Below are 56,086 nucleotides of genomic sequence, written 5' to 3' on the forward strand. Positions count from 1 at the left end.
GGCAAAACGCTGATGGCCCAGTTCCGGGAATACCCCGAATTGTTGCGGTCCCCTCGGTTCTGGGGCTATTCGCTGGCCTCGGGCCTGTCGTCAGGGGCGTTTTTTGCCTATCTCGGCGGCGCACCCTTTATGGGGACGCAGGTCTATGGACTGTCGGCGGCGCAATTGGGCGTGTACTTCGCCTCCCCGGCAGTTGGCTACTTCGTCGGCAATTTCCTGTCCGGGCGCTATTCCGTGCGAATTGGCCTCAACCAGATGGTGCTCTGGGGGTGTCTGATCAACGGTGTGGGCGTGGCGCTGTCGCTCGTACTGGCGCTGCTGGGGGCCGACAGCGTTTATTCCTTCTTCGGGTTCATGACTTTTGTCGGGCTGGGCAATGGTATGGCCATCCCCAATGCCACCGCCGGCGCGATCTCCGTGCGCCCGCATCTGGCGGGGACAGCGTCGGGGCTGGCCGGCGCGATCATGATTGGCGTGGGCGCGGGCCTCAGCGCTTATGCCGGCTATCTGCTGGTACCGGGATCAACCCCGGTACCCCTGCTGGCCATCATGCTGGGGACCGCCGTTCTGGGATTCGTCTCGATCCGGGTGGTGATCCGTCGGGAGAAATCACTGGGTATCTGAACCGGGTATCTGAAAGAGTGGTACCGCAGCCGGGGCGCTCAACACCTCAGTCCAGCCCCCTATTGCGCCAATTGATTTGCAATTCTACAATTGCGACACCCTCAGTTTGCAAAGGTAGCTCACATGGCGCAACAGAAACTCTATGCCGGGGCCAAGCTGCGGGAAATGCGGCTGCGCCTGTCGCTGACACAAAAGGAGTTTGCCGCCAAACTGGGCGTCTCCCTGCCCTATCTCAATCAGATGGAAAACAACAACCGGCCGGTGTCGACGACTGTGGTGCTGGCGCTGGCGCAGGAGTTCGGTCTGGATGTGACGGAGCTGTCTGCCGGCGACAGTGAGCGGCTGGTCAGTGACATGCGCGAAGTGATGGCTGATCCGGTTTTTGCCGATGACACGCCCCCGATGGCGGATCTGCGGCTGACGGCTTCCAACGCACCAGCCCTGGCGCGGGCGCTGCTGACCCTGCACCGTGCCTATCGACAGACCCATGAACGGCTGGCCTCACTCGATGAAGCCCTGGGGCGGGAGGATGCGCGCATTCAGGCCTCCCCTTGGGAAGAGGTGCGCGACTTTTTCCATTATTGTGACAACTATATCGACGCGGTCGACCGCGCGGCAGAGAATTTCTGCGGGCGGCTGGATGCGCGCAGCGCGGCAATCGCGGCGCTGGATCAGGCCGGGATCAGCGTGGTGTTCGGCGATATCGACGGGCTGCGCAAATTTGATCCGGCGGGAAAGGTGCTGCGACTGTCCAACCGGGCCTCGCCGCAGACACAGCTGTTTCAGCTGCTGTTGCAGGTGGCACTGCTGCATCAGAATGACCTCTTGGAGGCGACGCTGGATTTTGCAAAATTCCACAGCGATGCGGCCCGTTCCATTGCCAAGATCGGGTTGGCCAATTACTTCGCCGGGGCAGCCATGATGCCCTATCGGCAGTTTCTGGAAGCGGCGGTCGAATGCCGCCACGATCTGGAACTTCTCTCAACGCGCTTTGGCGCCTCAATCGAGCAGGTGGCCCACCGGCTGTCGACGCTGCAGCGCCCCGGCGCCAAGGGGGTGCCGTTTTTCTTTGTGCGGGTGGATCAGGCGGGCACAATCACCAAGCGCCACTCGGCCACCAGATTGCAATTCGCCCGTTTCGGCGGCGCCTGTCCCTTGTGGAATGTGCACCGCGCGTTTGAAACGCCGGGGCGGTTCCTGCGGCAGCTGGCAGAGACGCCGGATGGGGTGCGCTATATCTCGCTGGCGCGGGATGTCTCAAAACCCGGCGGCTCCTTTGGCTCACCGGTGCGCCGCTATGCCATCGCGCTGGGATGTGAGGTGCGCCATGCTGACGCGCTGGTCTATGCGGATACGCTGGATGTGAGCCAGAACAGCGCCTATGAGCCGATCGGGATTTCCTGCCGCATCTGCGAGCGGCGGGACTGTCATCAGCGGTCGGTGCCGCCGCTGGAACGGCGGCTGAGCATCGACACCGACCAACGCGGCGTGCTGCCCTATGAGGTGAGCTGACCGTGTCGGCTGCGGCACAATGCCTTACAAAAGGACGTTGCTAAGGGGTTCGCAGGGTCCTTGGTCCCCGGGTGGCGCAGCGGCCTGCACACAAGACAGGCAGATCAGCCGCGCAGCCGGGTCAGAAGTGTGGACACAAAGGAGGCTTTCCGGGGCGGCTCCACAACATCCGGATGGCTGATATCCTCGGCGGTCAGGATCCGGCGCACAGCCGCCAGAATTTCGGCATCGCTGTCAGTCCCAGCGGTTCCGTGCATGTCCTCACCAAAAACAGTCTGGCAGCTCTGTTCCATCTGGCGTCTCCTCAACTCTGACCGCTTCGGCAATGATCCGCGCCGAAGCCCATTCGTTTGCTGTATCCAGCACTATACGAAAGCGTGGGAGATCGCCCTATTTTGCCTCAAATTTGATGAAATTTGGTTAATCTTCGCGATGAGGCGGAAACAGTCACCCCCTATTGCCGCATTGTTTCCACAACCTGCGCAGCCGTGGCTTGCTGGGTCCGTTTTCTGCAGACTTCATGACCAATAGGACCCCTTCGTTGAACCGTCAGAATTGCCGCCTCCAAAATAAAAGGGCGCCAGAGGCGCCCTTCCGTGCTGTATTTTCGGCAGAGTTCACGCCTTGGACAGAATGCCCCAGATTTCATCCTTCAGTGCAGCGCGCTGTTTGCGCAGGCCAGTTTCGGCCTCGGCGCTGACCGGTTCTACATTGGTTTCCGCACGATGCACCGCGCGGTTCACTGCGTGATACTCATCCGAAAGTTTGGCAAAATGCGCGTCAGTTTGTTTCAGCTGGCTGATCTGCACGGTTTTATCGGGGAATTCTTCGGCCAGCTCATGTGGGGTGTTGGACATCTGTTCGCTCCTTTTTCTCAGCGTCAGCCAGAGCTTAAGGCGTCGGTCTGCCACCCACTTTGACGCGGATCAAACGCCGGGCGGCAGCGCATAAAAAAGACGCCCGCGCAACATTGTGCAGCGGGCGTTTCAGGGATCGTTACCAAGGGCGATCATGATACCGGGATCGCCGTACAGTGGTTAGCGCTGTGAGCCTTCCCAATTCGGGTTGAACCAGGGTTCCGCATTGGACGACGGCAGGCGGCGGCCCAGAATATGGTCAGAGGCCTTCTCGCCAGTCATGATCGAGGGGCCATTGAGGTTCCCATTGGTGATCCGGGGGAAGATTGAGCTGTCGGCAACACGCAGGCCCTCAACGCCGATGACCCGGCATTCCGGATCAACCACCGCCATCGGATCCTCCACCGCACCCATCTTGCAGGTGCCACAGGGGTGATAGGCGCTTTCCACGTGCTCTCTGATGAAGCCGTTCAGCTCTTCGTCTGATTGCAGCGCGTCGCCGGGCTGGATCTCATGTTTGACGAAGGGTTTCATCGCATCCTGCGCAAAGACTTCGCGGGTCAGGTGGACACATTTGCGGAAATCCTCCCAGTCCTTCTCGGTCGACATATAGTTGAACAGGATCTTTGGCGCGTCCTTGGGGTCGGCAGAGGCCAGCGTGACCTCTCCGCGCGACTCCGACCGCATCGGGCCGACATGAGCCTGGAACCCGTGGCCTTCAGCTGCGGCCTGCCCGTCGTAGCGCACGGCAATCGGCAGGAAGTGGTATTGGATATCCGGGTAGTCCACGCCCTTGTCAGAGCGGATGAACGCGGCGCTTTCGAACTGGTTGGAGGCCCCAAGACCGGTTTTGGTGAAGAGCCACTGCGCGCCGACCAGCGCCTTGCCGAAGAGGTTCCAGTATTTGAACAGGGTAATCGGCTGTTTGGAGGCAAACTGGAAGTAGAATTCCAGATGATCCTGCAGGTTCTGGCCCACGCCGGGGCGGTCCGCGACCACCTCAATGCCATGTTCAGCCAGATGTTTTGCAGGCCCAATGCCGGAGAGCATCAGCAGTTTGGGCGAGTTCAGCGAAGATGCCGCGAGAATGACCTCGGCCTTGGCCCGGACCACCTCGATCTTGCCGCCGCGCTCAACCTCGACCCCAACGGCGCGCCCGCCCTCAATGACCACCTTGCGCGCCAGGGCGCGGATCATCTCGCAATTGTCGCGCTTCAGGGCGGGTTTCAGATAAGCGTTGGCAGCCGACCAGCGCTGGCCCTTGTGGACCGTCATCTCCATCGGGCCAAAGCCCTCTTGCTGCTCGCCGTTGTAATCCTTGGTCACCGGATAGCCGGCCTGTTCCCCCGCCTTGACGAAGGCCGCGTGCAGCGGGTTGTCGCGGGGGCCGCGGGTCACATGCAGCGGGCCGTCGGTGCCGCGCCAGTCGGGATCGCCGCCATGGCCACGGTCATCCCAGGTTTCCATGCGTTTGAAATAGGGCAGCACGTCGGCATAGGACCAACCCGCAGCGCCGCTGTCGGCCCAATGGTTGTAATCGCCCGCATGGCCGCGCACATAGACCATCCCGTTGATAGAGGACGACCCGCCAATCACCTTACCACGTGGGCAGACCAGCTCACGGCCCCCCAGATGCGGTTCCGGCTGGGATTTATATCCCCAGTCGTACATCGACATATTCATCGGATAGCTCAGCGCGCCAGGCATCTGGATGAAGGGGCCCGCATCTGTGCCCCCGTGTTCGATGACCAGCACCGATTTCCCGGCCTCACTGAGCCGATACGCCATGGCACAGCCGGCTGATCCGGCGCCGACAATCACATAATCCGCATTCATTGCGTCTCTCCATTGCGGATTCGGGGTGGGTCAAGGATGCCTGTGGCACCGCGCCCTGGCGCGGCTTGTCCTTGAGGCATCCCGAATCTGCCTCATCATTGTTCTGGTCTGCTGAGGACGCAAAGCGTCCTCAGCGACCTCTCAGCAACCCCTTCCCTTTTGCCCTTTTGGGCAACGGGGCGGGTGGGTGGGCGTGGCCCAAAAGGGCAATCAGAACGCCGCTTCGACGTCGCCCATGCGGACGTAGACGGATTTCACCTGGCTGAAGTGCTTGATCGCCTCTTTCGAGTTCTCGCGGCCGACGCCGGAAGCCTTCACCCCACCAAACGGCGCCTCTACCGGCGCGTCATTGTAGGAGTTGATGAAGCAGCTGCCCGCCTCAAGGTTGCCAATCACGCGGTGGGCGCGGGTGAAATCCTTGGTGAACACACCAGCCGACAGACCGAATTCGGTGTCATTGGCGCGGGCCACGACCTCTTCCTCGGTGTCGAAATCGAGGACGGACATGACCGGGCCAAAGATTTCTTCGCGCGCAATGGTCATCTCGTCGGTCACATCAGCAAAGACGGTCGGCTGGATGTAATAGCCGTCCATATCCGCGCGCGCGCCGCCGCAGATCACGCGGGCGCCCTCTTCCTTGCCCTTCTCGATATAACCCAGCACGATGTTCATCTGGTTCTCGGTGACCATAGGGCCAAAGCTGGTGGCCTCATCCATCGGGTCGCCGAGGATGGCATTGCCGGTGCGCTCGGCCAGACGGGCGAGGAATTTTTCCTTGATGCCTTTTTGCACAAACACGCGGGTGCCGTTCGAACAGACCTGGCCGGAGGAGTAGAAGTTGCCGTTGATGGCACCACCCACGGCGTTGTCGATGTCAGCATCATCAAAGATGATCAGCGGCGACTTGCCGCCCAGTTCCATGGTGACGTGCTTCATGCCTGCGGCGGCGGCGGCATAGACTTTCTTGCCGGTCGGCACCGAACCGGTCAGCGAGACCTTGTCGACGCGCGGATCAGTGACCAGCGCGCCGCCCACTTCGCCCATGCCCTGTACGACGTTGAAGACACCTGCAGGGGCACCGGCCTCGATCAGGATCTCGGCGACTTTCAAGGCACACAAGGGTGTGGTCTCGGAGGGCTTGAACACCATGGAGTTGCCGCAGGCCAAGGCAGGCGCGCCTTTCCAGCAGGCAATCTGTGTTGGGTAGTTCCAGGCACCGATGCCCACACACAGGCCCAGTGCCTCGCGCTTGGTATAGACCCAGTCCTCGCCCAGCGGAATATGCTCACCCGTCAGCGAGGCCGCCAGACCGCCGAAGTACTCCAGCGCGTCAGCACCGGAAGTGGCGTCGGCGACCAGCGTTTCCTGCAGCGGTTTGCCAGTGTCATAGGTTTCCAACACGCTGAGATCGTGGTTGCGCTCGCGCATGATATCGGCAGCACGGCGCAGGATGCGGCCGCGTTCGGTGCCGGTCATTTTGGCCCATTCTTTCTGGGCTGCTTTGGCGGTGGAAAGCGCCTGCTCGACGATCGCCGGAGTTGCCGCGTAGACAGTGGCGATCTGCTCGCCTGTGGCGGCGTAGATCACCGGGATCGGCGTTCCGGCGGTGTCCTCGACGTATTCGCCGTTGATAAAGTGGCTGGCTTTGGGCTGTGCGGGGTGTGTCATGATTTTATGCCTCCGGCGGGGATATTTAGGGCCAGAAGATCTGGCTAAGGAGTGTCTGCGGGTCTTATTCGCCGCGAGGAAAGCGGTTGCCGTCCTCAACGTCGTTCAGATCCATATGGTTGCGCATGTAGCGCTCGGATGCTTTTTGCAGCGGCTGGTAGTCCCAAGGGTAATAGCCGCCCTGGCGCAGCGCCTCGTAGACAACCCAGCGACGGGCCTGGCTGGCGCGCACCTCGGCGTCAAAGCGCTCCAGATCCCAACGCGCCTCTGATTTGGCGCGTAAGGTCTGCAGCGTGCCTGCATGGGTCGGGTCATCTGCAAGGTTGTTGAGTTCCTGCGGATCCGCCTCCAGATCAAACAGCTGATCGGGGTCCAGCGCGCAGCGGTTGTATTTCCATTTGCCATAGCGCAGCGAGACCAGCGGCGCATAAGAGGCCTCCGCTGCGTATTCGATGGCAACCGGTTCGCTGCGCTCCGTGCCCATTGCCAGCGGCAGCAGGTTTTGCCCATCGGTCCAGGGTTCGATTTCCGCCATATCCACACCGGCCAGCGCGCCCAGCGTTGGGGTCACGTCCAATGTGGACACCGGCGTCTCGATCAGCCCGGCAGGCAGGTTTGGCGCCGAAATCATCAGCGGCACGCGGGAAGAGCCTTCAAAGAAGCTCATCTTGAACCAAAGCCCGCGCTCGCCCAGCATATCGCCGTGGTCGGAGACAAACAGGATGATCGCCTCCTGCCGGGTGGTTTCCAGCACCTCAAGGATCTCGCCAATCTTGTCATCAAGGTAGGAGATATTGGCGAAATAAGCGCGGCGGGAGCGTTTGATGTCCTCTTGCGAGATGTCAAAGCTGCGCCAGTCATTGGCGTCAAAGATCCGTTTGGAGTGGTTGTCGTGATCTGCATAGTCCATCGCCGGGACCTGTGGCAGCAGATGCTCGCAATCCTCGTAGAGATCCCAGTATTTCTTGCGCGCGACATAGGGGTCATGCGGATGGGTGAAGCTGACGGTCAGCGCCCAGGGGCGCTCATCCTTGCCGCGCGCCAGATCATAAAGCTTGGCCTTGGCGTGATAGGCGACCTCATCGTCATATTCCATCTGGTTGGAAATCTCTGCCACCCCTGCGCCGGTGACGGATCCCATGTTGTGATACCACCAGTCGATCCGCTCACCCGGTTTGCGATAATCCGGCGTCCAGCCGAAATCGGCCGGGTAGATATCGGTGGTCAGGCGGTCCTCAAACCCGTGCATCTGGTCGGGGCCGACGAAGTGCATCTTGCCCGACAGGCAGGTGTAGTAACCCGCGCGCCGCAGGTGATGCGCATAGGTGGGGATATCGGAGCGGAATTCAGCCGCGTTGTCGTAGACGCCGGTACGCGACGGCAGCTGACCGGACATGAAAGAGGCACGGCCCGGCGCGCAGAGCGGCGAGGCGGTATAGGCGTTTTTGAATCGGGTGGAGCGGGCTGCCAGTTTCTTGAGATTAGGCGCATGCAGGAAATCGGCGGGACCATCAGGGAACAGCGTGCCGTTCAACTGGTCAACCATCACGATGAGGATATTCGGGGCAGTCATCTTTCCAACGTCTCCTTGGTCTCTGCGATGCGGCCTCTGGCCGGGTAAACTGTTACGGCAAGCGGCATCCTGCACAGGGTGAGAACCATGGCGTCCGAAACCGAAGCTGTCTGAAATCTCGGGGCGGCGGGGCCGCGAAAGGCCCCGGCCCTGCCATCTGGCGGGCCGGGGCGCCCAGTCTTACTTAGTGGGCTGTTTTGATACGATCAAAGTCGAGGGTGTTTTCCTCAGGCGATGTGGTGATCGCCGCAACTTCACTGCGCTTCTTTGCGAAGATGTAGATCAGGCAGGCGATGTAGATGCCAATCACCACGGTGCCGACCCACTGGATCTGCAGCCACTGGCTCTGGAAGGCCAGGGTCAGGGCAAACAGCGCCACCGCATTGCCAAGCACATAAGGCAGCTTGCCCAGGCGTTCGGCGCTGAGGTTCATGTTGTCGGTGTAAAGGCGGATCAGCGAGTCAAACGAGTTGATCACGAAGAGGATGCCAACGACCGTCATGGACCAGTTGATCAGACCTGCGGTCGGGATGGTGTTGAGGTGATAGAAGTAGAGCACCGAGAACCACACCGCGAGAGGGATCGACGGGAACACCAGCAGGGCCGCCAGCAGCTGCCATGTGGTCAGGCCGCCAACGAAGCGCGAGGTGAACTGACCAATCATGATCGACCAGGCAAACCACCAGAACAGGTAGAACTCATGATAGTCAGTCAGCGGCAGGACGAATTTGTGGATGTTGGCGAAGTAGCCGCCGATATTGCCAGCGGTGGTGGCAAACTCACCCAGCCCCATGCCAGCATAGGCCCACATGCCGAGGATCAGCGCGAAGAACAGGAAGGTCGAGGTGACCGACAGGATGCGCACATATTTGATATCGGTGGAGGAATAGGCCGCCGCCAGGATAACCAGGAAGCAGATCACATAGAAGGCCGGAATGACCGTCTCGCCGTCGCCGACTTCGGCGATGTAATAAGGCATGTAGATCAGGAACAGCGCGCCGGTGAAGGCACAGGTGGTGATGATCACCAGATTGTTCAGCAGCTTCACGATGCCGATCTCAAAGAACTTCACCCGCGGTTCGATGGCGCAGAAGTAGAATGAGGTCAGGAAGTAGAAGGCCCAGATCAGAAAGCCCCAGAAGCCGAATTCAAGCGCCAACGGATTGGTGAACGCATAGGCAGGCTCTGCCGCGGTATCCGCATATAGCGGGTAGTCAAAGGCCAGCGGGAACATGATCAGCCCCACATCCAGACCTGAGGTGAACAGGATTGCGATGAAGGTGAACAATGGCACCGGGGTGACCCCGACAATGCGCATGTTCCACCACTTGATCACGCAGAAAATCACCAGCGCAAAGGCCAGCAAGATCCCGGCTGAGATGATTGTTGTCATACGTCCCTCCCTTGGATGGGCGTTGATCGCCCTTTTGACGTGAGCGGCAGGCATAGCAGAAAAATGGTCATCTCTAAACCTATTTTTAAATGGCGGTTCAAGATCCGGAATGCGCATAACAGGAGTTGAAACGCAGAGCGACCTGACGCAAGACTGGAGAATGGGTAGAAAAAGAATTCGCGACATCCGCAATGAAGAGCTGATCGAAGCCACCGTCGTCGCCGTTCATCGACGCGGGTATGGTGTTGTTACCATGGCAGAAATCGCGAAGGAGGCCGGGGCCTCGGCGGCCTCGATCAACTATTACTTCGGCTCCAAGGAGGGGCTGATGGAAGCCACGATGCGCCATCTTCTGAACAAGCTGCGCGAGGCAATGATCCGGGGATATGCCACCGCCAATAGCCCGAAAGAGCGGCTTTATGCGGTGATGGATGCCAATTTTGACGATGATTTATTCAGCGTTGCGCAATGCAGTCTCTGGATGCAGTTCTGGGCCAGCGCCCCCTATTCGCCGCGCCTGTCGCGGCTGCACAGAATCAATCGCAGCCGGGTGCGCAGCCATTTTCTGGCGGAGTTGAACGGCCTGCTGCCGCAGGATCGGGTGGAGACAGCGCGCCACGCCCTGCAATGCTATATGGACGGGGTCTGGTTGCAGGCTGCCCAGTCCGAAACACCTCTGGATTCCGCCCAGGCCCGCCGCGCTGCCCACCGGGTGGTGGATCTGGCGTTGAACTGACCGCGCCACCGCCGCACCGGGGGTCCCACCGCTCAGTTCAGGGGCTGATCCTGGCGGTGATAGCGCAGCTCAGTTCCGCGCGGCATGTAAGACAGCACCAGTTCACCCTCCGTCAGGGAGATGATCCGGTAGCAATGGGTGGGGCCGCCGTCCTCAGCCTGAGCCACCATGTAAGGTCCTGTGCCTGAGGCATCATCGCAGGCGGTCTGAACCGACAACAGCTCAGTCATGGTCTCAACCGACCCGTAGAAATTATGCCGCGAGGCCCCTTCAATGATGAACAGATCATAGGCATCCGCCTGCGACACCCATCGGCCAGCCAGATCATCCAACATCAGATCATGCCGGGTCTCTGCACGCTCTGTCAGGGAATTTAAACTGGCAAAGGTCACGCGATCGCCGGATGTCAGGCTCTCTCCCGACACCCGCACCGGCGTGCCGGGGTCCAGCGCCTGCAGCCGATCAATGATGGCCGGATCCGTCATCCCGTCATTTGTCACGCAAAGCTGCCCCGCCCCCATCACCAATTTGCAAATCACCCGACCATCGCCGCGCTCCTCGCAGCCCTGAAAGGTCACGTCCTGATCAAAGGCGAGGTCCGCCGTCGCGCCCGCCCCCGGTATCGCCGTGCTAAGCGGACCAGCGCCGTCGGCCTTGGGGCGGGAATGGAGGCTCAGCCGGGTCACATAAGCCACAGTCGGCTGATCACTGGCGGACGGAGCGGCGGCAATACCGGTGTCAATCTTGGCAAAAAATGCGCTGTCATAGCCACGAATGGCACAATCCCGGTCGCCGTAGATCGTGAAGTCACCTGGCGCTGTGCAGAATGAGATCCGCTCATCCAGAAACTGCCAATTCTGCGCCTCGCTGCGGAAGTAGTAGAACCGGTTCTTGAGCGACCCGTCGAGCACGCGTTCACAGGTTTCAGGTGGCAGCCCCCACCAGCCGTGAGACATCCACCGCCCGTCGTCGCGATAGGCCAGGCTGACGGACTGGGGCACAGCGGTATCGTTGCAGATCTCCAGCCCTGCGTAGCCCGGACCATCAGACCCCCCCGCGCCTGCGGCCTGCCCCTGGGCGGGCAGCGCCAGCCCCAGCGGTGCCAGCAGAAACGCCAAGATCAGTCGGGCACGCATGAGTTCCACCTTTGTTACCGAAGCCGTTCGAGGTCCCTAGCAGCGCTATGTGACGGTTTTGCGAAATCAGACTTTTGTGGCGAGGCTGGCCGGTGTCAGGGCCCGTCGCTTCAGCACCGCCTCCCGCCAGGTGATGAAGCTGACAGCCGCCAGGATCAGGCAGCCGCCGGCGACCACCCAGATATCAACCGCCTCACCAAAGACCAGCGCCCCGAGCAGTGTGGCCCAAAGCAATTGCAAAAACGTTACCGGCTGAGTGACCGTCACCGGTGCCGAGGCGAACGCCAGTGTCATTGTATAATGTCCAGCGGTGGCAAAGCAGGCGACCGCAAACAGGATCGCCAGTTCCCACAGCGTGGGTGTCACCCAGACCACAGCGGCGAAGGGCGCCAGAAACACCGTCACCCAGATCGACAGCATCGCCACGACCACCACCGGGCTGGTGCCGTCCACGGTGGTTTTGGCCAGAAGATAAGACGCGCCGAAGGCCAGCGCGGTGAACAGCATGGCAATATGGCCTGCCTCCACCTCGCGAAATCCGGGCCGCAGGATGATCAGCGCGCCGATCAACGCCACCAAAATGGCCCCGACCCGGCGCAGCGCCATGCGTTCTCCCAGAAACAGCGCCGCCCCGATGGAGACATAAATCGGCGAGAGGTAGTTCATCGCCGTGACCTCTGCCAAGGGGATCTGGGTCATGGCAAAAAACCACAGGATCACCCCCAGGGTATGGACAAACCCGCGCATGGCAAACAGCCCCCAAAGGCGCGGTGTCAGCTGACTCCGGCGCAGCGCGCCAATCATCGGCAACAGGAACACCAGCCCCAGCAAATACCGCAGGAACGCAGATTCCGCTGGCGGGACACGGTCGCCGAGGTATTTGACAAGCGCCGTCACCGCAACAAAGCAGAAGCCCGTCATCAGCATCCAGAACACGCCTCTCAAGGGCTGATTGGCGGCAGTGCGTGGTGCGGGCGACGGGGCGTCTTGGGGTGTTGTGGTCATGGCGGGCATGAGACCACCCGGGTCGCTGCAGAACAACCCTTCACATATGAAATATCTTCAGGCTGGGGCGATGGGTGCGGGTTTGGTCGGATAACGCGCAGATCCTCGTGACGGCAGGAGTGAGGAGACAGCCCCTACATCAGCAGCAGTTTGAGCGCGATGGCCCACATGGTCAGACCCACCAGCACATCCAGCACCTGCCACGCCCGGGGACGGGCAAAGACGGGTGCCAGAAAGCTGGCGCCATAGCCCAGCGTAAAGAAGAACACGAAGCTCGCGACCGCTGCTCCCAAGCCGAACACCAGCGGCTGCGGGTATTGCGCCGAGATTGAGCCGAGCAGCACCACGGTATCCAGGTAGACATGGGGGTTCAGCCAGGTGAGCGCCAGAACCGTTGCCAGCATCGGCCAGAGTGTGACCGGCGCCCCCTGCCCGTCGGCACTGTCCAGATGCGCCCCGCCACGCCAGGCCGCCATCAGGCTGCGCGCGCCATACCACAGTAGAAACGCCGCCCCGCCCAGGCGCATCGCCATCTCAAACCACGGCACCGCCAATGCGAGAGAGCCAAACCCCAGAACACCGGCAGTGATCAACAGCGCATCGGAGCTGGCACACGTAAAGCAGATCCAGAACACATGCTGGCGCCGCAGCCCCTGCCGCAGCACAAAGGCGTTTTGCGCACCAATGGCCATAATGAGGCTGAGGCCCAAAAAGAAACCGGCGATCAGGCTGGGGGGCATGGGGATATCCTTTGGTGGTGTCTGCGCGGACCGATCTCCGCATCTGCGACTTTGACTACGCCGCCCAAGTGCTGTACGCAAATTAATCCGAATAACCTCAATTAAGCAGAGCTAATGAAATTCGACCCCAATCACCTTGCCGCGCTCTCGGCGGTCCTGCGGCTTGGCTCCTTTGAGGCGGCGGCGCAGGCGCTGCTGGTCACGCCCTCAGCGATCTCGCAGCGGATCAAGGCGCTGGAAGATCGGATCGGCAGCAGCTTGGTGCAGCGTGGCAGCCCGTGCCTTGGCACCGAGGTTGGGCTTCGCATTGCCAAACACGCCGAGGATGTGGCCTTGCTGGAAGCGGCTGTGTCAGAGGATCTGCGGCTGGAGCGCGCGCCCGGTGCATCGCGCCTGCGGGTGGCGATCAATGCGGACAGTCTGGCGACCTGGTTTGTTCCGGTGATGGCCGCCTGCGACGGGCTGCTGTTTGATCTGGTGATCGACGATCAGGATCACAGCGCCGACTGGCTCCGCCGGGGCGAGGTTTCGGCGGCGGTGACCGCCCATGCCAAGCCGGTGACTGGCTGCGATGCCCACCCATTAGGGGCGCTGCGCTATATTGCAACGGCGTCACCAGGGTTTCGGGAGCGCTGGTTTGCCAAGGGCGTGACACAAGAGGCCGCAACGCGCGCGCCCTGTCTCATATTTAATGCCAAGGATCAGCTGCAGGGGCGCTGGCTCAGCGCACATGTCGGCAGCGGGATTGCACCGCCCGCCCATTTCCTGCCGTCCAGTCAGGCCTTTGTCGATGCCGCATTGGCAGGCGTCGGCTGGGGGATGAACCCCGAACAGCTGGCCGCACCTTATCTGACGGCAGAGCAGCTCTGCCCGCTGATCCCGGACACCCCGCTGGATGTGCCATTGACCTGGCAGGTGAGCCGGGTTCTCGCCCCGGCCCTTGCCGATGTGACCCGTGCCGTGCTCATATCAGCGCGTCGGCATCTGACGCCGATCTAACCACCGGGGGCACGGCAGTGCCAGAGGATCACGACACCAGCAAAACGAACGGCAGGTTATCCAGCCTGAGAACCGACCCCGCCCGCACCTCGCCAAAGCGGCTGCGCATTCTGACACTGGGGCGAAGCTTTCTATGGCAGCTGGTTCTGCCAAGGATCGTGGTGCTGCTGACATGGGCACTGTTGAATACGGTCGTGGTACTGCCGATACGGTTGCTCTATGCGCTGGTTCTGATCGACGCTCTGCTGCTGCTGTGGCAGGCGCGGTGCTTCCTGCGCAGCGCCGATGCCCATATCCGCGACACCGGACATCTGGCGCCGGTCTGGGGTGGATATCTGGCCATTCTCTTTGCCGGCTTTGCCACCGTCACCCTGTGGTGGGACGCGGTGCTGATCGCGACGACCCCGGATGAGCCGGATTATGCCGAGCAGGAACGGCTGGCGCGCGAGGCGCTCTATGACTTGTCGATCACCCCGGATGGCCGGAGGTTGATTTTTGCGGGGGAGATTCCGCATGGGCTGACCCGCCGCATAGAGGCGATGATGGAAAACGCACCCTCACTGCGCGAGGTCGCCCTGAGCGGTCCCGGCGGTCTGATCTATGAGGCCCGTGGCGTGGCCCGGCTGATCCGTGAGCGCGCGCTGGATACGGTGGCGGAGGGCACATGTGCCTCGGCCTGCACGCTGATCTTTGCCGCAGGGCGACAGCGGCGGCTCGCGACTGAGGGCGCCCTTGGGTTTCATGCCTATGCGCTGGATTTTCCCGGCGGGTTGCCTCAGGTGGATCTGAAACGAGAACAGGCCCGCGACCGGGCCTTCCTGATCGAACAGGGCATCAGCGCAGGGTTTGCCGACCGGCTGTTTGCCACCGCGAGCAGCGACCTGTGGATGCCGGACTCAGACGAGTTGCAGCGCGAAGGCGTGTTGACCCAGCCCTGACGTCCTTCGGTCAGTTCAGGATCTTGGTCATGCGGTAATTGTGCAGGGCGACACCCCGGCGTTCAATCTCTCGGCGCCCCTCATCAGTGAACCCCTGCCGGATGAAAAATCGCTTCGCCGCCTCGCTCGCCTCGACAAACAGGCTGCTCAGCCCCAGATCCCGCGCCCGGATTTCCAGCTGCTGATAAAGCGCAAGACCTACGCCGGTGCCTGCAACTTTCGGATGGCAATAGAAGCAATCGATGTGACCGTCACGCTCCAGCTCAATGAAGCCCTGCGGCTGATCGCTGTCATTCATAGCCACAAAGACAATCCGCCCGTCGCTGGTGCGTTCCTGCCATGCTTCTGCCGGGGCCGGTTGCGGGCTCCAGGCGGCGCATTGCTCCGGGCTGTAGTCCCGCGCGCTTACCCCATGCACAGCAGCATGAAAGATCTGCGCCAGCGCTGCGGCATCTTCGGGGCGGAAAGGTCTGATATTCATGACTTTATCCTTCTACAGCATAGGGCCTGCAGCCATTGTGCAGACGAAAAAGGCCCGCCAATCCGGCGGGCCTGAGGGTCTTAGCCCTGTTCTGTCTGGGGCAGCGTATTACAGCTGCTCCATCACCTCATCCGAGGCTTCAAAGTTGGTGGTGACGCGCTGCACGTCGTCGTCGTCCTCCAGCGCATCCACCAGTTTCATCAGCTTCTGCATGCCTTCGAGATCCAGTTCCGTGGTGGTGGTGGGTTTCCACACCAGCTTGGTCGAGTCCGACTCGCCCAGCTCACCTTCCAGCGCGTTGGACACCTCGTTGAGGTCGGTGTCGGCGCAGTAAATGATATGGCCATCTTCGGAGCTATCAACATCCTCGGCGCCCGCCTCAATCGCGGCCATCATCACGGTGTCCGCATCACCGACCGTCGCCGGATAGGTCACTTCCCCCTTGCGGTCGAACATGAAACCGACGGAGCCGGTTTCCCCGAGGTTGCCACCGTTCTTGGAGAAGGTGGAGCGCACGGTGGAGGCGGTGCGGTTGCGGTTGTCGGTCATGGCTTCGACGATGACGGCCACGCCATTCGGGCCATAGCCCTCATAGCGGATTTCTTCGTAATCGTCGCCTTCACCGGCAGTGGATTTCTTGATCGCGCGATCAATCACATCCTTGGGGACGGATTGGCTCTTGGCTTCTTTTACCGCCAGACGCAGACGCGGGTTTTTCTCAGGATCGGGGTCGCCCATTTTGGCGGCGACGGTGATTTCCTTGGAGAGTTTCGAGAACAATTTCGACCGCGCGGCGTCCTGACGGCCCTTGCGGTGCTGGATATTCGCCCATTTGGAATGGCCTGCCATGGTGCATCCTTGCTGCTTCAATTTCGATCTGGCGCCCATATAGCCCCGACATGTGGGGGCTTTCAAGCGCCCCATATGCACCCTGCCCCTACCAGCGCTGCCGGATCCTAGGCACACGCCACGACAGAAGAGTGCATTGCGGCGGTTGCCCAACCCGCCTCAGCGGCTAAAGTGGCGCCATGACATTTGACCAGACCGTTTTATTCGCCCTCTTTGCCGCTGTCTTTGGCCTGCTGCTTTGGGGAAAGTATCGCTATGATATCGTAGCGTTTTCAGCGCTAATGGTAGCGGTGGTTCTGGGCGTGGTGCCCGCCAGCGAGGCCTTTGCCGGGTTTGGCCACCCGGCCACATTAGTGGTCGCATTGGTGCTGGTGGTCTCGGCCGGGCTGGTGCGGTCGGGCGCGGTGTTTCTGATCACCCGCACGCTGGTGGACAGCAGCCGCAATCTGGGCGCACATATCACATTGATGGGGGGCATTGGCGCGGTTCTGTCGGCCTTCATGAACAATGTCGCTGCGTTGGCGCTGCTGATGCCGGTGGACATCCAGACCGCGCGCAAGGCCGGGCGCACACCGGGGATGAGCCTGATGCCGCTGTCTTTTGCCACCATCTTAGGCGGTATGGCGACGCTGATCGGGACGCCCCCCAATATCATCATTGCCTCAATCCGCGAGGAAACCTTGGGAGAACCGTTCCGGATGTTCGACTTTGCCCCGGTGGGCGGGATTGCGGCGCTGGCGGGGTTGCTGTTTGTGGCGCTGATCGGCTGGCGTCTGATCCCCCTACGCCAGAATGCGGCGGGCGCGTCAGAGGCGCAGCTGTCCCAGTATATTGCCGAACTGACGGTGCCCGAAGGCTCCGAAATGATTGGCCAGCGGCTGGGGGAATTCGACAAGGAAGCGGAGAAAGCCGATGTCGCCATTCTGGGGCTGATCCGCGACGGGAAGCGGCTTTATGGGCGGGCGGCAGGTCAGATGCTGCGGGCCGGTGACGCGCTGGTGCTGGAGGCCACACCCGAAGCGCTGGATGAGTTTCGCAGCGCCGCCTCCCTTGATTTTGCCGATGCCGCGCGCCAGGAGAAACTGGCGGCCGCAGGCGATGGGCTGGAACTGGTTGAGGTGGTGGTGCCGGAAACCGCCCGCATCAAGGGGCGCAGCGCGCAGGCCTTGGGGCTGGCATGGCGACAGAACACAGTTCTGATGGGACTGGCGCGGCAAGGCCGCCGCCTGACCCGGCATATCCGGCAGGAACAGATTGAGGCCGGGGATATCCTGCTGCTGCTCTGCCCGCGCGATCGCGGCGCCGATGTCACCGAGTGGCTGGGCTGCCTGCCGCTGGCCGAGCGTGGCCTGTCGGTAACCGCCAATGACAAGACCTGGCTGGCGATTGGTCTTTTTGCGGGGGCGGTGCTCGCGGCCTCGCTGGGGATTATCTATCTGCCGATTGCGCTGGGGCTGGTGGTGGTGGCCTATGTGCTGACCAAGATCCTACCGCTGGCGGAATTATATGACCACATTGAATGGCCGGTGGTTGTGCTGCTGGGATCCATGATCCCATTGGGAGCAGCCTTAGACAGCGCCGGGGGAACGGCTCTGATTGCTGAAAGCCTGCTCACACTGACCAATGGGATGCCCGCCTGGGCCATTCTGACGGTGTTGATGGTGGTCACCATGACGCTGTCGGATGTGCTGAACAACACAGCCACAGCCATTGTTGCAGCCCCTGTCGGCATACAGATGGCCAATGGCCTTGGGGTGTCACCTGATCCGTTCCTGATGGCAGTGGCTGTCGCAGCCTCCGCAGCCTTCCTCACCCCTATCGGGCATAAGAACAACACGCTGGTGCTGGGGCCCGGCGGTTATCAGTTTGGTGATTACTGGCGCATTGGCCTGCCGCTTGAGGTGTTGATCATCGCCGTCTCTATCCCGTCAATCTTGCTGTTCTGGCCGCTTTGAACAGGCGGATCGACGCGGATATGACCCAACGGCAGGGCGCGCAGGGTTTGCGCCTGTGCCCTCTGCACGCTTAGGCTGATCCCACCACGGGGACCAACAGCGGAGGCACGCCATGGGACAGGCAACGGACAACAGCGCAGATGTGATCATTATCGGCGCCGGGCTCGCCGGACTGGTGGCGGCTGCCGAACTGGGTGACCGGGGCAAGCGCGTGATCCTCTTGGATCAGGAGCCTGCGCATTTCCTGGGCGGTCAGGCGCATTGGAGCCTTGGTGGGTTGTTCATGATCGACACACCGGAACAGCGCCGCATGGGCATTCGCGACTGCCCCGATCTGGCCCGGCGCGACTGGTTTGGCAGCGCCCAGTTTGACCGCCCCGAGGATCACTGGCCGCAACGCTGGGCGCGGGCCTATCTGGAGTTTGCCAGTGGCGAAATGCGGGCCTGGCTGCATGGGCTGGGGATGCGCTGGTTTCCGGTGGTGGGCTGGGCCGAACGCGGCGGCGGCGATGGCGAAGGCCACGGCAATTCAGTGCCGCGCTTTCACCTCACCTGGGGCACCGGACCCGGAGTGGTCGCCCCCTTTGCCGCGCGGGTAGAGGCCCATATTGAGGCTGGTCTGGTCCAGCCGCGGTTTCGCCATCAGGTCAGCCATATCATCACTCAGGGCGGCATCGTCAAAGGTGTCTCCGGCGAGGTTCTGGCCGCAGATGACGCCCCGCAGGGCGCACGCACCAATCGGCAGGAAATCGGCGAGTTTGAGGTCTATGCGCCGTCGGTGCTGGTCGCCTCTGGCGGGATTGGTGGCAATCTGGATGCGGTGCGCAAGAACTGGCCGGTGGAGCGGCTCGGCCCGGCGCCGCGCCGCATGGTGTCGGGTGTGCCCTTTCACGTGGATGGCCGCATGATCCCCATCGCGGAGGCCGCTGGCGGCCATGTCATCAATGCCGACCGGATGTGGCACTACACCGAAGGGCTGCGCAACTGGGATCCAATCTGGCCCAACCACGGCATCCGCATTCTGCCGGGGCCTTCTTCGATGTGGTTCGACGCCAGAGGCGATCGCCTGCCCGCGCCTTATTTGCCGGGGTTCGACACGCTGGGCACCCTGCGCGAAATCCTGAAGACCGGGCAGGACTACAGTTGGTTCATCCTGAGCCAGAAGATCATCCAAAAGGAATTTGCCCTCTCCGGATCCGAACAGAACCCGGATCTGACCTCCGGCAAATGGGGCGAGGTGCTGCGCGCGCGGCTGTTGTCGCGAGGCAAGGCCCCTGCCCCGGTTGAGGCGTTCAAGAAACATGGTGCGGATTTCGTCGTGACTGACACGCTGAGCGATCTGGTCAAGGGCATGAATGAACTGGGGGAACTGCCGCTGGAGGAAAGCCATTTGCGCCGGCAGATTGAGGCGCGGGATGCGCAGGCGGACAATCCCTTTGCCAAGGACGCGCAGCTGATTGCGATCAATGCCGCGCGCAACTACCGGGGCGATCGTCTGATCCGCACCGCCAAGGCGCACCGCCTGCTGGACCGTGCCAATGGGCCGCTGATTGCAGTGCGGCTGAACATTCTGACGCGCAAGTCACTGGGCGGTTTGCAGACCAATCTCGACGGGCAGCTGATTGGCGCGGATGGCACGGCTGTACCGGGGCTGTTTGCCGCTGGAGAGGTCGCGGGTTTTGGCGGTGGTGGCTATCACGGCTACAACGCGCTGGAGGGCAGTTTCCTTGGAGGGTGCCTGTTTACCGGTCGCCAAGCCGGGCAATCACGTGCGATTGCCTGAACTGACATAAATCATGGTTAACAGAACCTTACTGGCCGCTGTTAAAGTGGCCAGAAGACCGGGATCAGGATGGATGCCAAGAGGCCAACGCTAAAGTTCAGCGGAATGCCCACGCGCAGGAAATCGGTGAATTTATATCCGCCCGGACCGTAGACCAGCATGTTGGTCTGATAGCCAATCGGTGTCGCAAAGGAGGCTGAGGCCGCCACCATCACCGCCACCACAAGGGGGCGTGGATCAATGCCCATGGCCTGCGCCAGCCCGACTGCGATCGGGGTCACCACCACGGCCACGGCATTGTTGGAGACCAGCTCTGTCAGGATCGAGGTCAGCAGATAGACCGCCCAGACCAGAAGAAACGGCGGCAGAACAGAGAGTGACGGCGCAATGGCGTCCACAATGAGCCGCACAGCGCCGGAGCTTTCAAGTGCGGCGCCGATGGCCAGCATGGCAAAGATCAGCGTGAGCAGGCGACCGTCGACAAAAGAAAACGCCTCGTCGGCATCAATGCAGCGGGTGATCAGCACCAGTGAGACAGCCAGGACCGACAGCATCAGGATCGGGGCCACACCGAGAGCCGCCAGAAGCACGATGCCGATCAACGCGACAATGGCAATGGGCGCGTGGCGGCGCCGGTAGGCGCGCACAGAGGGCTGCGACACCGCCGCCATATCCATATCTGCCGCAAGGCGCTGAATATCTTCGGTGTTGCCCTCCAGGAGCAGGGTATCGCCCACCCGCACCACCAGATCCTCCAGCTGGACGCCGATGTTCTGGTTCCGACGATGCACCGCCAGCGTATAAACACCGTAGCGACGACGCAGGCGCATCGCGCCAAGCGAGCGGCCCACCATGCGGCAGCCGGGGGTGATCAGCACCTCAACGGTTTCGGTTTCAACGGTGGAGACCTGATCAACGCGCTTCAGCTCCTTGTTGCGTTGCAGACTGAGGAGTTCGGTCATCTGGGTGCGCAGGACCACCCGGTCACCAACCTGCAGCTCGACGCCTTTGAGCGCGTTGCGCAGCGAGATATCGCCGCGAATGACGTCGATCAGCCGCACGCCGGGGCGTTTGAACAATTGCACGCCGGTGACCTCGCGCCCGATCAGGTTGCTGTCAGGGGGGATCACCGCCTCGGTGAAGAATTTCATCCGCGAGCGGTCGCTGAGCAGGCTGGCCATGCTGCTGCGGTCCGGCAACAGGCGCGGTGCGACGAAGCGCAGGTAGATCATGCCCCAGATCACCAGAATGATGCCCAGCGGCGTGACCTCGAAAATAGTGAAGGGCGCCAGCCCCTGCGCCCGTGCGACACCGTCAACCAGTAGGTTCGTAGAGGTGCCGATCAGCGTCAGCGTGCCACCCAAGATGGCTGCATAACTCAGCGGGATCAGCATCTTGGAGGCCGAAACCTTCATCGTGCGGGCAATCTGGATGAACACAGGGATCATTACCACAACCACCGGCGTGTTCGACACAACGGCAGAGGCGGCAACGACAAAGACCATCAAGAGCGCGATGGCCAGCTTCGGGCTGACCTCCGCCTGCTTGCGCGCCTGCGCGGTAAAGGCATCCAGTGCCCCGGTGCGCACAAGGGCCCCCATGATTATGAACATGGCCGCAATGGTCCAGGGCGCCGGATTTGACAACACCGGTAGCGCCGCCTGATAGGGCAGCACGCCTGTTGCCAGCATTGCCGAGACACCCGCCAGCGCCACCACCTCAGTCGGGAAGGTTTCCCGCAGGAAGGCTGCAAACATCGCCGCCACGATCAGCAGTGTCAGAACCGCGCCGCCGGTCTCGCCAAGGGGTAGAAACTGCATCAAGGGTAACGACATCCATGAGGTTGAAAGATCAGTCATCGGTGACCTGCAAGACCGGCTGGAACCGCATCAGACAGCGCACGGCCCAAGCGAGTGAACCTGATCCCGCCACCCGAGGCAAGTGTTTCGCGGTGCAACCGGTTGGCATGGTCCTGATTTACCGGCTGTTTGCGAACAGGGTTTGGGTTTTGCGCATATAGGCAGGCAAGTATCCCCCTGCCTGCGTATATTTTTGCGGAGCTAGGCACGTTGCGAGCCGTCCGAGACAAAGCCAGCGTCAGGGCGCGGCCTCTTCCAGCAAGCCACCCACCCGGATCATGCGGATCGATTTCGCCGCACCGGTGCGATCATCGGTGTCCACAAAAACGCCAGAGAGCGTTGCTGGCCCTTCGGCGGGGGTGAAGCGGTTTTTGGGCATGCCGGTCAGGAAACGGCGCATCGGTTCGGATTTCTCCATCCCGATCACGGAGTTATAGTCGCCGCACATGCCGGCATCTGTCAGATACCCGGTCCCGCCAGACAGGATCTGGGCATCGGCCGTTGGCACATGGGTATGGGTGCCCACCACCAGCGAGGCGCGGCCGTTACAGAAATGCCCCATGGCCATCTTCTCAGACGTGGCTTCGCAGTGCATGTCGACGATCACCGCCTGCGCCAGACCGCCACGTGGATGCGATTTCAGCACCGCCTCCACCGCACCAAAGGGATCATCATAGGCGCGTTTCATGAACACCTGCCCCAGCGCCTGAACCACCAGCACCTTGCGCCCGCCGGGGGCGTTGAACAACCGGTAGCCGCGCCCCGGTGCGTTTTTGGCAAAATTCAGTGGCCGGATAATGCGCGGCTCTTTCTCGATGGCCTGCAACATGTCCTTTTGGTCAAAGGCATGGTCGCCAAGGGTTAGACAATCGGCCCCCGCATCCAGCAGCGCCTTGGCATGATCGCCATTCAGCCCCATGCCATTGGACGCATTCTCGCCATTGACCACGACAAAATCCAGTCGCCAGTCCTTGCGCATCTGCGGGAGGTGTTCGGAAATGGCCTTGCGTCCCGCACGGCCCATGACATCGCCAAGAAATAATAGTCGCATCCGGGCGTGGTACGCCGTTGCACGGCTCAGGACAAGGCCCGCGTTGATGGACCAAAACTTTTTGAAAAGTGTTGCCCGGATTTTTTCAAAAAACTGGGCAATCAGCCGCAGGGCTATCGGCTGAACTGCAACACCCGGCTTTCGGTGATCAGCATATCCAGCGGCTGATCCGTTGGTTCCAGTGGTAGGTCGTCCGCCTCTTGCGCGTCAAAGGCAAAACCGATGGCCAATGTCGCACGTTTGGCGCGCAGCAACTCCAAGGTGCGGTCATAAAAGCCGCCACCATATCCAAGCCGCCCGCCCCGCGCATCAAAGGCGACCAGCGGCACAATCAGGATCTCGGGTTCAAAATAATCATCCACCTCGGGCACTCTGGCGCCAAAGGGGCCGTCGCGCAGCGCGCCCTCCGGCTGCCAGCGACTGAATTTCAGCGGTGTCTCCTTGGCTTGGATCACTGGCACACCAACCGGACCATGGGCCGCCGCCTCAGCCATGGCAGGGAGCGGGTCAATCTCCGTGCGGATCGGCATATAACCTGAAAGCGGCACACCGCGATATCCGGCCAGCACCTCGGACAGATGGCCCGCGACCCCCGGCTTGTTCATCTCATATGCGGCCTCGCGGCGCTGGAATGCAGCTTTGCGGGCGTCAGCCTTGATCCGGGTGAGGTCATCCATGAGTGCGATCCTGTCAGAACGAAAGACACCGCCCGCACCGGCGGGCAGCAAAAACGGCTAAGGTCAGAGCAGCATCGCCCCGGCCAGCCCAAGAAAAGCAAAAAACCCGACGATATCCGTGACCGTTGTCACAAAGGCACCGGAGGCCAGCGCCGGATCGACGCCGATTTTTTCCAGAATAATCGGCACCACGGTTCCCGCCAGCCCCGCGACGACCAGATTGATCACCATAGCGACGGCAATCACCACGCCCAGCAGGGGTGAGCCGAACCACAAGATCCCCACCACGCCCATGATCAGGGCAAAGGCAAGGCCGTTGACCAGCCCCACCAGAACCTCCCGCCGGATCACCCGCCAGACGTTGGATCCGGTGAGGTCGCGGGTCGCCAGCGCGCGCACCGCCACCGTTAGCGATTGCGTGCCAGCATTGCCACCCATCGAGGCCACGATCGGCATCAGCACCGCCAGCGCCACAAATTCGGCAATCGTCGCCTCAAACTGGGCAATCACCAGCGAGGCCAGAATTGCGGTGGCAAGATTCACCGCCAGCCAGGGAAAACGCTGCTTCGTCGTGGCCATCACCCGGTCAGCAAGGCTGCCCTCCCCGACCCCCGCGAGGCGCAGGATGTCTTCTTCGTGCTCTTCGTCCAGCACCACCATGGCATCATCCATGGTGATGACGCCCACCAGCCGTCCCTCATCATCGACCACGGGGGCCGAGATCAGGTGGTACTGGTTGAAGGCATAGGCCACATCTTCCTCGTCCTGATCGGCAGGGATAATCTGAAACGTCTCCTCGACGATAGTGCCGAGGGGCACCTCACGCTTGGAGGACATGATACGGCCAAGCGTAACATTGCCGACGGGGTGTAGCCGCGGATCAACCAGAACGACATGGTAGAACTGATCCGGGAGATGATCGGATTCCCGCATGAAATCAATTGCCTGCCCGACCGTCCAGTGGTCGGGCGCCATCACCACCTCGCGCTGCATCAGACGGCCGGCGGAGTTCTCAGGATAGCTCAGCGATTGTTCAACCGCGACCCGGTCCGCATCTTCCAGCGTGTTGAGGATGGCCTCCTGCTGCGGCTCTTCCAGATCCTCCAGCAGGTCAACAACGTCATCGCTTTCAAGATCACGCACCGCCTCAGCCAAAACCTGCGGGGCAAGCTGCGAGATCACCTCTTCGCGGATGCTCTCATCCAGTTCCGACAGGATTTCACCGTCGAATTCGCGGTCGTACAGCCGGATCAACTGGCCCCGGTCAAAGGCGCTGATCTGTTCCAGAAGGTCGGCAATATCCGCTGCGTGCAGCGGCTCCATCAGCGCGGTCAGCTGCGCCTGATCCGCGGCCTCCACCGCTTCGAGGATCTGGCCAACCCGTTTGCGGTCCAGCTCATAGGCATCCTCGGACGCGGGATCGACTGGCTCTTGGTGGTCGTCTGCAATCATCTGAGGCCCCTTTTTCGCGGTTGCTTCTGGAATAAAAGAAGCAGTTACCGAAAAACAATGACAATGACGTAATTTACCGCCGATGATGCTGCGCGTATCCTGTGGACCGCAGTTTGGCAAGAAAGGACCGCGTCTTATGCAGGCAGACTATATCTTACGGGGACAGGTTCTTTCGTTTACAGACACCCCCTTTGGTGGCAACAGCCCTGAGGCGGCGGCTGAGCTGCATGAGGCGGTCGCCATCGGTGGTGGCAAGGTGCTGGAGCTGGGCGCATGGGAGGGCCTGCGCAAGGCCCATCCGGCGGCAGAACTGGTGGATCATGGCGACCGGCTGATCCTGGCGGGGTTTGTCGATGCCCATGTGCATTTCCCCCAGACCGCGATTATTGCCAGCTGGGGCAAACGGCTGATTGACTGGCTGAACAGCTATACCTTCCCCGAGGAGATGCGGTTTGGTGATCGGTCTTATGCTGATGAGATCGCCGGGCGTTATCTGGATCTGACCCGCGCCAATGGCACCACCACCATGTGCAGCTATTGCACCATCCATCCCGAAAGCGTGGATGCGTTTTTCGCCGCCGCTCAGGCGCGGAGCCAACGGGTCGTCGCGGGCAAGACCTGCATGGATCGCAACGCCCCGGACAGGCTGCGCGACACCGCGCAATCGGCCCATGACGACAGTGCGGCGCTGATTGCGCGCTGGCATGGGGTTGACCGGCTGTCTTATGCGATCACGCCACGGTTCTCTCCCACCTCGACACCCGAACAGCTGGAGGCCATGGGCGCGCTTTGGGCCGATCATCCGGACTGCCTGATGCAGACCCATCTGAGCGAGCAAACGGATGAGATTGCCTGGGTGAAGTCGCTCTTCCCGAAGGCCCGCGATTATCTGGATACCTATGAGCAATTTGGCCTGTTGGGCGCACGCGGCCTTTATGGCCATGCCATCCATCTGGAAGACCGCGAGCGTGCCCGGCTGCGCGAGGTTGGCGCGGCTCTGGTGCATTGCCCGACCTCCAACACCTTTATCGGATCAGGCCTGTTCGACATGGCCGGACTGATGGCTGAGGGGCAACGGATTGGCCTGGCCACGGACACGGGCGGTGGTTCCAGTTTTTCGATGCTGCGCACCATGGCGGCGGCCTATGAGGTTGGTCAGCTGCGCGGCACACCGCTGCATGCTGCGCAGTTGCTATGGCTTGCGACGCAAGGCTCGGCCCGCGCGCTGCATATGGGAGACCAGATCGGCAATATCGCTCCCGGCATGGAGGCGGATCTCGTGGTGCTGGATCTGGCCTCAACCCCTGCCATTGCGCAGCGCAGCGCCGGGGCGAAAGACCTCTGGGAGGCGGTTTTTGCCACCATCATGATGGGCGATGACCGGGCGGTTGCCGAGGTCTGGATCAACGGCGCACGCGACTGAAGCCCGTCGCGACATGAGGACAAAGCGAGGGAGGCGCTGACGCGCCTCTGCCTCCGGCGGGGATATTTGGCGCCAGAAGCTGGGCGGAGCGCTGTTGCCCGGTTTGGCCAGTTGCGTCAGGCCAACTGCATGAGACGTGTGGTGGCTTTTTGGTGCCGTTCCAAGAGCCCTGGCAGATCCATGGTCGCTAGAGTGCCGTCGCGGATGATCTGACGCCCCTCGACGAAGAGATGTTTCACCTGCGCAGGCCCTGCCAGCAACAGGGCCGCCGGATCCCAGCTGCCGCTTGAGGCCACACCGGTGACATCCCAGATGGCGATATCGGCGCGTTTACCCACCGCCAGCTGCCCCACATCCGGCCGTCCCAGCACCTCTGCCCCGCCGCGCGTGGCGATTTCCAACGCCTCATAGGCGCTCATGGCATCGGCGCCCTGCGCGACCCGCTGCAGCAGCATCGCCTGACGCGCCTCACTGATCAGGCTGGCCATGTCATTGCTGGCAGATCCATCCACCCCCAGCCCAACGGGTACCCGCCCATCGCGCATGGCGCGCAGCGGCGCGATACCGCTGCCCAGCCGACAATTGGAACAGGGGCAATGGGCCACGCCGGTACGGGTCCGGGCGAAGAGATCAATCTCCTCGGCGTCCAGTTTCACACAATGGGCGTGCCAGACGTCAGGGCCGGTCCAGCCCAGATCCTCGGCGTATTGACCGGGTCGGCAGCCGAACTGCGCAAGGGAATAGGCGATATCTTCGTCATTTTCGGCCAGATGAGTGTGCAGCATGACGCCCTTGTCCCGCGCCAGAAGGGCGCTGTCCCGCATCAGCTCGCGGCTGACAGAGAACGGCGAACAGGGCGCCAGTGCGACCCGGCACATGGAGCCTTCAGAGGCATCATGGAACCGGTCCACCACCCGGATCATATCGTCGAGAATGGCGCGTTCATCCTCAACCAGGCTGTCTGGCGGCAGGCCCCCCGCGCTTTCGCCGATGCTCATGGCGCCACGGGTCGGCTGGAAGCGCAGGCCGATATCGCCAGCTGCCTCAATCGTGTCCTCAAGCCTGCTGCCGTTGGGATAGAGGTAGAGGTGATCAGACGTGAGCGTGCAGCCCGAGAAGGCCAGCTCAGCCAAACCCAGCTGGGCGGAGACATGGATATCATCCGGCGTGAAGGCGGCCCAGATCGGGTAGAGCCGTTTCAGCCAGCCAAACAGCAACGCATCCTGCGCGCCGGGCACCGCGCGGGTGAGATTCTGGTAGAGATGGTGGTGGGTGTTCACGAGACCGGGCGTCACCACGCAGCCGCTGCCGCTGATCCGCTCACCTGTGGTGCTGAGATCACAGCCAATCTCAGCAATAATTCCATCACGCAGGCGCAGATCCACAGCCGAGAGCTGGCAGCGCTGATCATCCATTGTCAGCGCGATATCAATATTTTGAATCAGAATTTCAGGCACAGGTCACACTCCATCAGGCCGCCCATTTCGGTGAAGTGTGAAGACGCGCCGACAGAATACGGGCAAAGGACTCGGCGCGCTGAAGTGGTTTAGCGGATTGTATGCAGGCAGTTCAACCGGTTTGCTGGATCAGTGCAAGCGCTGCGGCATGTAACTCGGGCGTGGCTGCTGCAAGCACCTGACCACCCTCATGCGCAGGCGCGCCCTGCCAGTTGGTCACCACGCCGCCTGCCGCCTGAATGACCGCAATCGGCGCCTGAATGTCATAGGCGTTCAGACCCGCTTCGATCACCAGATCACATTGCCCCGCCGCCAGCAGCGCATAGGCGTAGCAATCCATACCGTAACGGGTCAGCTGCACCTGGCTGGCGACGCGTTGAAAGGCCGCCCGTTCGTCGTCGCTGCCGACTTCTGGGAATGTGGTGAACAGCGTTGCCTCTGACAGGTTGGCTGTCGCGCGGGCAGAGAGCGCCTGCTCTCCCAAGGGACCGGTCAGGCTGGCGCCATCGGGTGTGCCGACGAAACGCTCACCAATATAAGGCTGGTCGATGATGCCTAGAAAGGGGCCGCGGTTGTCCCCAAGTGCGATCAGAACGCCCCAGGTCGGGGTGCCACTGATAAAGCCACGGGTGCCGTCAATCGGATCAAGGACCCAGATGCGCCCGGATTGGCCGGTGGTCTCGCCATATTCCTCGCCCAGGATGCTGTCCTCGGGGCGCAATTCGACAAGTACGGACCGCATCGCCTGTTCGGCAGCGCGATCAGCAATGGTGACAGGATCAAAACCCTCGTCCAGCTTGTTGTCGGATTGCAGTCCGGCTGAACGGAAATAGGGCAGGATCGCCTGGCGTGCAGCATCGGCCATCCGATGGGCAACCTCCAGATCTGAAAACGCGGCTGAAGTCATACCCGAAGGCGTGACATTCAACCGCGCATTTTTCAAGCCCCAAGCCCCCACTTGAGACAGGAAAATCAGGCCGCGTCGCTGAGCACGCGCGCCAGTTCGAACAAACGACGGCGCTGGTTCTCAGGAATTGCGTAGTAGGACCGCACCAAATCCAGTGCTTCCTTGTCGCCCATCAGATCGTCAGGCACCTGTGCCTTGTCTGATGCTGGCGCATCATCGTCCTGCAGCCCTTCGAAAAAGAAGCTGACCGGAACGCTGAGCGCATCGGAAATATCCCAGAGCCGAGAGGCGCTGACTCGGTTTGCACCGGTTTCATATTTTTGGATTTGTTGAAATTTAATACCAACCAGCTCTGCGAGCTGTTGTTGCGTCATGCCGATGAGCCACCGGCGATGCCGGATGCGTTTCCCCACGTGCACGTCCACTGGATGAGCCATGCGTTTCTCCTAAGATTTACAAACTGGGTGCCACCCTAGCCGTCTTTCTTAACCCCCGCCCACCCGGCAAATACCGCGCAAGACCAATGTTGCCAAAAAACCCGTAAGTCCCTGTACAAACGAACAAGGCGCTCCCATTGGGGTTGAGTGTACGACCTTAACGGTTGAATTCAAGCGGTCACTCTCGCCACAATCAGCGCCCGTGCGTCAAACGCATGATTTCATGCACCAATTTTATTTCACTTTTTTGCATGTTTTACACATGTTCCGCGCCTCCCCATAAATAGTGAGGTGATCTGACGCCGAATCTGGCATGGTTTTGCCACCCAGAATCACCTTACCCCATGCCAGATATGGAAAAATGATATGCGCGCCTACAGTGTTAGCAGCTTCGACATTTCACCAACTATCGCAGAGGTTGACGTTAGATCACCCAAAATCGGGGAAGTTGCAGTTGCAATATACGCCTGTGGGTTGAACTTTGCAGATCTTCTTCTGCTGCGTGGAAAATATCAGGACACGCCGGACCTGCCGTTTGTGCCAGGGTTGGAACTGGCCGGAGTGATCGAGGCTGTTGGCGCAGATGTGGACGAGTTGGCCGTTGGCGACCGGGTTGCAGTCTTTTCCGGTCAGGGCGGCCTCGCCGAGGTCGGTGTTTTCCCAGCCGACCGGGTTACGCGCATCCCGGATGAGATGTCCTTTGCCGATGCGGCAGCGTTCCAGATCACATATGGCACCGGGCTTGTGGCCCTTGATCACTGCGCACGTCTCCAGCCGGGGGAGACGCTGCTGGTCACCGGCGCCGCGGGGGGCGTTGGGCTTACGGCGGTCGAGATCGGCAAGCGGTTGGGCGCGCGGGTGATTGCCCATGCCCGCGGCGCTGAGAAACTGGCGGTGGCCAAGTCCGCTGGTGCAGACCATCTGATCGATGCCAGCGATGATCTGCGCCAATCGGTCAAAGATCTGGGCGGCGCGGATGTGGTCTATGAGGCCATCGGCGGCGAGGTCTGGACCGCTGCCTTTCGCGCAACCAACCCCGGCGGACGGTTGTTGCCCATCGGCTTCGCCGGCGGAGAGGTGCCACAGATCCCTGCGAACCACCTTCTGGTCAAAAACCTCAGCGTGATCGGGTTCTACTTTGGCGGCTACCTCAAGAGCCATCCCGCGGTGGTCCGCGGCGCAATCGAACGGTTGCTTCAGTGGTACCGCGACGGCTCGTTGCGTCCGCATATCAGCCATAGGCTGCCGCTGGATCAGGTCGCTGACGGTCTGGAGCTGCTGCGCAGCAGGCAGGCCACGGGCAAGGTGGTGATCATGATCCGACCAGATCAGGACTAACGACAGCCTGGCTGCAGCCCTGTCCTGCTTAGCCCTCCCACGTGCCACCAGGTCATGTCATGCAATGAGAACCCGCACCGCAAATAAGGGCGGCGCGGGTCTTGGTCTGAGGTGAGACCTCAGGCGGCGGTCCAATGCGTCTGCGCGGCAGCCAGCGGGGCACTGATGTTCTGAAACGCCTTACGCACAAGAAACGCCAGCTCGCTCACCATGGGGGAGCCCGAGGTCTCCGCCCCGTAGAGATTGATCAGTTGGACCGGCAGCTCTGGCAGATTGCCGCCATGGTCGATCTGCACCAGATGCGGCGGTTCGGTCCCCTCAATCATCGTATGAATCGCAAGATCGGCGCTGACGGTTGCCTCAATCGTGCGGTCACTGTCGGTTTCCACCACCATCTCCCAGGAAATACCCGCCGCATCCAGCGCGCCCACCACCTTGGGCCTGAAGGTGCAGTACCGACCAAAGGCCAGTTTCAGCGGACGCTGCCGCCAAGCAGACCCGTTGGGAGCCCCGATCCAGCAAAGCGGACGTTCGGCCAGTGTCTCACCATTTTCCGAGGTGGTGGTTTCCGTGGTCAGGATCAGATCGCATTCACCGCGCGAGAACTGCTCCTTCAGCGAGCGGGTAAAACTGGAGATCAGCTGCACCTTCACCCGCGGGAACGACGCATTGAAACGCTGCAGCACCTGCGGGATCGCCGGGTAGACAATGTCATGCGGCACCCCAAGGACAATCTCGCCTTCATAGGCCTGATCGGTGAGCCGTCCGATCACCTCATCATTCAGCGCCACCATCCGCCGGGCATAGGCCAGCAGCTGCTCCCCGGAGGCGGTCAGCGCAATTGTCCGGCCAGAGCGATCCAGCAGTTGCAGGCCCAGCAGCTCCTCAAGTCGCTTGAGCTGCATAGAGACCGCAGACTGGGTCAGATGCAGAAAGCCGGCGGCGCGGGTTACCCCGCCGTTATCCGCAACCGCAACAAAGGAGCGCAGCGTGGTGATATCGAGATTCCGCATCATCACAATCCTTGATAGTTGAAATCATAAACATTCGTTTTTCATATCAATCACACTGCGCCATATACATCAACAGAATTGATAACAACGCACCACACCATCATAGATCCAGAAAAGGACGCAAATTATGACCTATATGGACAACAGCCTGCGCTCCACCTCCTGCGCCCCCCGCCGTTCCATCCTGGCAACCGTGGCCCATGCCCTCGCCGTCTGGCGCGAACGCCGGATGCTGGCGCAGCTGGATCCCTCCGCGCTTGAGGACATGGGCATCAGCCAACGCGACGCCGAGGCAGAAGCCCGCCGTCCGATCTGGGACGCCCCGAACAACTGGACCCGCTAACGCCAACGCGTCGGCAGAGGGTGTAAGACAAAAAAGGTCCGCACTGCGGGCTTTTTTTTGCGTCGTATTACCTGCGCGAAGCGTGCTCACCTATGCAGCTGCTCAAAGGTGGCGCACCACGTCGGTACCCCTTCGAGTAAAAATCGGGCTGTTTCCCTCTACCCTGATCTGTGATCGCGAAACTGCGCCACACCACAGATCTCATTGATGCCGAAGCGATGGGGATGCTATTCTTGGGTATTCTCTTTTTGGAAGTTATACAGCCAGTGGATTTCGCATGTATTTTGGACGTTTCTCTCTCGCCTTTTTTCTCTTCTTCGCGTCTACGACAGCCTCAACAGCCCAAAACAAGTATGATGCATTCTGGGGCCAGTACATGGCGTCATCACTGATTGCCCAGACCTGCAAAGGCGTGACGACCTATTCAGGCCACGACGCCGTCTCTATCGGTGTAGCGCGTGATAGTTTACGCGAGCAGCGATTGCTGCGTATCCTCTACTACGGAAACAGAGAAAATCTGACGCGGTTGGGGCATATAACGTTGACCATGAGCGGCGTGAGCACAGACGATCCTCAGAAACTGTGCCGATACGCACGAAAGATTGCACGCACCGACGATGATATCGGCAGATTTCTCAGAGCAGACTGAATACGCTCCAATCGCCAAGTGAAGCCCCTGCGTTCCGACAGTTCAACGCCTTACGCGGCCCCTATATTCCGTTGCGTGGGCTGAAGGAGCCCATTCTGAAGAGCCGCCCCTGATCCCGCGACGTGCTGATATTTCTATGTACCCCGGATGAGTGTTTGCCCGGTTTATGTCGAGTTCAGGATGGCCACCCCACCCTGCGCCCCACCTTCCGCCGCTTTTTGTCGATAATTGCGTCGAAACTTCGATCTACAGGCTTGAACCGCGCCCCGCTTCACCCGATATTTGCGAGGAACGCCAGGTCTCTGCACGCAGCAGGGAACCTGCGCGAGGGAGTTTAAAGACGGAGACCATGATACATGGCACAGTTTGACACCATCCGATCCACAGCGGGCGCACGCTCTGCGGAGATCGATGCGGGCCTGCGCGCCCACATGAACAAGGTCTACGGCACCATGGCCGTAGGCACATTCATCACTTTTCTGGCGGCCTGGGCCATTTCCGGCCTGGCGGTCACCACGGACCCGGCCAACGCCGCAGCCCAGCTGAGCGCTGACAAATATCTGACCAGCATCGGCTATGCGCTTTATGCCTCGCCGCTGAAATGGGTTGTCATGTTTGCCCCGCTGGCCTTTGTCTTTGGCATCGGTGCGGCGGCAAATCGCATGTCGGCCGCTGGCGTCCAGCTGCTGTTCTATGTTTTCGCCACCGTGATGGGGGTGTCCATCAGCTCGATCTTCCTGGTGTTCACCGGCGAGAGCATCGTGCAGGTGTTCCTGATCACCTCTATCGCCTTTGCAGGTCTGTCGCTGGTGGGTTACACCACCAAGAAGGACCTTTCCGGCATGGGCGCCTTCCTGATCATGGGTCTGATCGGTCTGATCGTTTTGGGGATTGCCAATATTTTCATCGCTTCCTCCGTTCTGGCCAATGTTATTTCCTTCGTTGGCGTGCTGATCTTTGCCGGTCTCACCGCCTATGACACCCAGCGGATCAAGAATGAGTATCTGCAGCACGCCCATATGGGCGACCAGGAGTGGCTGGCGAAATCTGCCATCATGGGCGCGCTGAGCCTCTATCTGGACTTCATCAATATGTTCATGATGCTGCTCCAGCTGCTTGGAAACCGCGAATAACGCGACATCTTCCAGACCTAAGCGCGACCGGGGCGGATCATCACGATCCGCCCTTTTTCTTTGCCTGCCCAGCCGACCTGCTGCCGCCCTGCAGGCCTCTCTTCATCGCTGTATTTGAGACACCCATGGACCTGATCGATATTACCCCCGCAGACGCCCACCGCCTGATCCCCCTGCTGCAGGACCTGCATGCGTTGCACGTGACCCATCAGCCCGATCGCTACCCGGCAGACCCAGACGCCGCCGCATTGACCCGCTGGCTGGCAGAATGGCTGAGCGAGAGCAGCGTGACCGCCCGCGCTGCGGTCAGTCCGCAGGGCAGCGTGATGGGCTATATGATCTATGGGATTGAACACCGCCCTGCCCTGCCGGTGCGCCGGGCTGAAACCCGCGCGATGCTGCACCACATCGCCGTATCAGAAAGCTGGCGGCGCATGGGCGTGGGATCGGCGCTGATCGCGGATCTGAAACGCGCTGTGGCGCTCCAAGGCATCCAGGTTGTTGCCACTACATATGCGCCGTTCAACAGCGCCTCCGCCGCACTGATGGCGCGTATGGGAATGGAGCCGGTCATGATCATGGCCGAGTGGCGCGGCTGACACAGGTATCTCCGGCCGCTCTGACAGCCACCAAGGACGCGCGCTGCGCCCCATAAAAAAACAGGAGGCAGCCCCACCGCTGCCTCCTGCTCTGGTCGCTCCCCCGAGCCGACCTGTGGTGCTGTGACCGCCTGAGACCTTGCACTTCCGGCGAGGCACCTCGGCGCCACTCTCTCACCCACATCCCGGGATCACTTGTCGCGGGGAAATGTGGCATTTTCAGGCCAAAGCCCCCCACAGGCCGGGATTTCATTTACCGGATTTTCATAAAATTTATGGCGCGTCGCGCAAGATCTTCTGCGCCAAGAAAAAAGGGCCGCACAGATGTGCGACCCTTCTTATCTACTGTCCCGAATATCGGGGCGATATCGCGGCCAGCGGCTGCGCGACATCAAGAGGCTTATTTAATTTTGCCTTCTTTGTATTCAACGTGCTTGCGCACGACCGGGTCGTACTTACGCACAACCATTTTCTCGGTCATGGTGCGTGCGTTTTTCTTGGTCACGTAGAAGTGGCCCGTGCCCGCGGTCGAGTTCAGGCGGATCTTGATTGTGGTCGGCTTCGCCATGGTATTCTCCTGCGTCCGAAAAGGCAGGGGCCTCTCGGTAAATTCCTATATGAGCGTGCGCTTTTACCTGCACCACCCTGCGAGTCAAGAGGGTTCGCCGGGATATTTTGCGCAGAGGGCCTATAAGCCGGATTTTGTTCCGGGGCCAAGGCCCCTTCGACGACCATTCATCTAGGATGCACATTGCTGCGCACCTCCAGCTGCCAACCCGACCCCTCTTGGCCAAAACATGCCTAGCGGCGCTATCGGCTGACGCCGACCGGCCCGCGCGGGGGTCCTATTTGGCATTGCTCCCGGTGGGGCTTGCCATGCCGCCCCTGTTGCCAGCGGCGCGGTGGGCTCTTACCCCACCGTTTCACCCTTACCCACACGGGATCGCCTGACAGGCAGGCGCGTGCGGGCGGTCTGTTTTCTGTGGCGCTCTCCGTCAGATCGCTCTGCCCGGGCGTTACCCGGCACCGTCGTTTTGTAGAGTCCGGACTTTCCTCGTGATGCCTTGCGGCCTCCCGCGGCCATCCAGCCCTCTGCGCCCTGATCGCCTAGGAACAACCGCGCCCGGCGTCAAGCAGATTGTGCCCCGCAAGAACGGAGATGGGGCGTTGCCCCTTTCGCCCCCTCAGGGTCGGGGGCAATTCACCTCAGGATATTTTCGCCAGAAAATGGGCGGCGCGTGAGGATACCTTTAGCGATTGCCAGGCAGAAGCAGTTGTATATCCGCATCGCTCAACGGTCCGCGTTGTCCGGGCCGAAACCTGAGACGCACCGCCTGCAGCAGCGTGGCGTCGTCAACATCTGCGGTGAAGCCGCGCGCCTGCGCGAGAGCGCGAAAGAGCTCCGCCCGCGCCCGTGGCTCCTGCGGAATGGGTGGAGCAGCGGCGGTGACCCTCGGGACAGGTGCTGCCAGTCGTTGCCGCGCCAAACGCGCCCAATCGAAGCGCGGACCGGGATCGTATTTGCGGCCGGGCGCCATGCAGGAGTGACCGATCACCCCTGTCGGCGAGATTTCCCAACGTTGCAGGATGGCGGGCAAGAGCGTCTCCAATCGCGCCATCTGCTGCGCAGAAAAGGGGTGATCCCCCCGATTGTCGAGTTCGATCCCAATGGAACGTGAATTGATATCGCCATGCCCGCACCATTCACCTGCACCTGCATGCCAGGCGCGATCCGCTTCGCGCACCATCTGCCACAGCGTTCCGTCAGCGCCGATCAGGTAATGGGCGGAGACTTCGTATTGCGGGTCACAGAGCCGTGCCAGAGCCGCCTCCGCCTGCTCCATTGCGGTGTAGTGCAGGACGACCAGCTGTGGCTTCAGCCCATTCCGGCGCGCATTGAAATTGGGGCTCGGATGCCAGATGGCGGCCTTGCCCTCCTCAGGATTGCTCGGAACCTCGTTCACGCCACGCCGCCCGGCGTCAGTTCTGCACCGCGAGGCGATAAGGCGCTGGATCCCAACCGCAAGCGTAGCCATCGCCATCGGGATCGAGTGCCTGACGGTCACGCTTCGGCCCGCCTGCTGCAAGAAAGGCGATCTGGGCCAGTTCTGGCGACGCAAAGCCCGCGCAATTGCGCGAGGAGCGCGCCGCAAGATTGATGCCCGAGCGCGAATAGATGCGCTGCCCGCGCGGATTGGAGGTGCTCAGCGCGTAGCGAACGATATTGGGATCACGGCTGCCGCTGCGGGTGGGCACGGCAGTCGGGCTCACCACCTGATATTGCGCGCGCTGACGGGCCAGCCGCTCTGCGTCGCTTTCTATGCTCTGACGCGAGGCAACCGCGTCAAAGTCATTCTCGTCCGAAATCTGCGGATTGCCCGCAAGCGCCGGTGCCGGATTGGAGGGGCTGGCCTCAATCGGGGCGGTGCCGGAGTTGCTGCGTGCGGCCTCTAGTGCCGCTGCGGTCTCCCGCGCGATGTCATCGCTGCTGCCGCCGGAGGATGCGAGTGTTCCCGCACCACTGGTGCGCGCCGCCACGCGGGGCGCGGGCTGCACAGCGCGCGGCAGAGGTTCGCTGGCGACCCGTGCCGGTGGCACCAGCGGATCGCCGTTGATGGTGGTGCCGGTCGCAGGCGCCCCGTCGAAGGGGCTGGAGCCAAACCCAGCCTCTGGCCCGCTGTCGGGCACCGGGGGTTGGCACGCGGCCAGCAGGACAAGGCTGCTGGTCGCAAGGATGGACCGGAATGCACGCATGATCACCACCTGTTTGTTCTGCTCAGATCAGAACCGGGTTTACCACCAATGCCCGGGCTTGGCCACAAATCCGGCAGCCTCTTCCAGTGCATAGGCTGTATTCAGCAGATCGCCCTCTTCCCAAGGGCGGCCAATCAGTTGCAGCCCCAGCGGCAGCCCTTTGGCGTCGACACCAGCAGGCACGGAAATCCCCGGCAGACCGGCGAGGTTCACGGTCACGGTGAAGACGTCGTTCAGATACATCTGCACCGGATCCGCGTCGATCATTTCGCCCAGACCAAAAGCCGCAGAGGGCGTGGCCGGCGTCAGGATCGCGTCGATACCCTGCGCAAAAACATCCTCGAAGTCCCTCTTGATCAGGGTACGGACCTTGCGGGCGCGGTTGTAATAGGCGTCATAGAAACCTGCAGAGAGCACATAGGTGCCCACCATCACACGGCGCTGCACTTCGTGACCGAAGCCCGCAGCGCGGGTTTTCTCGTACATCTCAGTGATGCCGTCGCCGCCCTCCAGCGTGGCGCGCTGACCGTAGCGCACACCGTCGTAGCGTGCGAGGTTCGATGACGCCTCAGCCGGCGCAATCACGTAGTAGGCAGGCAGCGCGTATTTGGTGTGCGGCAGGGAAATATCGACGATCTCGGCGCCTGCTGCGCGCAGCATCTCCGCCCCTTCGGACCAGAGTTTCTCGATCTCCGCAGGCATGCCATCCATGCGGTATTCACGCGGGATGCCGATTTTCTTGCCTTTGATGTCACCGGTCAGCATTGCCTCGAAATTCGGCACCGCCAGATCGGCGCTGGTGCTGTCCTTGGGGTCGTGACCACACATCGCCTCAAGCATCATCGCCGCATCGCGCACCGATTTGGTCATCGGACCGGCCTGATCAAGCGAAGAGGCAAAAGCCACCACACCCCAGCGCGAGCAGCGCCCGTAAGTGGGTTTGATGCCGGTGATACCGGTGAAGGCCGCAGGCTGACGAATCGACCCGCCGGTATCGGTGCCAGTTGCCGCGAGGCACAGATCAGCCGCCACGGCAGATGCCGACCCACCGGAGGAGCCGCCCGGTGTCAGCGGGGCCTCATCGCCCTCCCGCCGCCAAGGGCTGACGGCGTTGCCATAGACGGATGTCTCGTTGGATGAACCCATCGCGAATTCATCCATGTTCAGCTTGCCCAGCATAACTGCGCCAGAATCCTGCAACTGCTGGGAGACGGTGGATTCATACTCGGGCTTGAAGCCTTCCAGGATGCCGGAGGCCGCTTGGCTATCAACGCCTTTGGTACAGAACAGATCCTTGATGCCGATCGGCAGGCCGCACATGGCAGGCGCGTCGCCTGCCTTGATCCGTGCGTCCGCCGCCTTGGCGCGTTCCAGCGCAATCTCGGGCGTCTTGTGCACGAAGGCATTCAGCGCATCCGCGGCATCAATGGCTTTCAGGCAGGCCTCGGTCAGTTCGACAGAGGTGGTTTCGCCCTTGCGCAATGCGTCACGAGCGTCGGACAGGGTCAGTTTGTTCAGTTCGGTCATGTCTTATTCAACCACCTTGGGCACTGCGAAAAAGCCTTCGCGGGCATCGGGAGCATTGGCGAGGATCTTGTCCTGCTGATTGCCATCCGTGACCTCATCCACCCGGCGCTTCAGCCGCTGCGGTGTTACGGAGGTCATTGGCTCGACGCCTTCGACGTCCACCTCGTTCAGCTGCTCGATAAAGCCGAGGATGGTGTTGAACTCATCTGCCAGAGCGGGCAGCGCGTCCTCTTCGACCTTGATACGGGCCAGTTTGGCCACTTTGGCGGCGGTGCTTTGGTCAATCGACATGGAAACCCTCATCTCGTGTTAGCACGCATTTACCGCCGCACCGCCGCCGCCGCAAGCCTGCGGGCGCGTGAAAGCCTCGGGAATTCGGCCCCAAGGCACCTGAGCCTGTGGATTTTTGCCTCCGTCACGATAGGCTTGAGGCAGGACGACGCCCCGACCGGGCCGGATCGCAACAGCAGTGAGGGAGTATTAGGACATGGAGATCATCTGGCTGGGCCATGGCAGTTTTCGCATCGAGACCGCAGGACAGGTTCTGCTGGTTGATCCCTGGCTGACCGGCAATCCGATGCTGCGCGACGATCAGCACGAGGCCGCCATCGCAGGCGCCACCCATATTATCCTGACCCATGCCCATTTTGACCATGTCATTGACGTGCTGGCGCTGGCGCGGCGGCTGACTGTGCCGATTGTGGGCCAATATGATCTGATGGGCCTCTGGGGCGAGACCGAAGATGTGACCACCATCGGCTTCAACAAGGGCGGAACCGTTAATCTGGACGGGCCGAACCTCGCCATGGTTCCGGCCTCTCACAGCTCAACTTTTGCGACGCAGGATGGGTTGCGAACAGCGGGCAGCGAGGTGGGGTATATGCTGATGAGCGAAGGGAAAACGCTCTATATCTCAGGCGATACCGGGTTGATGGCGGATATGGATTGGATCGGCGATTACTACAAACCCGACATCGGCATCCTGAGCGCTGGGGGCCATTTCACCATGGATATGGCGCAGACAGCCTATGCGGCGAAACGGTATTTCAAGTTCAAGACATTGATCCCCTGCCACTACCGCACCTTCCCGGTCCTGGAGCAGAGCGCCGAGAAACTGGCGGATGCCCTGCCGGAGGTGACGGTGATCGAACCGCAGGTGCTGGAGGCGATCAAGCTATAAGCGTCGCGGGGGCATCAGATGACCTGCGGGTTAGGGCCTAAGCCCGCCTGTTACACAGCGGGGGAGGTGAAGGCGGCGCGGGCTTTGGCGGCTTTTTGTCTGCAGATACAGTCTGTTGCGTGGTCATTCACCAACCCCATCGCCTGCATGAAGGCAAAGCAGGTGGTGGGTCCGACGAATTTCCAGCCGCGTTTTTTCAGCTCCTTTGACAGCGCAATCGACTGCGGCGTGATGGAGGCGGTCTGCGGCGGCACCTGCTCGTCCGACCCTGGCTCATACCGCCAGAAAAACGCAGCAAGCGATCCTTCGGCGACGACCATTTCCTCTGCGCGACGAGCGTTGTTGATCACCGCCTCGATCTTGCCGCGGTGGCGAATGATACCTGCGTCCTGCAACAGGCGGTCCACGTCCTGAGGGCCAAACCGGGCGACACGGGTCCAGTCGAACCCCGCAAAGGCGGCCCGGAAATTCTCGCGTTTGGCCAGAATGGTGCGCCAGCTCAGACCTGACTGAAAACTCTCAAGACAAATCTTCTCAAACAGGCGCTGATCATCCGCCACCGGATAGCCCCATTCGTGATCATGATAGGGCAGAAACTCCGGAACGGATCCGGCCCAGCCACAGCGCAACTGCCCGTCAGGGGCTAGAAAATCCTTGCTCATATCTCTCTGCCCTCCTGCGGCGCGACCGGACTATTAGGCTATGGGCAGCACAGCAGCCGGGTCAACCATCCGCCGAACGGCGCGCAGCAAAGAAGGCCTTCAGCAGGGTTTCAGCCGGTTCTGCGCTGATGCCCTCATAGACCTCTGGCGCGTGATGTGCCTGCGGATGCGAGAACACGCAAGCCCCATGCGCGACGCCGCCGGACTTGGGATCGGACGCACCGTAGTAGACACGGCGAATGCGGGCTGCGGCGATGGCGGCGGCGCACATCGCGCAGGGTTCCAGCGTCACATAAAGATCATGGCCGTTGAGGCGCTCTGACCCGGCGGCAGCGCAGGCCTCGCGGATCACCAACACCTCGGCATGAGCGGTCGGGTCGCTCCACTCCCGGGTGCGATTGCCTGCCCGGGAGACCACCTGTCCCGCTGGGGAGATCAGGACGGCCCCCACCGGCACCTCCCCGCGCGCGGCGGCGGCGCGGGCTTCGGCAAGAGCGATATCCATGTGAGAACGAAACGGCATAGCCCCTCACTGCCCCAGAATGGGAGCTTTCGCAACTGCGCGGAATGATCTATGGCCTCAGTATGAGCAAAACACCATCTTCCCCCAGGGGCCAGCGCCCCGGTGCGGCGAAACCCGCCCGCGCCAGCAAGAAACCGACAGATACAGCTGCGACCGGTGACAGCCCCGAGGGCGACCGCATTGCCAAGGTCCTGTCACGGGCCGGCGTCGCCTCGCGGCGCGAAGCCGAGCGGATGATCGCCGAAGGGCGCGTTGCGGTAAACGGCAAGATCATCGACAGCCCGGCGCTGAATGTGGTGTTGGGGAAGGATCGGATTGCGGTGGATGGCGCCCCTGTGCAGGATCCGGAACCACCCCGGCTGTGGCTCTATCACAAGCCGTCGGGCCTGGTGACCACCACCAGTGACGAGCTGGACCGCAAGACCATCTTTGACGAACTGCCTGAGGATATGCCGCGCGTGATGACCGTGGGGCGGCTGGACCTCAACTCCGAAGGGCTGCTGCTGCTGACCAATGACGGCGGCATCAAGCGACAGCTGGAGCTGCCCTCTACCGGTTGGCTGCGCCGCTACCGCGTGCGCATCAACGGGCGCCCCAAAGACACCGATTTTGAACCGTTGCGTCAGGGGCTGGTGATCGAGGGGGAGCGCTTTCAGCCGATGACCGTTGCGCTGGACCGGCAGCAGGGGGCCAACGCATGGCTCACCATTGGCCTGCGCGAGGGCAAAAACCGCGAGATCCGCCGTGCGATCGAAGACATCGGATTTACCGTGAACCGCCTGCTGCGGCTGTCTTACGGTCCGTTCCAGCTGGGTAGCCTCAAACCTGGCGAAGTCGAAGAGCTGCGCCCCCGCGTGGTGCGCGATCAGCTGGGGCTGGAGACGCCGGAGACCGAGGCAGGCGAGAAGCCCAAACGCCCGACCCGCCCGGCGCGTGGACGCCCCGGCGCGGGCAAACCTGGGACAGCGCCCGGCGCGAAATCAGATTTCAAATCTGGCGGCAGGCCAGGCGGAAAACAACCGGGTGGGAACCCATCAGGGCGATCCTTCGGCGCATCAGATCGCCCGGGCGACAAAGGCAGCGAGCGATCCGGTGGCCGCTCCACTGGAAAACCAGACGGCAAATTTGCTGGCAAGGGCAAACCCGCAGGCCGGGCAACTGACCGTTCCGCAGACAGACCCGGGGGTAAGCCTGCGGGCAAATTCGGCGGCAAGCCAGTCGGCAAACCCGGCAGCAAACCCGCAGGTGGCGGCGCCAGCCGGGACACAGGGCGCGATTCCGGGCGCGGTCCAGGCCGCAACTCTGGAAAAGGTGCCGCACCGCGTGGTGGCGGCAAACCAACGCGCCGCTGAGCGCCCTGCCCTGAGAAACTGCGCCCGACTTCTCAGAGTTCCCCCTAGCAAGATGGCGCTGCATATCCTAAGTTTCCAATTGCTTGCAGCGCTCATCTTGGGGGAACAGACGTGCAGAAACTCGCCTTTGTGGCCTTGCTGATCCTGATGATTGGCCTGGCAACCGGCTGGCTGGTCGGAGGCTGATCCCATGGCACAGCGTTTTGGCGGCAAATACAGCCCAGATGGCCGCGACAAAGGGGCCGAAAAAGACCCCGTCTCCGGTCACAGCGCCTCCAGCGCCAACAGCTACCGCAGCGCCAAAGTTGACCCCGTCGGCATGCGCGCCAATCTGATGGCGCTGCCTGCAGGACTGGTGGCGCTGATGTCTGTCTTCTCGGACGCAGCCGGTCTGGCGTTTGGCCTGCTTGCCGCAGCAACCTGGGCCGGATCGGCCTATCTGCTGCGCGATGGTCTGCGGGCTGAAGCCGCCTATGATGATCGCAAAGTTGCCCGCCGCCCTGCCCTGCCACGCAAAATCCTGGCCGCCCTAATCTGCGGTGTCGGCGCCCTATTTGCGGCCTGGCGACAAGATCCCGGCGCACTCAGCGCGCTGATTTATGCCGCGGCGGCAGTTGGCCTGCATCTCGCCGCCTTTGGCCTTGATCCCCTGCGGGATAAGGGCGCCGAGGGCATTGATGATTTCCAGCGTGATCGCGTCGCCCGTGTTGTAGACGAGGCCGAAACCTATCTTGCGGCGATGACCGATGCCGCCCTGCGCGCCCGAGACCGTCAGGTCGAACAGCGGGTCGAGGCCTTTCAGGAGGTGGCGCGCGACCTCTTTCGTACGGTTGAGGAAGACCCCCGCGATTTGACCGGTGCGCGGCGCTACCTCACCGTCTATTTGATGGGCGCGCGCGACGCGACGATCAAATTTGCCGATATCTATACCCGCAGTGGCGACACCAAATCGCGCGAGGACTATCTGACTCTGCTGCGCGATCTTGAGGAGAACTTTGCCGCCCGCACCCGCAAGATGCTGCTGGAAGATCGCACCGATCTGACCGTTGAAATCGACGTGCTGCGGGATCGTTTGCAGCGCGAGGGCGTTCATCTGGACACCCGCTGACACAGCCATAAGGAATTTGCACATGTCCGAGACGACCCAGAAGAAAGCCGCCAAGGAAACGCAAATCGTTTCCGAGATCACCGCGATTGAACTGCCGGAACCGGTGGCTGAGATCCAGTCGCTGGAGCAGGCCGATGAGGCCACCAGCGCCGATATCCAGTCTCGTATGGCGCAGATCGACATGTCGGACAGCAATTCGATCATCAATTTCGGCTCCGGTGCCCAAGCGGAATTGCAACAGATCAGCCAGGCCATGCTGACTGATGTCCGCAACAAGGACGTTGGTCCCGCCGGTGACAGCCTTCGCAATATCGTGACCACCATTCGCGGGTTTTCGGTGTCGGAGCTGGATGTGCGCCGCAAGCGCAGTTTCTGGGAGCGTCTGCTGGGGCGCGCGGCGCCTTTTGCCAAGTTCACCGCCCGGTTTGAGGATGTTCAGGGCCAGATCGACCGGATTACCGACAATCTCCTCGGCCATGAGCATCAGCTGCTGAAGGATATCAAATCGCTGGATCTTCTCTATGCCAAGACGCTGAGCTTCTATGATGAGCTGGCGCTTTATATTGCCGCGGGAGAGGCCAAGCTGGCCGAGCTGGATGCCAATGAAATCCCGGCCCTGGAGGCCGCTGTTGCCGCCGCGCCTGAGAGCGATCAGGTGATGCGCGCACAGGAGCTGCGCGACATGCGCGCCGCCCGCGACGATCTGGAGCGTCGGGTGCATGATCTGAAACTGACGCGTCAGGTCACCATGCAGTCGCTGCCTTCGATCCGGCTGGTTCAGGAGAACGACAAATCGCTGGTGACCAAGATCAACTCGACGCTGGTGAACACGGTGCCGCTCTGGGAGACTCAGCTGGCGCAGGCGGTCACCATCCAGCGCTCAGCCGAGGCTGCGGCCGCCGTGCGTGATGCCAATGATCTGACCAATGAGCTGCTGACCTCCAACGCTGCCAATCTGCGCGAAACCAACAAGGTGATCCGTCAGGAGATGGAGCGCGGCGTTTTCGACATCGAAGCGGTGAAGCAGGCCAATGCCGATCTGATCGGAACCATCCAGGAAAGCCTGCAGATCGCCGACGACGGCAAGGCCAAACGTGCTGCGGCTGAGGAGGATTTAAGAAAGATGGAAGCCGAGCTGCGCGACACATTGGCCGCCGCCAAAGCGCGCCGCGACGGTGTTGGCGACACAGCTGCCACGGCGGTCCCCGGCACCGCATGAGCAAGGCCCACCCCATAAGGCCACGGCCGCCCCGGTGGCGATTGATCCCAGCGTTGCTCGCCACGCTCGCTGGGACGGCGCTTCTGATGGGGTGCGATCCGCTGGCTCAGCGCACCTCGCTGGTGCCGCCGACGCGGCCCGCAGGTCTCGCGCCAGAGCCAACAAAGCCCCCTTCTGCCGAAAGCCAGCGTCTGGCCCGCTACTACGGCGCGCTGCAGCAGGATCTGCTGACCCGTGGGCTGTTGCGCACCGATGGTGGCGGGCCGGAGACGCCTTATGATGCAGACGATCTGCGCCGGAATTTCGAACAGATTGCCTTTTACGACGAATATGGCAGCAATAACCTGCGCACCTCCGGGGCGTTGGGGCGTTGGCAGGGGCCGGTGCGTCTGCGCGCCGACTTCGGCCCCTCCGTCAGCGCGGAGCAACAGCAGAAAGACCGCGCAACGCTGGAGGCCTACGCCGCCCGTCTGGCCCGGATCACCGGTCATCCAATCAGCACGACCACCAGCCGCGCCCGCGCCAACTTCAATGTGATCTTTGCCGGCGCAGATGACAGCGCCTATGTGGCCGGGCGGGTGCGGGACATCCTGCCGTCGATCAGCGACGCCGATCTTCAGGTCTTTGCCAACCCGCCGCAGAGCTATTATTGCCTGGTGCGCGCTGGGGGGCTGCAGGCGGATCCGTCATCCTATATGCGCGGAGTGGCTCTTATCCGCGCGGAACACCCCGATTTGGCCCGCCGGAGCTGTATACACGAGGAAATCGCTCAGGGCCTTGGCCTGCGCAATGACAGCCCGCAAGCGCGGCCGTCAATCTTCAACGATGATGATGAATTTGCGCTGCTGACCAGTCAGGACGAAAAACTTTTGCAAATCCTGTACGATCCGCGCCTGCGCCCCGGCATGTCCGCCGATGAGGCCCGGCCCATCGTGCAGGCGATTGCCTATGATATCATGGGGGAACCGCGCTAAGCGCGGCTGTCTCCCGCCCGCGCCTCGGCGCGCCCAACATTGTGCTGCCCTGCACGCCCGCCATGATGCCAGCCGCATCGCCGAAGGAGGATGAAACCATGGGTATTTTCGACTTTCTCAAGGGAGAGTTCATCGACGTCATCCACTGGACCGACGACACCAATGACACGCTGGTCTGGCGCTTTGAGCGCGAAGGCCATGCGATCAAATACGGCGCCAAGCTAACGGTCCGCGAAGGTCAGGCGGCGGTCTTTGTTCATGAGGGCCAGCTGGCAGATGTCTTCACCCCCGGTCTCTACATGCTGGAGACCAATAACATGCCGATCATGACGACATTGCAGCATTGGGATCACGGGTTTCAGTCGCCTTTCAAATCGGAGATCTACTTCGTCGACACCACCCGGTTCAACGATCTGAAATGGGGCACCAAGAACCCGATCATGGCCCGCGACCCGGAGTTCGGCCCCGTGCGTCTGCGTGCCTTTGGCACCTATAGTATCCGGGTGGTGGACCCGGCCCGGTTCCTGACCGAGATCGTTGGTACCGATGGCGAATTCACCATGGATGAAATCTCCTTCCAGATCCGCAATATCATCGTGCAACAGGTGAGCCGGGTCTTGGCAGGCTCTGGCATCCCGGTGCTGGACATGGCGGCCAATACGGCTGATCTGGGCAAGCTGGTTGCGGCGGAGATTTCCGCCACGGTCGCTGAGTACGGCATCGCGATCCCGGAACTCTATATCGAGAATATCTCACTTCCCGCCGCCGTCGAACAGGCGCTGGACAAGCGCACCCAGATGGGGATCGTCGGTGATCTTGGCCGCTACACGCAATTCTCTGCCGCCGAGGCGATAACCGCCGCCGCCCAGACGCCCAGCAGTGGTATGGGGGCCGGCATGGGTATGGGGATGGGCATGGCGATGGCCCAACAGATGGCGCAGATGGCGCAACCGGGTGCTACCAGTCATGCCGCGGGTCAGCCCGCCGGACCCTGGGGCGCGCGACCCGCACCCGCTGCCCCGCAACCGGCACCGCAGGCCGCTCCGGTGGCCCCGCCACCGCCGCCGGTGGAGCATGTCTGGCACATCGCCGAAAATGGCCAGACCAGCGGCCCTTTCTCTAAGGCCCGCCTTGGACGGATGGCGCAGGAGGGCGCGCTGCGCCGCGACAGTCTGGTGTGGACCCCCGGTCAGGATGGTTGGAAAGCCGCCGGTGATGTGATGGAGCTGGCGCAGCTCTTCACAATTCTGCCCCCGCCACCACCGCCGCCGCCACCTGCCCCGGCGGGTTGACACCCGATCACACGTGGGGCGCCACGACATTTGGCGCTCCGTCTCTCGGACATCGCAGCCCTCTCGCCACGAAGGATCCCGCAGGTATGACACGCCGCAGCGCGCTCAAATGGCTCCACTGGCTCAGCCTCGCTCTTATCGTCTACTTCTATCTGGTGGAGCCAGACGACAACAGCGTCCCCCCAGGGCTGGCGTTGGCGACCCATGCCGGGGTTGGGTTGATCCTGTCAGTGGTCGTGCTGTTCTGGACCACGATCTATCTGCGCAGGGGGCTGGCGGGGCGCGCTGGTCCGAAGCTGCCCGGCTGGGCCAAGCGGTTCCACGGGCTGAACCACCGCGTATTGCAGATCGGCTTACCGGTCATGGTTGCCACCGGGGCGCTCGCCGGATTGCTGGCCCCCTTTGCGATTCACGCCTTTGGTGTTGTTCCGATCAACCCCGGCGTCGGCAGCCGCAGCCTGCATGAATTGGCTGAAGAGCTGCATGAAATCGCCTTTGACACACTGCTCATCGTCATTGTGCTGCACGGGGTCTTTCATCTTTGGCGTCATTTCCTGTTGAAGGACAACGCCCTGCGCATCATGGTGCCAAAACCGCTGCATAAATATCTTTGAGGCTCCCCCGTGACCCCGACCCCACCTCCGCCGCCGCCCGGACCGCCTGTTGTCGAAAGCTCTGATACGGCCAAGGCCCAGCCCCCGCTGGAAGACCACCGTTTCCCCTGTGAGCAATGCGGTGCAGATTATCGCTATGACCCGCAAAACGGCACGCTGACCTGCGATCACTGCGGCCATCAGGAGGCGATCCGATCTGGTCCATGGCGCGGTGGCAGTCTGCGCGAGTTGGATTTCGACACCGCGCTATCCTCTGGTCTGGCTGAGGCCGACATGGAAGAAACCCGTGTGCTGCGCTGCCCCAATTGCGCCGCACAGGTGGAGCTGGACCCAAAGGACCACGCCGGCGAATGCCCCTTCTGCGCCACGCCCATGGTCACGGATACCGGCACCCATCGCCATATCAAGCCAAAGGGTGTGCTGCCCTTCGCCTTTGATGAGCGCAGCGCCCATAAGGCGATGGCGGACTGGCTGGGTCAGCTGTGGTTTGCGCCAAACGGTTTGCAGCAATATGCCCGTAAAGGGCGGCGGATGGACGGGATCTATGTGCCCTATTGGACCTTCGATGCTGAAACCCACTCCCAGTATCGCGGCCAGCGCGGCACGGTCTACTATGTCACCGAAACCATCGTGGTTGATGGCAAACGCCAGTCACGGCAGGTGCCGAAGGTGCGCTGGCGGCCTGCCTCAGGGCGGGTACAGCGGTTCTTTGACGATGTTCTGGTGCTGGCCTCCAAGAGCCTGCCGAAAAAGAACACCGACGCGCTGGAACCTTGGGATCTGTCGGCGCTGGAACCTTATCAGCCGCAGTATCTGGCCGGGTTCCGGGCGGAGGCCTATGCGGTGGAGCTGGACGACGGTTACAGCGAAGCCAATGCGCGGATGCGCCGGGTGATCGAACGCGATGTGCGGTTTGATATCGGCGGCGACCGGCAACGCATTGAATATATCGACAGCAATTTCTCCGATATCACGTTCAAACATGTGCTGCTGCCCGTCTGGCTCGCGGCCTATAAGTATCGGGGCAAAACCTATCGGTTTGTGGTCAACGGACAATCGGGCCGGGTGCAGGGCGAACGCCCCTACTCCGCATGGAAGATCGCCGCAGCCGTTGCAGTGGCCATGGTGATCGGTGCCGCCATTGCCTATTTTGGCACCCGCTAGAACGGCCACGCGGCGCAGGGCGCCTGAATACCCCCCTCGCAAATACAGGATGAGGACGCATCATGACGACCACCCTTCCCGCCCTTGATGCTCTGCTGCGGGCGCGCCACAGCTGCCGTGCGTTTCGCCCGGATCCGGTGCCGCGCGCGGTGATCGAGGATATTCTGCGCTGCGCACAGAAAGTTCCGTCCTGGTGCAATGCCCAACCCTGGCAGGTGACGCTGTTCAGCGGTGCGGCTACCAACGCGCTGCGATCTGCGCTGATGGAATCGGTGATGAAAGATCCCGTTGCGCCGGATCTGCCCTTTCCCGAACGCTACAGCGGCGAATACAAAACCCGCCGCCAGGCCTGCGGCTGGGCGTTATATGAGGCGGTGGGTGTCGAACGCGGCGATCGCGCGGCGTCACACCAGCAGATGATGCGCAATTTCACCCTGTTTGACGCCCCCCATTATGCCATTCTGACCAGCCCCAAGGAGCTTGGCCCCTACGGCGCGCTTGATTGCGGTGGATTTGTTACCGGTTTCACGCTGGCTGCAACAGCTGCCGGTGTGGCCACCATCGCGCAGGCTGCGGTTGCCACATATGCGCCGATGCTGCATGAATTCTGCGACATACCAGAAGACCGCACGATCCTCTGCGCGCTGTCGTTCGGCTACGGCGATCCAGACCATCCTGCCAATCAGTTTCGAACCGAGCGCGCCGAATTGGACGAATTTACCATCTGGCGCGACTGACGCCCCGATCCCAGAATAGGAGAGATTATGCGTGCTCTGATCCAACGCGTCTCTGAGGCCTCTGTCCGTGTTGACGGTGAGGTCATCGGCGATATCGGTCCCGGCCTACTGATCCTGATCTGCGCCATGGAAGGCGACAGCGAAGCACACGCCGATCAGATGGCGGCCAAGATCAGCAAGCTGCGGATTTTTCGCGATGAAGCAGGCAAGATGAACCGCTCCGTGAAAGACATCGGCGGCAGCGCCTTGGTCGTCAGCCAGTTCACCCTTGCCGCCGACACCCGCCGGGGCAATCGTCCCGGGTTTTCCAATGCTGCCGCCCCGGACCTGGGGCGCGCGCTGTATACCAGATTTGCCGACCAACTGGCGGCGCTGGATGTGCCTGTGGCGCGCGGATCCTTTGGGGCGGATATGCAGGTCGCTTTGGTCAATTCCGGCCCGGTGACCATCTGGATGGACAGTGCCGACTGGTGAGTTTGCACAGGCTGCGAATGTCGCGTTTCGTCCGGTCCGAGCCGATGCAATCCGCCCTGCCTCACCACGAAAAACTGCGGTAAAGGCGCGAAATCCCGGCCTGATGCCAGTGACCCGTAACGGGCCTATGATCCCCTCCATGGACCCGTTCTAGCAGAAAATGCGCTGATTTTCGCCAGCCATTGGCGAATACCTCGGTGGGAGCGGGATAATATTTGGTCTCTGATCCGGGAGGCTTTTTTCCAGATATTGTCCCACCAAGCATTCACTTCCAGCCAAATACGACATACCAGTCTCAAAAGACGACGGGATCACCGTCTCTTGAAGACTTCGCCGTCCCTGCTGGCGTCAAAAAGGACGCTAATAAGGGTTGCGAGGTCGCATCAAATGCGCAAACCTTGAATGACAATTCAAGAAATGACGTGTTCAGCGTCTAAATACGACAGGGAGTCCGCAATGAAAGACCAACTTGATTTCATGACGCAAAGCGTCACCTCCGGTAAAATGACCCGGCGTGAATTCATGGGCAAAACCGCAGCACTGGGGATCAGCGCCGCTGTTGCAGGCAGCATGTTTGCCCGCGCAGCTGAGGCCGCAGGCCCGGTCAAAGGGGGCACGCTGAAGCTCGGCTCCATCGGCGGTGGCAGCACCGACTCGCTGGATCCGGCCGTGGCCGCCAGCCAAGTGCCTTATCACAACCTCTATCAGTTCGGCGAAACGCTGGTGAATGTGACGCCTGAGGGTGGCATCGAAAATCGCGTCGCCGAAAGCGTCGAAGCCAGCGCCGACGCCAAGACATGGACCTTCAAAATCCGCAAGGGTGTTGAGTTCCACAACGGCAAGCCGGTGACCGCCGAGGATGTGATGCGCACCATGGAGCGCCACTCCAACGAAGACAGTAAATCCGGTGCTCTGGGCATTATGCGTGGCATCGAAAGCATGAAAGCCGATGGTGACAACTTCGTCGTTTCGCTGACCACACCCAACGCCGACCTGCCTTATCTGATGGCTGATTATCATCTGATGATCCAACCCGATGGTGGCTTTGACAACCCGGCAGCAGGCATCGGCTCCGGCGCCTATATGCTGGAAGCGGATGAGCCCGGCGTGCGCCACATGTGGAAGAAAAACCCCAACTACTGGGATGACAGCCGTGGCCATGTAGATGAGGTCGAGATCGTCGTGATCAACGACGCCACCGCCCGTATGGCGGCGCTGCAGTCCGGTCAGGTCCACATCGCCAACCGTGTTGAGCCGAAGGTCGCAGGTCTGCTGGATCGCGCGCCGAACCTGACTGTGCGCAATGCCGCAGGTCCGGGTCACTATGTGTTCATCATGCATTGCGACACAGCGCCGTTCGACAACAATGAACTGCGTCTGGCGCTGAAATACGCCATCAACCGCGAAGAAATGGTCGATAAAGTGCTGCGCGGCTACGGCTCTGTCGGCAACGACATGCCTGTCAACGCAGCCTACCCGCTGTTTGACGACAGCATTCCGCAGCGCCCGTTTGATCCGGCCAAGGCGGCTGAGCACTACAAGAAATCCGGCCACGACGGCAGCCCGATCACCCTGCGGGTGTCGGATGTTGCCTTCCCTGGTGCTTTGGACGCAGCACAGCTGTTCCAGCAGTCCGCGAACGCAGCTGGCATCCCGCTGGAGCTGAAGCGTGAACCCGGCGATGGCTACTGGTCGGAAGTTTGGAATGCACAGCCGTTCTGCGCCTCCTACTGGGGTGGCCGTCCGGTGCAGGACCAGATGTATTCGACCGCGTATCTGTCGACCGCAGACTGGAACGACACCCGCTTCAAGCGCGAAGACTTCGACAAGCTGTTGTTTGCCGCCCGAGGTGAGCTGGACGAAGCCAAGCGCAAGGCGCTCTACAGCCAGATGGGCATGATGGTGCGCGACGAAGGCGGTCTGATCTGCCCGATGTTCAACGACTTCATCGAAGCGACCAGCAGCAAGGTTCAGGGTTGGGTGGTGGATTCCACCGGCGACACCATGGCCGGCAAGTGGTCGCATAAGTGCTGGTTGGCCTGATAGAGGTCTATGCCATGCACCCCGTCGTAAAACTTGTGTCCCAGCGCCTAGCGCTGGGACTAATTCTCTTGATTGCCGCATCCGTGCTCATTTTCATGGGCACCCTGATCCTGCCCGGCGATGTGGCGCAGTCCATTCTGGGCCAGTCGGCCACCCCTGAGGCGCTCGCCAATCTGCGGGAAGAACTGGGCCTGAATGAACCTGCCATACTGCGCTATTTCGACTGGCTGTTCGGCGCTTTGCAGGGGGATCTGGGCACTGCTCTGACCAATGGTCAGGACATCGCAACCAGCATCGGCCGCCGCCTTGGCAATACGCTGTTCCTGGCGTTCTGGGCTGCTGTTATCTCGGTTCCGCTGGCAATCTTTCTGGGCCTTCTGGCGGTGCGTTACCGCGACCGCTGGCCGGACAAACTGATCTCGGCCGTGACGCTGGCCTCGATCTCGATCCCGGAATTTCTGATTGGCTATCTGCTGATCTATTTCGTTGCGGTGCAGATGGGCTGGTTCAGTTCTGTCGCAATGATCAATGATTCCATGAGTTTGCTGGAAAAACTCAACGCCATTGCCCTGCCTGTTGCAGTGCTGACGCTGGTGGTTTTGGCGCATATGATGCGGATGACCCGTGCGGCGATCCTCAATGTGATGCAGTCGGCCTATATTGAGACCGCAGAGCTGAAAGGCCTCAGCACCTTTCACGTGATTGCCCGCCATGCATTTCCCAACGCCATTGCACCGATCGTCAATGTGGTGATGCTGAACCTTGCCTATCTGGTGGTGGGCGTCGTGGTGATCGAGGTGGTCTTTGTCTACCCCGGTATGGGGCAGTATCTGGTCGACCATGTGTCCAAACGTGACGTGCCTGTGGTGCAGGCCTGCGGTCTGATCTTTGCCGCTGTCTACATTGTTCTGAACATGATCGCTGACATAGTCGCTATCCTGTCCAACCCGCGTCTGAGGCATCCGAAATGAAGAATATCCCTATCTCTGCAATGATCGGGCTGTTCTTCACGGCCCTCTACTTTCTGATGGCGATCTTTGCGCCGCTGCTAGCGCCCTATGGCATGGCGGAAATCGTTGGTGACGTCTGGGAGCCGCGTTCTGCGGAGCATCTTCTGGGCACCGACAACATCGGGCGCGATCTGCTGAGCCGGATGATCTACGGTGGTCGCACAACCATCTTCATCGCCACCGCAGCCACGATCCTGTCGTTTACCACCGGATCAATCCTTGGCTTCTTTGCCGCTGTTGCGGGCGGCTGGGTCGATCAGGTCATGTCGCGGCTGGTCGATCTCATCATGTCGATCCCAACGCTGATCTTCGCCCTTGTCGTTCTGTCGGTGATGCCGGTCACGGTACCGGTGCTGATCGTGGTCATGGGGCTGCTGGACTCCACACGTGTCTATCGTCTGGCGCGTGCCGTCGCGGTGGATATCGAGGTCATGGACTACGTCGAAGCGGCCCGCCTGCGCGGGGAGAAAACCGCTTGGATCATCTTCCGTGAGATCTTGCCGAACGCTCTGTCACCGCTGGTGGCCGAAATGGGTCTGCGGTTCATCTTCATGGTGCTCTTCGTCTCGACGCTCTCCTTCCTCGGTCTTGGCGTGCAACCGCCGGAAGCCGACTGGGGCGGCATCGTGAAAGAGAACAAGGAAGGCATCGTCTATGGTATCCCGGCGGCTCTGCTGCCCGCCATTGCCATCGCCACCCTTGCGATCTCGGTCAACCTTGTGGCGGACTGGGTCCTGAACCGCACAACTTCTCTGAAAGGAGGCCGCGGATGAGCGAACCTCTTATGAAAGTGCGCAATCTGAAGATCGGCGCAACTGTCTACCCGCCGGGTGAAAAGCCGCATGACATCGAAATCGTGCATGGTGTCAGCTTTGACCTGCAACCGGGCAAGGTGCTGGGGCTGATCGGGGAATCCGGCGCGGGTAAATCCACCATCGGTCTGGCCTCCATGGCCTATGGCCGCGGTGGGGTCAAAATCACCGGCGGCGAAGTCTGGGTAAACGGTCGCGATATCCTGCAGTCAAAACTGCGCGATATCCGCCGTCTGCGCGGTGGCGAGGTGACCTATGTGTCGCAATCGGCCGCTGCCTCCTTCAACCCGGCCAAAAAGATCATGGAACAGGTGATCGAAGCGGCGGTTGAGCAGGGCAAATTCTCCAAGAAAGAGGCCGAGGCGCGCGCGCGGACCCTTTTTGCCAAACTGGGTCTGCCGGATCCCGACAATATCGGCGAGCGTTACCCGCATCAGGTCTCCGGCGGCCAGCTACAGCGCTGCATGACCGCGCTGGCGCTCTGCCCTGAACCGGATCTTGTGGTGTTTGACGAACCGACCACGGCGCTGGATGTGACCACCCAGATCGAGGTGCTGATGGCGATCAAGGAAGCCATCCGCGACACCGGTGTGGCGGCGCTCTATATCACCCATGACCTCGCGGTTGTGGCGCAGGTGAGCGACGACATCATGGTGCTGCGCCACGGCAATATGGTGGAATACGGCCCCGTTGATCAGATCATCAACGCACCGCAGGAAGAGTATACCCAAGCCCTGGTCTCGGTCCGCTCCATCACCCATGAGGAGAAGGCCCCCACCCCGGAACCGGTGCTGAGCGTGCGCAATATCACTGCGCGCTACAAAGGCACCAAGTTCGACGTGCTGCACAATGTGAATGTTGACCTGCACCCCGGTCAGACATTGGCGGTGGTTGGGGAATCCGGCTCCGGGAAATCGACACTCGCACGGGTGATCACCGGCCTCTTGCCACCGCGCGAGGGCGAGATCGAGTTCGCAGGGCGCACCCTGTCCTCCGATCTGGCGGGGCGCAGCCGCGAAGATCTGCGCGAGTTGCAGATGATCTACCAGATGGCAGATGTGGCGATGAACCCGCGCCAGACCGTGGGCACCATCATCGGGCGCCCGCTGGAGTTCTACTTCGGCATGAAAGGCGCGGAGAAGCGCAAGCGGATCATCGAACTGCTGGATGAGATCGAACTGGGCGAAAGCTTCATGGATCGCTACCCGGCAGAGCTGTCGGGTGGGCAGAAACAGCGTGTCTGTATTGCCCGCGCCTTGGCTGCCAAGCCGAAAATGATCATCTGCGACGAGGTCACCTCGGCGCTGGATCCGCTGGTGGCGGATGGCATCCTCAAACTGCTGCTAGAATTGCAGAAGATCGAGAATGTCGCCTTCCTCTTCATCACCCATGACCTTGCCACAGTGCGGGCGATTTCGGACAATATCGCGGTGATGTATCAGGGGCGCGTGCAGCGCTATGGCGGCAAGACCGAAGTACTGTCGCCACCCTTTGACGACTATACCGATCTGTTGCTCAGCTCGGTGCCGGAAATGCGTCTGGGCTGGCTGGAAGAGGTCATCGCCAACCGCAAGATGGAAAGCGCCGGCAACTAGCAAGCAGGCAGTGCATATCACCTCTCGTCGCAGGCGACTGCGGCGGGACGCTCTCAAAGGCGGTCGCAGGTACAATCCTCACGACCGCCTTTTTAACTCACCTTTATAAGACCCTGGGTTCTGCGATGGACAACAAACTTCTCCTCATCATCTTGGACGGCGTCCCCTGGCGCAATTTCCGTCGGCTGTTTGGCAATCTGGAAGGCTGGGTGGACAGCGGCGAGGCACGGGTCTGGAAACACCGGGCGGTGCTGCCGTCGATTTCCGCCAGCTGCTATGCCTCGATCCACACCGGCGTGGTCCCGGCTGAGCACGGCTGCACCGGCAATGGCAATGTCTTCCGTCTGGGGCACAAGGATGTGTTCAGTCAGGTACGTCAGGGTGGTGGCGTGACAGGTGCAGTTGCCCATAGCTTCTGGTCCTCCTTCTTCAATCGCCATCCCTATGATCCGGTGCGCGATGTGGAATATGACGAGGCCGACAGCGCCACGATCAATCACGGGCGGTTCCATTCGATGACGGGCTACGGGCTGGTCAACCAGATGACCCCCTCCGACGTGGACCTCTTTGGCACGCTGACCAATCTTTGCCTGCGCTTTGGCCTCAACTACGGCATGCTGCAC

The 56,086-nt window shown here is 61.4% G+C and carries 54 protein-coding genes and 1 other RNA gene (2 of these 55 only partly in view); 28 read left to right on the plus strand and 27 right to left on the minus strand.

Annotated features, from left to right (window positions below):
* Together D1820_RS06265 and D1820_RS06270 are read left to right on the plus strand one after the other, a co-directional pair.
* Window positions 1-624: the 3' portion of a multidrug effflux MFS transporter gene (locus tag D1820_RS06265; protein ID WP_118068250.1), read on the plus strand. The gene continues 588 nt to the left of window position 1, outside the view; 624 of the gene's 1,212 nt are visible here — the last part of the coding sequence; the start codon falls outside the window, past its left edge; its stop codon occupies window positions 622-624.
* A gap of 123 nt (window positions 625-747) precedes the next feature.
* A complete protein-coding gene (locus tag D1820_RS06270) occupies window positions 748-2,136 on the plus strand; it encodes a short-chain fatty acyl-CoA regulator family protein (protein WP_118068251.1) in 1,389 nt (462 codons plus the stop codon).
* 104 nt (window positions 2,137-2,240) lie between these two features.
* Here the strand turns inward: D1820_RS06270 and D1820_RS06275 are convergent, their stop codons facing one another.
* From D1820_RS06275 to D1820_RS06300, 6 genes are all read right to left on the minus strand, one after another.
* Window positions 2,241-2,429: a hypothetical protein gene (locus tag D1820_RS06275; protein WP_118068252.1), complete on the minus strand. Its 189-nt coding sequence runs from the start codon at window positions 2,427-2,429 to the stop codon at window positions 2,241-2,243.
* A gap of 324 nt (window positions 2,430-2,753) precedes the next feature.
* Window positions 2,754-2,993 carry a YdcH family protein gene (locus D1820_RS06280; protein WP_118068253.1) on the minus strand — a complete coding sequence of 80 codons (240 nt, stop codon included), beginning with the start codon at window positions 2,991-2,993 and terminating at the stop codon, window positions 2,754-2,756.
* A 180-nt stretch (window positions 2,994-3,173) separates the two neighbouring features.
* On the minus strand, window positions 3,174-4,829 hold the full coding sequence (gene betA, locus D1820_RS06285; protein ID WP_118068254.1) for a choline dehydrogenase: 1,656 nt from the start codon (window positions 4,827-4,829) through the stop codon (window positions 3,174-3,176).
* Between the two features lie 210 nt (window positions 4,830-5,039).
* Window positions 5,040-6,497: a betaine-aldehyde dehydrogenase gene (betB, locus tag D1820_RS06290; RefSeq protein ID WP_118068255.1), complete on the minus strand. Its 1,458-nt coding sequence runs from the start codon at window positions 6,495-6,497 to the stop codon at window positions 5,040-5,042.
* Between the two features lie 64 nt (window positions 6,498-6,561).
* Entirely contained in the window at window positions 6,562-8,070 is a 1,509-nt protein-coding gene (betC, locus tag D1820_RS06295) for a choline-sulfatase (RefSeq protein WP_118068256.1), read from the minus strand.
* Between the two features lie 184 nt (window positions 8,071-8,254).
* Window positions 8,255-9,463 (minus strand): BCCT family transporter, encoded by a 1,209-nt coding sequence (locus tag D1820_RS06300; RefSeq protein ID WP_096871731.1) that lies wholly within the window; start codon window positions 9,461-9,463, stop codon window positions 8,255-8,257.
* 160 nt (window positions 9,464-9,623) lie between these two features.
* Between D1820_RS06300 and betI the strand changes: the two genes are divergently transcribed.
* The gene (betI, locus tag D1820_RS06305; RefSeq protein WP_118068257.1) at window positions 9,624-10,199 is read left to right on the plus strand and encodes a transcriptional regulator BetI; all 576 of its coding nucleotides are present in this window, start codon (window positions 9,624-9,626) and stop codon (window positions 10,197-10,199) included.
* A gap of 32 nt (window positions 10,200-10,231) precedes the next feature.
* On the opposite strand, the gene D1820_RS06310 is transcribed toward betI, so the two are convergent.
* The 3 genes from D1820_RS06310 to D1820_RS06320 form a co-directional block, all read right to left on the minus strand.
* Window positions 10,232-11,335, minus strand: coding sequence for a DUF1036 domain-containing protein (locus D1820_RS06310; protein WP_118068258.1), 1,104 nt, complete (start codon window positions 11,333-11,335; stop codon window positions 10,232-10,234).
* Window positions 11,336-11,401: 66 nt separating this feature from the next.
* Window positions 11,402-12,349: a DMT family transporter gene (locus tag D1820_RS06315; RefSeq protein ID WP_254683368.1), complete on the minus strand. Its 948-nt coding sequence runs from the start codon at window positions 12,347-12,349 to the stop codon at window positions 11,402-11,404.
* A 125-nt stretch (window positions 12,350-12,474) separates the two neighbouring features.
* The gene (locus D1820_RS06320) at window positions 12,475-13,080 is read right to left on the minus strand and encodes a LysE/ArgO family amino acid transporter (protein WP_040170421.1); all 606 of its coding nucleotides are present in this window, start codon (window positions 13,078-13,080) and stop codon (window positions 12,475-12,477) included.
* Between the two features lie 114 nt (window positions 13,081-13,194).
* On the opposite strand from D1820_RS06320, the gene D1820_RS06325 reads away from it, so the two are divergent.
* Window positions 13,195-14,079 (plus strand): LysR family transcriptional regulator ArgP, encoded by an 885-nt coding sequence (locus D1820_RS06325; protein ID WP_118068259.1) that lies wholly within the window; start codon window positions 13,195-13,197, stop codon window positions 14,077-14,079.
* 17 nt (window positions 14,080-14,096) lie between these two features.
* Window positions 14,097-15,017, plus strand: a complete 921-nt coding sequence (locus tag D1820_RS06330) for a hypothetical protein (RefSeq protein WP_118068260.1) — start codon at window positions 14,097-14,099, stop codon at window positions 15,015-15,017.
* 10 nt (window positions 15,018-15,027) lie between these two features.
* Here D1820_RS06330 and D1820_RS06335 read toward each other — a convergent pair whose 3' ends face one another.
* Both D1820_RS06335 and D1820_RS06340 read right to left on the minus strand, forming a co-directional pair.
* Window positions 15,028-15,498, minus strand: coding sequence for a GNAT family N-acetyltransferase (locus D1820_RS06335; RefSeq protein WP_061048699.1), 471 nt, complete (start codon window positions 15,496-15,498; stop codon window positions 15,028-15,030).
* A gap of 108 nt (window positions 15,499-15,606) precedes the next feature.
* A complete protein-coding gene (locus D1820_RS06340; protein WP_024096685.1) occupies window positions 15,607-16,347 on the minus strand; it encodes a YebC/PmpR family DNA-binding transcriptional regulator in 741 nt (246 codons plus the stop codon).
* A gap of 179 nt (window positions 16,348-16,526) precedes the next feature.
* On the opposite strand from D1820_RS06340, the gene D1820_RS06345 reads away from it, so the two are divergent.
* Both D1820_RS06345 and D1820_RS06350 read left to right on the plus strand, forming a co-directional pair.
* Window positions 16,527-18,302: an SLC13 family permease gene (locus D1820_RS06345; protein ID WP_040170416.1), complete on the plus strand. Its 1,776-nt coding sequence runs from the start codon at window positions 16,527-16,529 to the stop codon at window positions 18,300-18,302.
* Window positions 18,303-18,414: 112 nt separating this feature from the next.
* Complete coding sequence (locus D1820_RS06350) at window positions 18,415-20,085, plus strand: FAD-binding dehydrogenase (RefSeq protein WP_118068261.1); 1,671 nt, start codon at window positions 18,415-18,417, stop codon at window positions 20,083-20,085.
* A gap of 41 nt (window positions 20,086-20,126) precedes the next feature.
* Here the strand turns inward: D1820_RS06350 and D1820_RS06355 are convergent, their stop codons facing one another.
* From D1820_RS06355 to mgtE, 4 genes are all read right to left on the minus strand, one after another.
* Window positions 20,127-21,905, minus strand: a complete 1,779-nt coding sequence (locus tag D1820_RS06355; protein ID WP_162894077.1) for an SLC13 family permease — start codon at window positions 21,903-21,905, stop codon at window positions 20,127-20,129.
* Window positions 21,906-22,182: 277 nt separating this feature from the next.
* Window positions 22,183-22,995, minus strand: coding sequence for a TIGR00282 family metallophosphoesterase (locus D1820_RS06360; protein WP_040180046.1), 813 nt, complete (start codon window positions 22,993-22,995; stop codon window positions 22,183-22,185).
* 113 nt (window positions 22,996-23,108) lie between these two features.
* On the minus strand, window positions 23,109-23,672 hold the full coding sequence (locus D1820_RS06365) for a 5-formyltetrahydrofolate cyclo-ligase (RefSeq protein ID WP_118068263.1): 564 nt from the start codon (window positions 23,670-23,672) through the stop codon (window positions 23,109-23,111).
* A gap of 63 nt (window positions 23,673-23,735) precedes the next feature.
* Window positions 23,736-25,124, minus strand: a complete 1,389-nt coding sequence (mgtE, locus tag D1820_RS06370) for a magnesium transporter (RefSeq protein WP_118068264.1) — start codon at window positions 25,122-25,124, stop codon at window positions 23,736-23,738.
* Window positions 25,125-25,260: 136 nt separating this feature from the next.
* On the opposite strand from mgtE, the gene guaD reads away from it, so the two are divergent.
* Window positions 25,261-26,547 carry a guanine deaminase gene (guaD, locus tag D1820_RS06375; RefSeq protein WP_118070066.1) on the plus strand — a complete coding sequence of 429 codons (1,287 nt, stop codon included), beginning with the start codon at window positions 25,261-25,263 and terminating at the stop codon, window positions 26,545-26,547.
* A 116-nt stretch (window positions 26,548-26,663) separates the two neighbouring features.
* Here the strand turns inward: guaD and D1820_RS06380 are convergent, their stop codons facing one another.
* The 3 genes from D1820_RS06380 to D1820_RS06390 form a co-directional block, all read right to left on the minus strand.
* On the minus strand, window positions 26,664-28,004 hold the full coding sequence (locus tag D1820_RS06380; protein ID WP_118068265.1) for an 8-oxoguanine deaminase: 1,341 nt from the start codon (window positions 28,002-28,004) through the stop codon (window positions 26,664-26,666).
* Window positions 28,005-28,116: 112 nt separating this feature from the next.
* Window positions 28,117-28,869 carry a histidinol-phosphatase gene (gene hisN, locus D1820_RS06385; protein WP_254683369.1) on the minus strand — a complete coding sequence of 251 codons (753 nt, stop codon included), beginning with the start codon at window positions 28,867-28,869 and terminating at the stop codon, window positions 28,117-28,119.
* A 107-nt stretch (window positions 28,870-28,976) separates the two neighbouring features.
* A complete protein-coding gene (locus D1820_RS06390; protein ID WP_014875187.1) occupies window positions 28,977-29,348 on the minus strand; it encodes a helix-turn-helix domain-containing protein in 372 nt (123 codons plus the stop codon).
* A 366-nt stretch (window positions 29,349-29,714) separates the two neighbouring features.
* On the opposite strand from D1820_RS06390, the gene D1820_RS06395 reads away from it, so the two are divergent.
* A complete protein-coding gene (locus tag D1820_RS06395) occupies window positions 29,715-30,686 on the plus strand; it encodes an NADPH:quinone oxidoreductase family protein (protein ID WP_118068267.1) in 972 nt (323 codons plus the stop codon).
* 119 nt (window positions 30,687-30,805) lie between these two features.
* Here D1820_RS06395 and D1820_RS06400 read toward each other — a convergent pair whose 3' ends face one another.
* Window positions 30,806-31,699 carry a LysR family transcriptional regulator gene (locus D1820_RS06400; protein ID WP_040170835.1) on the minus strand — a complete coding sequence of 298 codons (894 nt, stop codon included), beginning with the start codon at window positions 31,697-31,699 and terminating at the stop codon, window positions 30,806-30,808.
* A gap of 127 nt (window positions 31,700-31,826) precedes the next feature.
* Between D1820_RS06400 and D1820_RS06405 the strand changes: the two genes are divergently transcribed.
* The 4 genes from D1820_RS06405 to D1820_RS06420 all read left to right on the plus strand — a co-directional run bounded on the left by D1820_RS06405 (window position 31,827) and on the right by D1820_RS06420 (window position 34,423).
* Complete coding sequence (locus D1820_RS06405; protein ID WP_096869080.1) at window positions 31,827-32,042, plus strand: DUF1127 domain-containing protein; 216 nt, start codon at window positions 31,827-31,829, stop codon at window positions 32,040-32,042.
* 277 nt (window positions 32,043-32,319) lie between these two features.
* Window positions 32,320-32,691: a hypothetical protein gene (locus tag D1820_RS06410; RefSeq protein ID WP_096869081.1), complete on the plus strand. Its 372-nt coding sequence runs from the start codon at window positions 32,320-32,322 to the stop codon at window positions 32,689-32,691.
* Between the two features lie 356 nt (window positions 32,692-33,047).
* Window positions 33,048-33,824 carry a Bax inhibitor-1/YccA family protein gene (locus D1820_RS06415; RefSeq protein ID WP_096871745.1) on the plus strand — a complete coding sequence of 259 codons (777 nt, stop codon included), beginning with the start codon at window positions 33,048-33,050 and terminating at the stop codon, window positions 33,822-33,824.
* Between the two features lie 125 nt (window positions 33,825-33,949).
* Window positions 33,950-34,423 carry a GNAT family N-acetyltransferase gene (locus D1820_RS06420; protein WP_118068268.1) on the plus strand — a complete coding sequence of 158 codons (474 nt, stop codon included), beginning with the start codon at window positions 33,950-33,952 and terminating at the stop codon, window positions 34,421-34,423.
* A 400-nt stretch (window positions 34,424-34,823) separates the two neighbouring features.
* On the opposite strand, the gene rpmG is transcribed toward D1820_RS06420, so the two are convergent.
* From rpmG to gatC, 6 genes are all read right to left on the minus strand, one after another.
* Window positions 34,824-34,991 (minus strand): 50S ribosomal protein L33, encoded by a 168-nt coding sequence (gene rpmG, locus D1820_RS06425; RefSeq protein WP_007814563.1) that lies wholly within the window; start codon window positions 34,989-34,991, stop codon window positions 34,824-34,826.
* A gap of 107 nt (window positions 34,992-35,098) precedes the next feature.
* Window positions 35,099-35,519, minus strand: an RNA gene (gene rnpB, locus D1820_RS06430) — RNase P RNA component class A.
* 154 nt (window positions 35,520-35,673) lie between these two features.
* A complete protein-coding gene (locus tag D1820_RS06435) occupies window positions 35,674-36,387 on the minus strand; it encodes an N-acetylmuramoyl-L-alanine amidase (protein ID WP_118068269.1) in 714 nt (237 codons plus the stop codon).
* 16 nt (window positions 36,388-36,403) lie between these two features.
* Window positions 36,404-37,177: a hypothetical protein gene (locus D1820_RS06440; protein WP_040170834.1), complete on the minus strand. Its 774-nt coding sequence runs from the start codon at window positions 37,175-37,177 to the stop codon at window positions 36,404-36,406.
* A gap of 39 nt (window positions 37,178-37,216) precedes the next feature.
* Window positions 37,217-38,704: an Asp-tRNA(Asn)/Glu-tRNA(Gln) amidotransferase subunit GatA gene (gene gatA, locus D1820_RS06445; RefSeq protein WP_118068270.1), complete on the minus strand. Its 1,488-nt coding sequence runs from the start codon at window positions 38,702-38,704 to the stop codon at window positions 37,217-37,219.
* Between the two features lie 3 nt (window positions 38,705-38,707).
* Window positions 38,708-38,995: an Asp-tRNA(Asn)/Glu-tRNA(Gln) amidotransferase subunit GatC gene (gene gatC, locus D1820_RS06450; protein ID WP_008561736.1), complete on the minus strand. Its 288-nt coding sequence runs from the start codon at window positions 38,993-38,995 to the stop codon at window positions 38,708-38,710.
* A 196-nt stretch (window positions 38,996-39,191) separates the two neighbouring features.
* On the opposite strand from gatC, the gene D1820_RS06455 reads away from it, so the two are divergent.
* Window positions 39,192-39,884, plus strand: a complete 693-nt coding sequence (locus D1820_RS06455; protein ID WP_118068271.1) for a metal-dependent hydrolase — start codon at window positions 39,192-39,194, stop codon at window positions 39,882-39,884.
* 50 nt (window positions 39,885-39,934) lie between these two features.
* Here D1820_RS06455 and D1820_RS06460 read toward each other — a convergent pair whose 3' ends face one another.
* Both D1820_RS06460 and D1820_RS06465 read right to left on the minus strand, forming a co-directional pair.
* Window positions 39,935-40,546 (minus strand): DNA-3-methyladenine glycosylase I, encoded by a 612-nt coding sequence (locus D1820_RS06460; RefSeq protein WP_118068272.1) that lies wholly within the window; start codon window positions 40,544-40,546, stop codon window positions 39,935-39,937.
* Window positions 40,547-40,607: 61 nt separating this feature from the next.
* Entirely contained in the window at window positions 40,608-41,069 is a 462-nt protein-coding gene (locus D1820_RS06465) for a nucleoside deaminase (protein ID WP_118068273.1), read from the minus strand.
* A 62-nt stretch (window positions 41,070-41,131) separates the two neighbouring features.
* On the opposite strand from D1820_RS06465, the gene D1820_RS06470 reads away from it, so the two are divergent.
* The 14 genes from D1820_RS06470 to D1820_RS06535 form a co-directional block, all read left to right on the plus strand.
* Window positions 41,132-42,421: a pseudouridine synthase gene (locus tag D1820_RS06470; protein ID WP_118070068.1), complete on the plus strand. Its 1,290-nt coding sequence runs from the start codon at window positions 41,132-41,134 to the stop codon at window positions 42,419-42,421.
* 190 nt (window positions 42,422-42,611) lie between these two features.
* Window positions 42,612-43,529 (plus strand): 5-bromo-4-chloroindolyl phosphate hydrolysis family protein, encoded by a 918-nt coding sequence (locus D1820_RS06475; RefSeq protein WP_118070070.1) that lies wholly within the window; start codon window positions 42,612-42,614, stop codon window positions 43,527-43,529.
* 22 nt (window positions 43,530-43,551) lie between these two features.
* Window positions 43,552-44,748, plus strand: coding sequence for a toxic anion resistance protein (locus D1820_RS06480; protein WP_118068274.1), 1,197 nt, complete (start codon window positions 43,552-43,554; stop codon window positions 44,746-44,748).
* Window positions 44,749-44,834: 86 nt separating this feature from the next.
* Window positions 44,835-45,722 (plus strand): DUF2927 domain-containing protein, encoded by an 888-nt coding sequence (locus D1820_RS06485; protein ID WP_118068275.1) that lies wholly within the window; start codon window positions 44,835-44,837, stop codon window positions 45,720-45,722.
* 98 nt (window positions 45,723-45,820) lie between these two features.
* Window positions 45,821-47,014: an SPFH domain-containing protein gene (locus D1820_RS06490; RefSeq protein WP_118070072.1), complete on the plus strand. Its 1,194-nt coding sequence runs from the start codon at window positions 45,821-45,823 to the stop codon at window positions 47,012-47,014.
* A gap of 86 nt (window positions 47,015-47,100) precedes the next feature.
* Window positions 47,101-47,628, plus strand: a complete 528-nt coding sequence (locus tag D1820_RS06495) for a cytochrome b (RefSeq protein ID WP_118068276.1) — start codon at window positions 47,101-47,103, stop codon at window positions 47,626-47,628.
* Window positions 47,629-47,637: 9 nt separating this feature from the next.
* A complete protein-coding gene (locus tag D1820_RS06500) occupies window positions 47,638-48,792 on the plus strand; it encodes a TFIIB-type zinc finger domain-containing protein (protein ID WP_118068277.1) in 1,155 nt (384 codons plus the stop codon).
* 62 nt (window positions 48,793-48,854) lie between these two features.
* On the plus strand, window positions 48,855-49,529 hold the full coding sequence (locus D1820_RS06505; protein ID WP_118068278.1) for a nitroreductase: 675 nt from the start codon (window positions 48,855-48,857) through the stop codon (window positions 49,527-49,529).
* A gap of 27 nt (window positions 49,530-49,556) precedes the next feature.
* Window positions 49,557-50,003: a D-aminoacyl-tRNA deacylase gene (dtd, locus tag D1820_RS06510; protein WP_096869089.1), complete on the plus strand. Its 447-nt coding sequence runs from the start codon at window positions 49,557-49,559 to the stop codon at window positions 50,001-50,003.
* A 456-nt stretch (window positions 50,004-50,459) separates the two neighbouring features.
* The gene (locus tag D1820_RS06515; protein WP_040170369.1) at window positions 50,460-52,046 is read left to right on the plus strand and encodes an ABC transporter substrate-binding protein; all 1,587 of its coding nucleotides are present in this window, start codon (window positions 50,460-50,462) and stop codon (window positions 52,044-52,046) included.
* Window positions 52,047-52,060: 14 nt separating this feature from the next.
* Window positions 52,061-53,017 carry an ABC transporter permease gene (locus D1820_RS06520; RefSeq protein WP_040180303.1) on the plus strand — a complete coding sequence of 319 codons (957 nt, stop codon included), beginning with the start codon at window positions 52,061-52,063 and terminating at the stop codon, window positions 53,015-53,017.
* Window positions 53,014-53,829, plus strand: coding sequence for an ABC transporter permease (locus D1820_RS06525; RefSeq protein WP_024096650.1), 816 nt, complete (start codon window positions 53,014-53,016; stop codon window positions 53,827-53,829). The genes D1820_RS06520 and D1820_RS06525 overlap by 4 nt, the downstream gene beginning before the upstream one ends.
* On the plus strand, window positions 53,826-55,463 hold the full coding sequence (locus tag D1820_RS06530; RefSeq protein ID WP_040170366.1) for an ABC transporter ATP-binding protein: 1,638 nt from the start codon (window positions 53,826-53,828) through the stop codon (window positions 55,461-55,463). The genes D1820_RS06525 and D1820_RS06530 overlap by 4 nt, the downstream gene beginning before the upstream one ends.
* Before the next feature lie 125 nt (window positions 55,464-55,588).
* A protein-coding gene (locus D1820_RS06535; RefSeq protein ID WP_040180071.1) for an alkaline phosphatase family protein crosses the window boundary here: on the plus strand, window positions 55,589-56,086 show its 5' portion. 339 nt of this gene lie beyond the right edge of the window; 498 of the gene's 837 nt are visible here — the first part of the coding sequence; its start codon is at window positions 55,589-55,591; its stop codon lies off the right edge, out of view.

It is taken from the genome of Phaeobacter sp. LSS9, from assembly GCF_003443595.1.
Taxonomy (GTDB): Bacteria; Pseudomonadota; Alphaproteobacteria; order Rhodobacterales; family Rhodobacteraceae; genus Phaeobacter; species Phaeobacter piscinae.

Bases quoted from the DNA above. Each gene is read 5' to 3' on its own strand.
- D1820_RS06415 (WP_096871745.1), top strand. From the start codon at position 33,048: ATGGCACAGTTTGACACCATCCGATCCACAGCGGGCGCACGCTCTGCG.
- D1820_RS06530 (WP_040170366.1), top strand. From the start codon at position 53,826: ATGAGCGAACCTCTTATGAAAGTGCGCAATCTGAAGATCGGCGCAACT.
- D1820_RS06475 (WP_118070070.1), top strand. From the start codon at position 42,612: ATGGCACAGCGTTTTGGCGGCAAATACAGCCCAGATGGCCGCGACAAA.
- D1820_RS06345 (WP_040170416.1), top strand. From the start codon at position 16,527: ATGACATTTGACCAGACCGTTTTATTCGCCCTCTTTGCCGCTGTCTTT.
- D1820_RS06420 (WP_118068268.1), top strand. From the start codon at position 33,950: ATGGACCTGATCGATATTACCCCCGCAGACGCCCACCGCCTGATCCCC.
- D1820_RS06485 (WP_118068275.1), top strand. From the start codon at position 44,835: ATGGGGTGCGATCCGCTGGCTCAGCGCACCTCGCTGGTGCCGCCGACG.
- D1820_RS06440 (WP_040170834.1), bottom strand. From the start codon at position 37,177: ATGCGTGCATTCCGGTCCATCCTTGCGACCAGCAGCCTTGTCCTGCTG.
- D1820_RS06350 (WP_118068261.1), top strand. From the start codon at position 18,415: ATGGGACAGGCAACGGACAACAGCGCAGATGTGATCATTATCGGCGCC.
- D1820_RS06395 (WP_118068267.1), top strand. From the start codon at position 29,715: ATGCGCGCCTACAGTGTTAGCAGCTTCGACATTTCACCAACTATCGCA.
- D1820_RS06310 (WP_118068258.1), bottom strand. From the start codon at position 11,335: ATGCGTGCCCGACTGATCTTGGCGTTTCTGCTGGCACCGCTGGGGCTG.
- D1820_RS06455 (WP_118068271.1), top strand. From the start codon at position 39,192: ATGGAGATCATCTGGCTGGGCCATGGCAGTTTTCGCATCGAGACCGCA.
- D1820_RS06280 (WP_118068253.1), bottom strand. From the start codon at position 2,993: ATGTCCAACACCCCACATGAGCTGGCCGAAGAATTCCCCGATAAAACC.
- guaD (WP_118070066.1), top strand. From the start codon at position 25,261: ATGCAGGCAGACTATATCTTACGGGGACAGGTTCTTTCGTTTACAGAC.
- betI (WP_118068257.1), top strand. From the start codon at position 9,624: ATGGGTAGAAAAAGAATTCGCGACATCCGCAATGAAGAGCTGATCGAA.
- betC (WP_118068256.1), bottom strand. From the start codon at position 8,070: ATGACTGCCCCGAATATCCTCATCGTGATGGTTGACCAGTTGAACGGC.
- gatA (WP_118068270.1), bottom strand. From the start codon at position 38,704: ATGACCGAACTGAACAAACTGACCCTGTCCGACGCTCGTGACGCATTG.
- dtd (WP_096869089.1), top strand. From the start codon at position 49,557: ATGCGTGCTCTGATCCAACGCGTCTCTGAGGCCTCTGTCCGTGTTGAC.
- D1820_RS06340 (WP_024096685.1), bottom strand. From the start codon at position 16,347: ATGGCAGGCCATTCCAAATGGGCGAATATCCAGCACCGCAAGGGCCGT.
- hisN (WP_254683369.1), bottom strand. From the start codon at position 28,869: ATGGCCGATGCTGCACGCCAGGCGATCCTGCCCTATTTCCGTTCAGCC.
- betA (WP_118068254.1), bottom strand. From the start codon at position 4,829: ATGAATGCGGATTATGTGATTGTCGGCGCCGGATCAGCCGGCTGTGCC.
- D1820_RS06490 (WP_118070072.1), top strand. From the start codon at position 45,821: ATGGGTATTTTCGACTTTCTCAAGGGAGAGTTCATCGACGTCATCCAC.
- D1820_RS06470 (WP_118070068.1), top strand. From the start codon at position 41,132: ATGAGCAAAACACCATCTTCCCCCAGGGGCCAGCGCCCCGGTGCGGCG.
- D1820_RS06525 (WP_024096650.1), top strand. From the start codon at position 53,014: ATGAAGAATATCCCTATCTCTGCAATGATCGGGCTGTTCTTCACGGCC.
- D1820_RS06300 (WP_096871731.1), bottom strand. From the start codon at position 9,463: ATGACAACAATCATCTCAGCCGGGATCTTGCTGGCCTTTGCGCTGGTG.
- D1820_RS06390 (WP_014875187.1), bottom strand. From the start codon at position 29,348: ATGGCTCATCCAGTGGACGTGCACGTGGGGAAACGCATCCGGCATCGC.
- D1820_RS06320 (WP_040170421.1), bottom strand. From the start codon at position 13,080: ATGCCCCCCAGCCTGATCGCCGGTTTCTTTTTGGGCCTCAGCCTCATT.
- D1820_RS06410 (WP_096869081.1), top strand. From the start codon at position 32,320: ATGTATTTTGGACGTTTCTCTCTCGCCTTTTTTCTCTTCTTCGCGTCT.
- D1820_RS06355 (WP_162894077.1), bottom strand. From the start codon at position 21,905: ATGCAGTTTCTACCCCTTGGCGAGACCGGCGGCGCGGTTCTGACACTG.
- D1820_RS06360 (WP_040180046.1), bottom strand. From the start codon at position 22,995: ATGCGACTATTATTTCTTGGCGATGTCATGGGCCGTGCGGGACGCAAG.
- D1820_RS06325 (WP_118068259.1), top strand. From the start codon at position 13,195: ATGAAATTCGACCCCAATCACCTTGCCGCGCTCTCGGCGGTCCTGCGG.
- betB (WP_118068255.1), bottom strand. From the start codon at position 6,497: ATGACACACCCCGCACAGCCCAAAGCCAGCCACTTTATCAACGGCGAA.
- D1820_RS06405 (WP_096869080.1), top strand. From the start codon at position 31,827: ATGACCTATATGGACAACAGCCTGCGCTCCACCTCCTGCGCCCCCCGC.
- D1820_RS06460 (WP_118068272.1), bottom strand. From the start codon at position 40,546: ATGAGCAAGGATTTTCTAGCCCCTGACGGGCAGTTGCGCTGTGGCTGG.
- D1820_RS06400 (WP_040170835.1), bottom strand. From the start codon at position 31,699: ATGCGGAATCTCGATATCACCACGCTGCGCTCCTTTGTTGCGGTTGCG.
- D1820_RS06315 (WP_254683368.1), bottom strand. From the start codon at position 12,349: ATGCCCGCCATGACCACAACACCCCAAGACGCCCCGTCGCCCGCACCA.
- D1820_RS06275 (WP_118068252.1), bottom strand. From the start codon at position 2,429: ATGGAACAGAGCTGCCAGACTGTTTTTGGTGAGGACATGCACGGAACC.
- D1820_RS06465 (WP_118068273.1), bottom strand. From the start codon at position 41,069: ATGCCGTTTCGTTCTCACATGGATATCGCTCTTGCCGAAGCCCGCGCC.
- D1820_RS06270 (WP_118068251.1), top strand. From the start codon at position 748: ATGGCGCAACAGAAACTCTATGCCGGGGCCAAGCTGCGGGAAATGCGG.
- gatC (WP_008561736.1), bottom strand. From the start codon at position 38,995: ATGTCGATTGACCAAAGCACCGCCGCCAAAGTGGCCAAACTGGCCCGT.
- D1820_RS06520 (WP_040180303.1), top strand. From the start codon at position 52,061: ATGCACCCCGTCGTAAAACTTGTGTCCCAGCGCCTAGCGCTGGGACTA.
- mgtE (WP_118068264.1), bottom strand. From the start codon at position 25,124: ATGATTGCAGACGACCACCAAGAGCCAGTCGATCCCGCGTCCGAGGAT.
- D1820_RS06495 (WP_118068276.1), top strand. From the start codon at position 47,101: ATGACACGCCGCAGCGCGCTCAAATGGCTCCACTGGCTCAGCCTCGCT.
- D1820_RS06335 (WP_061048699.1), bottom strand. From the start codon at position 15,498: ATGAATATCAGACCTTTCCGCCCCGAAGATGCCGCAGCGCTGGCGCAG.
- D1820_RS06515 (WP_040170369.1), top strand. From the start codon at position 50,460: ATGAAAGACCAACTTGATTTCATGACGCAAAGCGTCACCTCCGGTAAA.
- D1820_RS06505 (WP_118068278.1), top strand. From the start codon at position 48,855: ATGACGACCACCCTTCCCGCCCTTGATGCTCTGCTGCGGGCGCGCCAC.
- D1820_RS06480 (WP_118068274.1), top strand. From the start codon at position 43,552: ATGTCCGAGACGACCCAGAAGAAAGCCGCCAAGGAAACGCAAATCGTT.
- rpmG (WP_007814563.1), bottom strand. From the start codon at position 34,991: ATGGCGAAGCCGACCACAATCAAGATCCGCCTGAACTCGACCGCGGGC.
- D1820_RS06365 (WP_118068263.1), bottom strand. From the start codon at position 23,672: ATGGATGACCTCACCCGGATCAAGGCTGACGCCCGCAAAGCTGCATTC.